The following is a 57671-nucleotide window of genomic DNA, read 5'->3' as shown; positions in this document are numbered from 1 at the left end:
TTGGGATATTCATAGTGAAAGACCTGTCCCCAGGCATCGAGGGGAATCGATTCGATAAAGGGTTCGGCTGCCTGGCCATCAGTGCTGACGGGTTCCATCAGCAGTTCTAACTGTTCAGCGCCCCCCTGCGGGTACTCACCATTGTTCTCAGCAGCATACAGTTTGAAAGCCTGTTCCAGATTATGAATACTGGCACGGGTGGCTTTAATATTGGCTTTTTTCTGGCTGCCGAGCAGGTTGGGGACGACCATGGCTGCGATCACCAGGATGATTCCCAGTACGATCAGCATTTCCAGCAGGGTAAAGCCGCGACGTTTTTGTTTGGTTTGTGATTTGTTTCGATACATGTCTCCATCCTTTTCTCTATATACAATTCCAGCCTGATTGATTCTGTGTTCTACCCGTGTGAAGATAAAACCTCTCAATGATTTCTACTTTTATTATAGTAAACCCGAGCTTTGAAAAACCGGTAAAAGCAACGCTAACATCACAAAAACCACAACTGCCGCCATCAACAGGAGCATTAAAGGCTCCAGCATGCGGACAAACATATCAAGCTTCCGGTTTGTCTGCCGTTCCATGTTGTCGGCAATATCAATTAACACCTGTTCGAGGTTATTGGCTTCTTCCCCGACGGCAATCATTTCGACGACTTCTTCAGGAAACTGACCGCTCGAAGCAAATGGCTGGGCGATAGATTTTCCCGCAGAAATACTTTCAGCCGCTTCACCTATTGATTTGCTGATGACTTTGTTACCGGCGGCATCTTTGGCGATTCGGAGTGACTGCAGAATGGGGACACCGTTGGCAAGCAGAGTTCCCAGAATGCGGCAGAAGCGGGCGATCGCCAGACTGCGGACCACGTCACCCAGCCCATACGCAGTCAGACGGAACTGATCGAATTTGTATCGACCTTCTTTCGTTTCGATATATTTATAAACCGCAACAACCGCCATTCCGATCGAGAAAAATATGATAAACCAGTAAGATTGCATAAATGCACTGAACCCCAGCAGGGTCGTCGTGGCCCAGGGGAGTTCCCCCCGTTCTGACATTCTCGCAAAAATCGGCTCAAATTTAGGTACGAAATAAACCAGCAGAAAGCTGACGATGACAGTGCCGAAAGTCGTGAGAAAAGCCGGGTAAATCATGGCACCCACAACGCGGTTTTTCAATTCTTCCTGGTGATCAGTGAAACTGGCGATGCGTTTGAGAACGTCTTCCAGAAAGCCGCCTTCTTCTCCTGCGCGGACCATACTGACTGCGAGTTCAGAAAAGACTTTCGGATGCTGCCCCATCGCAACAGCGAGCCTGGTACCGTCGGCGACTTCGGCACGGACTTCTTCCAGCACCTGTTTGAGGGAAGGGTTCGTCGACTGTTTATTTAAGAGTTCCAGAGACCGCAACAGGGGGACACCTGATTTGAGCAGGTCTGCCAGTTGGGTATAAAAGATGGACAGGTAACGTGCCCGTACCCGACGTCCGGAGTGTTTCAACTGGGCTTTTGCTTCATCTGCCAGGTCTACTTTCACCGGAAACAGGCTGCGCGCAGCCAGTGAATTCAGGGCATCCTGCTGATTGGATGCCGACAGAATCCCCGTGACCTGGCGGCCCGTTGCTTCGCGTGCGATGTATTGAAAATCCGGCATGGTTCTGACTTTGACAGCGTGTGCTTAAATTAAAAAATGATTTCTGGTTTAAATTAGCATTCGATTAAATATCACCCTTGGTCACGCGGAGGATTTCATCGATGGATGTCACCCCCTCCAGCACTTTCAGCCAGCCGGCATCACGCAGCGTCTGCCAGCCATTTTTACGGGCATAGTCACGGATCTGACCGGAACTGGCATGTTCCGTACATAATCTTCGGATGACGGCATCATTGACCAGCAGTTCGAGAATCCCGATTCGTCCGGAGTAACCCATTTCACGGCAGTGGCGACAGCCAACCGGTTCCCAGAGTTCTTTGATATCCTGCACAGGAAAGTCGGGTGGTATCTTATCCGGATGCGGTTCGTAAGGTCGTTTACAATGCTTGCAGAGCACGCGTACCAGACGTTGTGCCAATACCGCTTCCACCGTACTGGCGACCAGATAGGATTCGACACCCATGTCAATCAGTCGTGTGAAGGCACCGGGGGAATCGTTGGTGTGCAGCGTGCTGAAGACCAGGTGACCGGTTAAAGATGCCTGGATTGCACTGTTGGCAGTTTCACCGTCTCGGATTTCCCCGATCAGGACGATATCGGGGTCATGACGTAAAATACTGCGGAGCCCGGCGGCGAAGGTCAGTCCGATTTTGGAATTCACCTGAATCTGGCTGATACCTTCACTGTGATATTCGACCGGGTCTTCCACGGTAATGATTTTTGTTTCAGGGTTTTTGATTTCATTCAAGGCACTGTAAAGTGTCGAAGTTTTTCCACTCCCCGTGGGACCTGTGACCAGAATGATTCCATGAGGCAGTTCGATCATCTCGCGAAATGTTTTCAGCATTTCAGGATTCAGTCCGACATTGTCCAGGCGAAATACCATGCGTTCTTTATCGAGCAGACGCATGACGATGCCTTCACCGTAGATCATGGGGATGATCGAAACACGAACATCAATTTCCCGACCGGTGATGCGGAGCTTGATGCGTCCATCCTGAGGCAGTCGCTTTTCCGCGATATTCAGGTGCGACATGATTTTGAGACGCGTAATAATTGCCGAATAAAAATGATTAATTTCCGGAGGGACTGACTGCACCCGCAGCAGACCGTCAACCCGGTAACGGATCACGAGTCCGGTTTCATGCGGTTCAATGTGGACGTCACTGGCCTGTTGCTGTAACGCTTCGATCAATAGTTCATTGACCAGTCGAATCACGGAAGCGGTCTGTGCCATGTCGGCCAGTTCGCCATGTTCCTCAGAAACTTCTTCCAGCAGTTCGACGCCATCTTCTGCTGCCCGTTGTGAGACGAGTTCGTTAATCGTATCGCCGCCGACTCCCAGGTTTTCCTTGATCAGTTCCATCACATCATCATGTAATGCCAGGACCGGTTCGAGATCCAAACCGCTTAGTGAACTGAGTTCGTCAATGGCTTCAAAATCGAAGGGGTCTGCCGAAGCAACCAGAACGCGACCATTGTTGCGCTGCAAAGGGAGCAGGGCATTGCGAAAAATCGGCGTTGCGGGGAACTGGGCCAGCAGCACTTTGTCGACCTGATAATCTTTGAGCTCAAAGTATTTCATGCCCAGTTCGTCGGCAAACGCTTTAAGCAGATCTTCTTCAGAAGCGAGTCCCATTTCCATGACAACGCGGTCCAGACGATTTCCGTTCGCCGACTGCTGCGCCATGAGCAGTTGGCGGTCGTCCAGGATGCCACGTCTTTGGAGAATTTCACCGATTTCCATGGAGTTGACTCAATGGTTTGATATCAGAAGATTGGATTGGAAGTTGAATTATATATCAGCGACCACGGCTACGGCTGGATCGACTGCTGCCTCCACCACGTGAGCTGCCACCATCGCTGCCCGGGAAACGAAAACCGCGTGAACCACGACCACTGAAGGGAGAACTGCCACGACTGGAATCGCCACCCGGCGCACCACCGGCACCCATGCGTTCGCGCATGCGCTGTTCGAAAAAGTTTCGAATTTCTTCGCCACGGTCACCAGAGCTTGAGGGGGAGGTAGACTGAGAGGGAGAATCAGGTGTCTGGTTGGTTGTTTTTTTGCGTGTGTCACCAGTTGTGCTCACGGTGACATTCGGCAGCAGTGAAGTCAGGGCATTCTGGATTAAAGCTGAGTTTCCATTATTCAAAGTGACAACCTGCACCGATTTTCGTGACATCTTTGCTGAGTAGTCCAGTTCACGGACCAGTGATTCAATTTCCTGGAACAGGGAATCGCTGGCGGAGACGAGCAGTTGATTTGCATTTTCATCTACGCTGACCGCAAGACGAGCTTCTGCCGGTTGTGCATTTGAGCCACCCTGGGAGCCTCCTCCCATCATGGCGGCAAACGGATTGCCGCCTCTGCGTGAGTTGTTCTGCTGTTGTGGTGGCTGCAGATAATCTTTGTAAAGTTCTTTGACGATGTTGCTCACTTCTGTTGCCGAGGCGAACTCAACAGGAATGATTCCCGGTGAACGATCTCGTAGAGAAGCCGGTAATTCAGAAGTATCCAGTACTTTCAGCATCTGTTCCACAGAGCGGACTTTATCCGAAGGCCCCGTCACATAAAGTGCATTGGAACGGACTTCAGGGATGATACGCAGTGTCTGAGGTCCCATGCCCAGAGTGGACAGTCCGGTGGCATCCATCAGGCTGCCACCAATATTAGTGATCCCACTCAGCATCCCGGAGCCCGAGTCCATGTCAGAGACAGAACTGCTGGGAAACAGGCTTTCCAGCATTTTGGCTGTCGCGGTGGCATCTGCAGATCGCAGGTAAAAAACGGTCCACTGATTTTTGGGCGGAATGGCCTGCGTCAGCGCTTCAATCATTTTTTCCAGTCTATTGAGGGCTTCCAGATCTGTTGAAGAAATAATCAGATTATCTCCGTTAGAGGAAACCGCTACCGGGTTCTTTTTTTTACCCTGGGGAACGTCAGCAGGTTCATTGCCCGATTCTGGTTGCTTTGGTTTTTCTGAACTGTTTCTGGTATCCGTATTCTCATTCTGTTCTACAGTGGCTTCGGTTTTCTCATCGCTGGCCGTAAAGAATAATCGCTGCTGTTCCGTCTCACGAACAGGTTGCTGCCTTCGAATAGGGCGATTCAAGGGAGCACTGGTATTTTGTGGTTGATTCCGAAATCCGCGGTTATGATTCGGGGCTTCTTCTTCGCCTCCGATAATGCGTTCGCGGATCAGATTGTTTTCTGAAGGTACGACAATGCGGATCGGATTCTCATCGCCTGAGGAAGCAGACCAGAGTTTATTAATCAGTTCCATGATTTCACGGGAATCACGGCCGCCCAGCGGAATGGTTCGGACTGGACCACGATCGCGGATGTCGTTGGAGCGGCCCGACCCATCTTCGCCCAGTTGTGCCAGAAGTGCTTTTACCTGAATCACCTGGCCGGGAGTGCCACGAATCAGAAGGCGACGGCCCAGCAGATCGGCTTCGATGGTTGGAGCAGCGTCACCATCGCGCAGGAAAAGTGACCGCAGCGTCGTTGTTGCTGAAATGGGATCCATTGAGCTGAGGTTAATCACGGAAACAGACTGACTGCCTCCTTCGCCATCCAGTTGTCGAATCATCTCTTCGATTTTTTCGTGCTCTCTATGAGTGGCAAGTATGTGGATTTTATCATTGCGGGCATCTTCGTTGACGACAACACCCGGTATCATCGCATCCAGGGTTTTGGTCACTTCGCGTGAGTCGGCAGAACTGACGGTATAAACGCGCAGAAACGGTTTGTTGCCACCGGGGCCCAGTGGGTTATCATCATCGACGTCGATCGATTTGATGATTTCATCCGCGATCTTAATCTGGTCGGGTGTGGCAGTGACCAGCAGGCGATTCGTACGAGGATCGGCGGTTACCTGGGTATTGGACTCTTTGCTGGGCTGTGGCTGCGGAGGGCTTCCGCCACGATCTCTGCTGCTTCTGGAGCGATAGTCAAAGTAACGGGATGAGGTGGCACTGGCACTCACATTTTGAGTGGCAGCAGGCAGGCCAAACTGGCTGCGGACGATTTTTTCCGCTTCGGTTGCATCAATGTATTTCAGTTCAAAGGAGCGAAAGAGCAGATCGGTAGGACCAGCGTTAGCCATGGCACCTTCCAGCAGCTTTTTCACTCGCGACAGGTTGCTACCGATATCCGTCACAATGATGGAGTTGGCTGTGTTCAGAGCCACTGATTTGCCCTGTGGCCCCAGAATCGCCTGGACTTCCTTGGCGACCTGGCTGACATCAACACCTTCCAACTGGAAGGTTACGCTCATCAGTTCATTTTTTCCGTGTTCGGTAATCTTTTCGGAATCGACAATCGGAACGAGGTTGGGCGGAATACCGTTATCGATATTCAGTACGACCAGAAACTGATCGCGGCGAACAATGATATAACCTTTCTGCAGGAGGTAGCCATTGATGATGTCGAGTGCTTCCGTGGGGGTGTAGCTACCCTGGTCGAAGTAATTAAAGGTTCCTGGTGGAACATCATTCAGATCGAGAGTGTAACCGGCTGATTCTGCAAACAGCTTAAGAACATCGCCCCAGGGGGCAAACCGGAAGTTAAAGGACATTTTGTTGACAGCTCCGGGTTTTTTCGCTGCCTGCGGATCATCGGGGGCGGCAGGTTTATCGGGGGCATTATTCATGGCAATTGCACTACCGCCACCGAATGAAATACTTCGGTCTTCCGGCTTCAAGCCTTCAGGTTCCATGGGGATCTGCGGACGTGGTCGTGGAGTCGGGCTGGCATTACTGCTGACGGCAGGTACACCGGGCTCAGCCGGTTTTGCGTCTGAAACCAATGCCGGGCCCAGCATCTGGCTCCATTGAGTCTGCTGATCTTTGGTCAATACAGCTTCGATTTTCTGATCGAATTCCTGCTGAACTTTCTCGCGCTCTTCTGTAGTCGCACGTCGCCCCAGTTCACGACGGGCGTTGGATCGCTGTTCTTCCAGTTCGGTAATCTGCTTCAATTGGTCTTCAGTCAGCTTGAGTTGTTTGGCGGTATCATCATTGGTCAACTGGCGATAGCCGGCTTCCTGTAACTGCAGTTGTTTCAGACGGGTAGCCTGCTTTTCGTTCAGCAGACTCATCACTTTGGCTTCGCCTTCGGAACGCTGTTTTTCGAAAGATGCGCTCATTTCTTCTCGAACTTTAGTTCGTTCTTCATCTGTTTGAGCATCCCGCATGCGTGTCATGAAGGGTTCCATGGATTCGCGTGTGGGCCGTATACTTGCCGCTGCTTCTTCAAGCTGCTTGATCTGGTCTGGGGTCAGCTGGAGTTCCTTCTGAACTTCTTCACGATTGACCAGGGAGCCGAGACCACCCCGGGGGCCACCAAATCCACCTCGGCTGCCGAATCCACCCCTGTCTCCGCCGAAACCACCTCCACCACCGCGACCTCCTCCAAAACCTCCGCGATCGCCGCCAAAGCCCCCGCGGTCTCGTCTGCCACCTCGATCGCCTCGGTTTTCAGTTTCCTGCGCCTGTACTGAACTTATGAGAATGTCAGAGCAGGGAATCAGACCCATCAGGGCGATGGTAAAAAAGAATTGAAATTTGATATATTTCATCATTTGCATGGCGATTCTGATATCAGGCGGAAAAAGAACCAGGACAGGTGTTCTTATGGTCATTGTTATGAGGCTTGTCATAATTTGTTTCAGGGAATCCCACAGCCATTCTGTCGCTACGTATGTGGTCTTTATATTGCGGAATCTACTGACTACAGACTAAGTTGCCTCAAAAGCAAATACAAGATTATTTAGGTTGTTAGTGTTCTATCATGTTATACTTCAATAGTTTACAGCTCGTTTCAAAGATCATAGGGATTCTTTCAGAATTCATCGATCTATTCCCTGCTGGCCGGTGTTTCTAATGTCAGATACTGAAATTCTACTTGCATCTCTGGTAGCCAGATGCGCAAAATCACAGTATCTGTTTATTAAACACGGTATTACCCGTGAAAGACCGCTTAAAATGTTGCGGAGTAAGAAAATGTTCCGTTTTACCACTCTCCTGATTCCTTCTGTACTGCTGGTAGGGTTTTGCACTGATCTGGCGTATGCGCAACCAGGTGGTGATAGTCGCTCACGCGGTTTCATGTCGTTTCTGGATCGTAACAAAAACGGGGTGATTGAAGCCTCAGAATTTGACCAGATGCCCGGTCGTTTCAAGGAAACTCTGGAGGCAGCCGGCGTAAATACCTCGCGCGACATGAGCCAGCAGGAATTTGAGCGAATCATGCCTCAGGTGATGGAGCGAATGCGCAGCCAGCGCGGCTCATTTGGTGGTGGTGATCGAAGTGACCGCGGCAGTCGTGGCCGTGATGACCGTAGTCGTTTCGGTTCTTCGCGTGGTTTTGGTGGCCCTCCGGGGGGGGGGCGATCTGGCAGTGATCGGGATGATGACGATGACAGAGATCGGAGCGGTGGCTTTGGGAGAGGTGGTTTTGACCGCGATGCCATGCGCGGCCGCTACGGATCGTTTGAGCCAGATCGGAGAGAGGCGTCTGACTCTGCTTCAGGTGGTCGTTCCAGCAGCAGTTCTTCGAGCAGTTCCTCCAAAAATGAACCAGCGAAGCCGGTTCGCACGACAGTCGATCTGAACCAGGAGTTTGTGCCACACGACATCGATCAGGATGGGCAGATTGGTCTCTACGAATGGCGCAAAAATAATCCGACAAAACTCGGCGAATTTTTCACGATGGATCTGAACGGAGATGGTTTTCTCACGCCGAAAGAAATCAAGCTTGCCAAAGAGGGAAAAACACAGCGGAGTGCAGCTTCTTTCATGTTCGCTTTGAATAGCGGGCAGACTTCTGCAAATCCCCTGGCTGCGAGCGGCAGTTCTGCAACTCCCGGAACAGCAGATGCTTCGAATCAACCTGCACCTGAGAAGACATCCCAGCCAGTGTCGGTCCAGGTCTCGGCACCCAGTACCGATCCACTGGTTGCACAGGCAGGTTATTTCTTTAAACTGGTCGACCGGGATAAGGACGGTTCCGTTTCCCCCGCAGAATGGAAAAAGAGCCGCTCCATGCGGAAGCTGTTTGAACAGGCAAATATTGATCTGACAGTTTCCATGCCTCAGGAACAGTTTGTAAAACATTACCTGGAGATCAAGAAGAAGTAATCAAGTAGTGTTATTTAATTTGTTCTTCATCTTCGGGCATTTTAAGTTTACGTTCCATTTCGCGTTTTGCACGCCGTTCCTGATTCCTGTCAAACTGTTTTGAGATCGCAATTCCCAATAGTTTCAGATAGCCCTCGTCAAACTGCAGTCGAGTTCGGACGCCCGTTTCGGTAGGTTGTGTGGTTACCAGAACCAGATCATTTTCTTTCTGGAATGCACCATCCAGAATTTTCATAACGCCGCTTTCCTGAATTTCCGCTTCGGAAAACAGGTTCAGCCAGGGACGGATATGAAATTCCATCTGTACCGGAGCGGTGCGTTGCTCTTTTCTGGCTTCAGGGGTTGCTGTGTTGATTGTCTCGATGGCTTCATTTAAGGCGGCGACCGCAATTTCTGTTCCCATGGCAAACCAGATCACTTCATTGTCTGCTCCTATATAGAGCGACGGAACTCCGCCGAGAAAACGTTGCTGTTTATCATCGGCGGTTTTGGATTCGGGTTGCATCTGATGCAAGGCGATCCCCTGAACCGTTTCAGCATTCGTGTAGATGTGTGCTTTGTTGTCAGGCAGTTGATCAATACGATTAATGATATCCAGTAAGGAAGCAGGCAGATTTGAGGAAGGTGCGACCTTGATACCGCCAATCAGAGCAAATTTTTTAGTTGGTGTTGAGACCAACTGCGTGAACACATCAATGTGCCCTTTATCGACCATGGTTTTTACCGGGCTGAAGAACTGTTGAATCGAGCTGGTATTCTGCAGGCGTTCTTCTTCGGTCAATAGTTTTTCACTCAATTGTTTTTCGAAGTAGTTTAGATACTTCTGATAGATTTTTCGATCACGTGGGGCAAGATTCATGGAAGCGGAAACAGCAAGTGGCAGGTTTTCACGTGAAGTGATCACACTGAAGTAACTCGCTTTGCCGGGGATATTCTTGACGGCGCGGGCTAAATCGCTGTTGGGCCTGGCCTTAATCAGCATGTCGACAACACCCCGTTTTTCTTCTTTTTCAATACGACCGCCGAACACCAACTCCTGACCTTCGCTCAGAAAATATTCGATACTCTCCAGGTTCTGTTTTCCTGCCATGCGCCGGAGTTCGTAGGCGGCTTTAGATTCGCCATCCCGCTGCTGCAGTTGTGTTTCGATGGCGGTACGGAAGAAACCCAGAAATGTCGTACGCATCAACTCGGGAATGGCGTTCAGATCGAATTTGATCGAGAGGTCGTAGGCCGTGGTCAGGTTCTGCAGTTTTTGGGATGGGTCACCAAAGTCACGGGAACTGATCATGTCCAGACTGGTTTCATTTTCAACGCCCTGAAACAGCATATGGGCATAATCATCCTGGAACCGAATGATGGATTCGCCGCGTCGCCCATTAATTACATACAGGTCATCCCGGTCCGTATCTTTCTTGATGGTTTCTTCGTCACCTGGAATCAGCTTCTCCAGAGTATCAAGAAATGTACGAACTTTCGTCACAGGCAGATACATGGTCGGGACCGGTTGGGGGATTAATCCCGTTTTCAGATAGAGTTCCACACCCAGGTTCTTATTTTTATCGATGCCTTCCAGATCGTTGACATTCGCCAGCGAGGCTGAAGCGATCTCGGCGATTTCAGGACGCTCTGCCAGTTCGAAAATGAAATCGATATCAGAAAGGATCCGCTCCACACTGGCGACATTGATTACGATCAATGGTTTGGGGAGGATCGATTCCACCCCGGCAGCCTTCTTCTCCGGTTGCTCGTCTTTCTTTTCAGCCTCTGGCTTAGCAGACTCTGGTTCCTGTGCAGAAAGTGTGCTGCTGCAGAAGCAGATCAGAACGAGAAGAACCAATTGTCGTCCCATGCGTAATAGCGTTTTTGTGAACATAACCTGTGGCCCCAAAGTGCAGGAAGTTCTCATACGATGCCTTTTCCGTAGAGTTGAGATTCGTATTGAAACGGTGGCGCGTCCTCATACTGTTAAAAACGCGGAATTCGACCGGGGTAAAGACATAATCGGCGTGTGATTTTGTGTACTTATTTCCCGATCAGAGTTGGTAGCGAATCATTTTGAAACGAAATGCGGCTCGATACCAGCCAACCAGTATACCCGCTACGAAAACAAAAAGATTCAGAGTTTCCGATTTTAGTCCTGCCGGGCGTAGACCTGAGCGGCAAAGTCTAATGGATAAACGAATTACAGTGAGGGTACTTTGGGCAGGTTGAGCCCATCCAGCAGCTTTTTTCGCTCTTCACGGGATTTCTTATAATGATGAGGCAGAACCCGTTCGTGATAGGTTTCCAGCGGTCTTACCAGGGTGCGTTCCAGAACCCGTTTACGCAGTTGCCAGTCTTCCTCACTGACATTGGCCTGTGCTTGAATCTCGTTCATCGTTTCAAATGCGCGTTCGATTCCGGATATACTGAGTTCGATATCATGCAAGGCCTGCTTCGAGGTGACAGGCCGTGCCTGAGAACGATTGTCCCAGCGATATTTTAAAGCCTGCAGTAAACCATTCAGGTGATCCCATTGCTGCCCCGGTTCCTGAAACAGACTGGCATCGGAAGCGGCCATTTCCAGAGCCCGTACCACAGATACAATGGACCGATCATTGGCGGCACCATAATTGATGGCATGCAGGCGATGTGAAAATTCGAGAATGTCCGGTGCATCATCAGATTTCTTGTAGAGCTCCGCGACTTCATCATGCATGAAGTAGCTGATCATCGGATCGTAAGTGGGAGTAAAAGTCGTCACGCGACCAATCTGGTCGACCGTGGGGCTGGCTTTCTCCATTGCATCCGATAACGCTTTGAAATAATACATGCGGCGTCTGTCTTCATCGTGGATGTAATCTTCTTTATGCAGATTTTCGGCAGCAACCTGCCTGATGAGGGAACGCGGATTTTCGGTAATCTGATCTTTAGCAGGTTTGCGGTACTTCCAGTATTGATCAGGATAGCGGGCCATCAGTTTGTTTTGCGCCGTCACTTCAGAAAGTCGTCTGAGTACGATGGGGTCGTTCTTCTCGCCATCCATCCAGTTCAGCAGACGGCTGCTGCGGTATTCTTTGACAGGATCGTCGTTATGGATTTCTGCAGAAACCATTTTTCTGATTTCTTCCTGCTTCATCCCCCAGCGCATCATTTCGTAAGGCAGTGTAAAAGCGAAGTTCCCGTTGGCTGAGTTATTGACGCTGGTTTTGACATCGGCGGTCATATCTGCCAGCGCCTCATCTGAGTATGCTGCCAGATTCAATAAAACCGACCAGTCCCAGCCGACCTGTGCCAGCGTACGTCTGACCTGCGGCGCCTGGATTCGATCTATCAGTTTATTTCTGACAAACCCCTGTTCGGAATTTGTACCCATAAATAGAGTTTCACCGTTAGCAATTTCAATCGCCAGCACCTGCTGGAATGCGGACCGAAAAGTCTGTGCCATTACCCGCAGTGGCTGCGCACCAAAATCAATGTGCTGAAATCGCTGACAGAAAATGCCATCCTGATTCAGATGTCGCGAAACATTGCGATAAAATTCTGTTGTGAATTCTGCCTGTGATTGTGTGACAACCGATTGAACCGGATTGCTGATGATCAGGTCATACATCTTTTCTGCATTTGTATCAGCTGCCATGGCTAATGCGATCGGGGTCTGAATCAACTCGACGCGATCTGAATCGAAGGCAGAGATTGCATTCCGAGGAGCAATCTCTTCGTGATATAATTTCACGAGGCTGCGATCCGGTTCCAGGCAGGTCACATGTTGTACGGGGAAGTCGAGGCTGGAGTTCACACCCACGCCGGCACCAAGCCCGAGGAACAGCACATCTGCGGGACGTTCGTGCAATATCACTGGAATCACAAACGGCATCAGTTCGCCTGTGGTATGCGGGCATAAGCCGGCATCCATGCTGGTGACGCCAAAAGGCAGACCGCTTCTGCGAATCTGAATCTGATTTTCCCGATAAGACCAGATGGTAAACGTACCGTACTGACCTTCGACTTCTGACAGGCAGCGGCCTTCATCCAGGTGGGGCAGCAGTTCTGGTTTTAAGCCATAACGTAACCCCGTAAACGTGTTTGTCGAGAACAACAGTTTGGCTGAATGCCGAACATCATAATTGTTGTGAAAAAACAGACCGGCAGTGAGCAGGGCCAGGCTGCAGACCATTCCAGCGGCCCGCCAGCGTGTCAGCGGGATCCGGAAGTGTGTCAGTCGAACAAAAATCGCGAGACAAAGCAGGGCCAGACTGGTAAGTACGATAATGGTTTTGAGCTCAATGCCTGTCGAACCGATGAGCCATACACAGCTAAGTATACCAGCCAGCAGACAGGATGGCTGCCAGACAGGCAGAGTGGTTAAGCTTCGTTTCTCTGACGCGGAGAAACGGACGGAACTGGAGAGTTTGAGCCAGCCACCCCAGCAGGATCCCAGCAGGCAGAAGATGGTTGCTGTTAAACCACCCCGGATGACAGACAGCAGCAAAGCATATTCAATATAGGCGTTGGCATACAGCATCCAGGAAACCAGTAACGGGAACAATGCCAGACAGCCGACACCCGTCAGTGCCATTGCCAGAGACAGGCTGGAAGTCGTCTGGACGATTTTGCCTGGTTTTCTCGCCTGTATGAATGCAAAGGCAACTGCAGTTCCGAGTAGAAATCCAGCCCAGATCGTGACTTTCAGATAGAGTGAATCCGGGTAAAGCTGAAACAGAACACGACTGACGCCAACCAGCAGGATGCCGGTTGAAAAGCTCATTACATATGAGCCGACTTGTATCACCACTGGAATACGTGGTGGTGCGACCGTTTGCCTGTTAGCATTGGAACCCGAAAGGGATTGTGTATCAGCCTGGAACAAATCCAGTTTGAGCCAGTGTGAATATTCAGGGAGATAACTTTCGCAGAGTGATCTAACCCAGGGAATACAGCAGAAAATCAGAGTTGCAATGAGGGGAATCAGTAAAGTCTCGCTCCAGCCGAATACAGGAACGAGCCAGTAAACTGATAGAATCAATGAAACGCTGAATCCGGTCAGAAAGCGGGCAAGTTGTAAATGTAAACTGGTGCGGGGATTTTTGTAATCGACAGCAGTCAAGGTGGCCAACCAGAACAAACGGGTAGACCAGAATACAGCAGGCAGAATCAGTGCCATGGCAGAGAGTGTCATCAGCCCCGTCAGAAAGACCACGTTTGTCATCTGTGAGAGGGTGAACCAATGCAGGATCTGATTGAGTTGAGTGAGCAACACCGGAAAACAGAGTGACCAGAATGAAAGGATCAATAAAGTAAAGCGGATGCGCTTCTGATGAGATGCCTTTTTTGCAGGTGAGTCTTCGGGGGAAAATGTGGCTAACTGTGGTAAGCCAAGCCAGATGCCCATCACCATGGACAGGCCAATGCCTGTCATAACTTCAGGACAGTCGCTGACCAGATTCTGAAAGCGTTGAGTACAGGAAAGAACGAACAGCCCGCTAATCGATCCCAGCAGAAACGCGATTCCCATTCTCTGCTGCAAAAAGGAAAGAGAATTGTGGAGTAGATTTTGAGCGAACGAACGTATCATGGCTTCCTTGCCTGTCGTTATTAAAAAATCAGAATTGCATCTCAACTTAAAGTAGCTTACTCTAAGTCATTTCTTCAACATTCCTTAGCAGCAAAAATTGCCGGTTAACGCTGAGGGACATTCAGTCTGTGTTTTATCGAAAATACGTAAATATATGCAATACCAGTCGTTCTATCGCTACTGGAATGGCATTTGACCGCGGACTAATGTACACTTCGCTTGTAGAGAATACGTAGTGGAGTAAAAATAGGTTGTTCTCCGGTCTGTTTGAGCCCTTTGTCATAGAAATAACTCCGAGTGAAATCCCCATTGAGTATTCCCCCAGTTGCGAATCCAGTTCCCTGCCAGCGTAATCAAAGACTGTTTCCTTTGATCCGAATAATGCTGGTCTGTTTCGTAATCAGCATCGTTAATACAGATGAACGGCTGCACGCTGAGACAAATTCGGCGGCTGTTTATAAAGCAGCAGCGAATTCAATCACGGTCGACGAGCTGAAATCACACATTGAATTTCTGGCCAGTGATTCACTGGAAGGTCGTGAGGCCGGTTCACAGGGAGGTCAGGCTGCAGGAACATATATCCGGACCTTTCTTCAGAAGCATGGGATTCAACCAGGCATGGCTGAAGAAGGTTACTTTCAGGAATTTGATGGTGGTTTCCGTAATATCATCGGTCTGATTCCCGGAAATGATCCCGAGTTAAAGAAAGAATATGTTGTCATCGGCGCCCATTACGATCATGTGGGGTATGGGAAACCATCCAACAGTCGAGGCGGCGTCGGACAGATTCATAACGGTGCTGATGATAATGCCAGTGGAACTGCGGCATTACTGGAAGTCATTGAAGCGATCTCGTTACACAAAGAACTTCCCCGTCGATCGATTCTGTTTGTGTTCTGGGATGCAGAAGAAATGGGGCTCCTGGGTTCACGCCACTGGATGAACCATCCCACCGTCCCTCTGGATAAGGTCGCCATTTATCTTAATCTCGATATGGTGGGGCGGCTAAAGGAAAAGCCTCTCACTTTGTTTGGCTCCCGGTCCGCTTATGGGCTGCGGTCCAGTACCGTGCGATCTAATGAGCGAGAGACCGATCTCAAAATTGATTTTGATTCTGCCATCCGACCGGACAGTGACCACTGGCCTTTTTATCAGAAAGGGATTCCCTTCCTGATGTTTCACACCGGCAAGCATGAAGACTATCATCGACCGGAAGACGATTCCCATAAAATTGATTATCGGGGAGCCCGTAAAAGTGCCCAACTGCTGACACAGCTCACACTCGATTTCGCATTGCAGTCGGAAAAACCGCAATTTCGAAATGCCAATCAGGATATCCTGTCTGGTATTGATCAGCAGGCACGCATTGATACCAGTGATCCTCCGCGGCTGGGAGTAGCCTGGAATGCTGATATTTATTCACAGGGAAAACTGGTTCTGACTCAGGTAATGGCCAATACACCAGCTAAAAAAGCAGGTCTGAAAGTGGGCGATGAGATTGTCGAAATCGATGGCAAGTCTCCCATCGCGGAGCAGGGTTTTGGTGCCTTGATCCAAAATTCAGACAACCAAATTGTCTTACAGGTCCGTCGCAAAGAACAGGATGAACTGTTGGAGCTATCGGTCACACTTTCAGGAAAACCGGTCAAACTGGGAATTCAGTGGCAGACAGACGAAGCCGATCCAAGTGTTATCGTGGTTTCCGATATTATCGAGTCTTCACCCGCTGCTCTGGCGAAACTTAAAATCAATGACCGGATTTATGAGATTGCCGGCAAACAAGTCAGGAACAGTGATGAGTTTCGCAAACTGGCCAGTACACAGAAACTTCCCTTCAGCCTGCTGGTAGAGCGGGAAGGCCGACTGCAGAGTATCGAAGTTCAATCAATAAGATGAATTTTCCAGTCGATCATTTGTGTCTGCAGACCGGATTTGCCGAGTTCCTCTTTTAATTTGTCCTCAGGGACAACACGTGCAGAGCCCGTTCGATATACTCGCACGTGAATGCCATCTTCATCGCCTGATGCCTGTTTCGCGAGAGTGATAATCTCGCTTATTTCTGCAGGTCGATATTTATCTTTGGGCTGGGAAGCGGCTTTTACCAGGTAACTGCGATCATCAATCAGGATATCCAGAACTTTCAGTGGTAGTTCGGCGAGCGCCTTATCCTGTTTCGGTTCGGGCTGAATCAGAACCGGAATGATTTCAGATTCACTGGACGCCATAATCGGCCGTGATTCTTCTTCTACCGGCTCTGCCGTCTTCTCAGCCTCTCCCGATCCGGAATTGATGCCGGGAGTCAGACCGAAATACTGCCCCAGGATAATACCCAGTGCTAAAATACCTCCTCCCGCATACATCATCTTTTTGGGGCGTTTACCCATAACTGATTCCCGTTACAAAATGTGCCTGACTGTTTCCGCATTGTAGCGAATCGGCTTTGTAATGTAACAGGTCAATTTGGAGACCATTTCAACGGGTCTTGAGTAAGGGCCTGTTCGGTAAACCATAAATTAATCAGGTGTGTCTATTTTCCTGAATTGAGATCTGCCATGAGATTAAAAAGAACTGCCAGAATTTTGTCAGAGGCATCCAACTGAACGCGATTGGTTCCCATCCAGGTTTCGTATCCCCCCAGCTTATGCTGGGCTGGTGTGGGTAGATAACCGAAATAGCCGTTAGCAAGTTCAATTGTGAACGCATCTTTAAAAGGCGATTTGTCCTTGATTTCCAGACCAATTTCACAGAAGGTTTCAAAGGGAATCGCAGCGACTGTCAGATCACCGATTCTGAGAGCCTGCAGTTTCACAGTAACTTCATCCGGGCCTTCGAGCAGCCTTTGTACGCGTCCAGCGTAATTCCGTTCGTAGCGATGGTGTTGTGGTGCATCCTCCGGTTGTGCAAGTACTTTTTTGAAGTAGGCCTGCATGGCGTCATCCGGCTTACGGACTTTCAACGTCAGCTCTGCATTTGCGGATCCCAGGGGGACCCAGGTCTGGTAATCCACGTTTTTATATGCTTCCGCGACGCGTTTTGCGACGAGATCTGCAACCTGAGTCATTTTTTCGTATGCCTGCATCCGTTTGCCTGGCTGACTGAAATTGATGTTATTAATGTCGCCGCTGGTTCCGTTCGAAAGCATGCCCACGAAAGAACCTTCTTCCGGGCTGGCACCAATGAGGGAGCCAATTTTTTCTGAAAAGATGCCGAAGTAGTCAGATGAGATTTCTCCCTTTTTCACACCGCCGACATAATGCAGTGAGTAATTGGCCAACAGCGCCAGCGGACGACCATCCAGCGATTGCACGCTGATAAAGGAAATTTCGGGATCAATAGGGCCAGCCGGTTTGATGAGAGCTGCGTTTCCGCGGGGAGGATTCATGCGAACCTGATCGACGCCACCAAACGGGTTCTTGCAGAAGTCAGGGTTGGTGGTGAACCAGCGACGGTTAAACACTTCGGAGGGTTCATCCACGCCTCCCCAGCCGATCCGGGCTGGTTCTGTTTTTTCCAGGGCACGTCGGACACAATCAGCAATCCGGCGGGAAAGGAAGTCACGGTATTTCGGACTGCTGGCCCGAGTCGCCGAATGTGTGTGAGTCGCCGCCATCAGAATATTTACGGGAGGCAGGTCTGTTTCCGCTTTGATAAAGTCACGCGCTGCCTGGTAGATATCGTCGGTGATGCCCAGGTTATCGCAGATGACAAACGCGATTTTTGTTTCACCATTATCGAGAACAAGGCAACGGGCATGCAGTTCGTCGTGCACATTTTCTGAGGGGAAGGGGGCGAACCCGCCTATAATCGCCTCGCCAAGCGGCGGGGTGATATTACTCGTGGCGGCACCCGCTTTGAGGACTTTCCCCTGAGGAGAATCAGCTGCCTGTATACTGCCGATCAACAGCAGAGACCAACTGACGCTTACAATACCAGCCAAAAATTGACGTCTATTTCGTATCCCTGCCATTGTTGCTACTCCTGCTCTGGTTCATCTGGAAAGTCGATCTTGTGGTCTGTAATTATAAAGCTGCCGGATCTGAAACACAATAATGACTGTTGATGTGAGTGGTTGTGATACTCCCATAACTCATTCAAATGTAGGTGATTACGAGCGGAACGGAGTTGAATTACCGGAATGAAGAAGGTTTGGTTTTTCACCAGGCATGTAAAAAATGTGTGAAAATATATTGACACCAATGTGTATTTAATTTGCTATTGCCGGCAATATAATATATTTTGGTGTCAATATGACGCATGTTTTCTAATCAATAATCCCAGCCAAATCCTTCGGTTTGGTTTTGCTTTTTTTCAATTCCGCTCTTATTTGAGGCCCATCATGCTGAACTCGAAAAGATGTCGTCGTGCTTTTACGTTAATCGAATTGCTGGTAGTGATTGCCATCATTGCGATTCTCATTGCGTTGCTTTTACCAGCGGTCCAACAGGCGCGAGAAGCGGCCCGACGTTCCACGTGTAAGAACAATCTGAAGCAGATCGGGCTGGGTATGCACAATTACCATGGAACTCACAGTACTTATCCTTATGGGGTTAGACATGCTGGCGACAATAATGCATTGCACGAACGGGAATGCTGGGCACAACAGCTGTTGCCTTTTATTGATCAGGCGCCGCTATATAACAAATATACGGCTGATACGACCAAAAATATCTGGAATGTTCCGAAGGCAATCAGTGCGGTTGTTATACCCGTTTACATGTGCCCCTCCGATCCTTCTTCACCTGGATTTAACTACGCTGATTTATTTGAAGGCAACTACACGGGTTGTGCGGGCAGTACTTCGATTAAGATGAACGATACCAATTCTAACAATGTAAAGATGGATGGTATTCTGTATCTGCAGTCTCGAACACGGATCCGGGATATTGTAGACGGTTCTTCCAATACGATTATGCATAGTGAATCAATCATTCGCGGGACTAGTGGTGCAGACTGGGGTTCAGCCGGTCATTACTGGGGAGGTGGTCGCTGGGGAGGTGGTCTGTTTACTACGCTGGAGCCACCGAATACATCCATTCCAGATGAGCATAATACCTGTAAAAGCACTACCTGGCCTTTAGCGCCTTGTACAGCCGTTGGCTCTACCACAGAAATTCAGAATTATGCCCGCAGTAACCATATTGGAGGGGCACATTGTCTGCTGGCCGATGGTGCTGTTCGATTCATTTCTTCCAATGTTGATCGAGGGACATTTCATGCTCTGGGGACCCGTGCTTCCGGTGAAGTCTTAGGCGAGTTCTAAACGCTGCTCTAGACAGAAACAACACACAGCAACACGTCTAATTGTTGTCTACCAGCATACGATTATCACATCTTCAGGTTCGTTCAGGAATTGAAAACAATGCGCGTTGAGAAACTGTTTATTCTGCTCCTGCTGCCGTTGACGGGCTGCCATAGTGGTGAAGCAGGGCCTGAAACTTTTACGGTTTCGGGTGTAGTGTCTTTCTCGGGAACGCCAGTCGAGACAGGGCAGATTGTCTTCATTCCTGCAACTGGTAATGCACAGCGGCACGCAGCAACTATAGAGAACGGACAATATTCATGTGAATGTACATCAGGCAAAAAGAATGTGGAAATCACTGCTTATCGGTTCGATGAGTCGAAGCGGGAACCCGATCCAGCCGAACCAGGAAAAACCATTCCTGCGCGCACGCAATATGTACCGGAACAATTCAATCGAAAGACAACACTCACTGCAGATGTGAATGAAGAAGGAAAGAACCACTTCGATTTCAAGCTTGAGTCACAATAAAAATTATTGAGAAGCGATTGCTGCGGGACCATTTATTATTCTAATTTCAATGGATTAATACAAAAGGGGACACGCTATGAATTCAGCTACTACACCTCGTCGTGCTTTTACGTTAATCGAATTGCTGGTAGTGATCGCGATCATCGCGATTCTCATTGCGTTGCTTTTACCAGCGGTCCAACAGGCGCGAGAAGCGGCCCGCCGCTCCACGTGTAAGAACAATCTGAAGCAGATCGGGCTGGCGCTGCATAATTACCACGATGCTTTTAATGTCTTCCCGCCGAATTCCAATGGCGCTGATCCCAATCTGCCCAACGGGTTCAGCTGGCGGATGAAAGTGCTGCCTTATATTGATCAGGGACCCCTGTTCAATCAGTTCAATTCGAGTTTAAGGATTACTGATCCCGCTCATCTGGCGCTGTGTCAGAATATTATCCCCGTTTATCTCTGTCCCAGTGACCCGACGCCTGCGGTGAAAAGAGATTTGCACGTCAACTGGTGTTTTCCTGGAAACGCAACCGGTGCCAGTGGCGCTCTGACTTCTACTAATGTCTGCGATATTGCTGGCAGTACTTATGATACTACCGCTGCAGTTGCAACTTATGGAGAAGTATGCGGACTGCATCCGGATAGTGGTCCGGGGGGAATGTTTCGTCGTCGTCAGACGTTTGTAATGCGGTTTCGTGATCTGACTGATGGGGCATCGAATGTGCTGGCGATTGGTGAAATGTCTCCCAGCTACAATCCCTTCAGTGCCTGGGTACCCAGTGACAGCCCGGTGCATACTTCCGCAGCGATTAACAGTTCGTCATTACTATGTGGGCCGAGTCCCTGTCAATATCCGACGATCGGCTGGCCACAGACGACCGCTTCGCAAAGTTTTCACACAGGTGGTGCTCATTTTCTTTTGGCAGACGGCAGCGTTCATTTTCTGAGTGAGAACATGGACCTGTCCCTGTACCAGCAACTGGGACATGCCAGTGATGGCTTGCCAACAGGCGGATTCAACAAGTAACAGAAATGAGTATTTCGTTTTGTTTTAAGAAAGAATACAACATGAATATTCGATCTGGTCTGCTGCTTTCTCTGGTCGCTTTTCTCTGTTCAGGCTGTGGTCAACCAGATGACAGATTACCCACAGCCAGGGTCTCGGGAACCGTTGCGTTAGACGGGCAGCCTCTAACTGCCGGAAACATTATGTTTTTTCCTGACTCGGGAGGCAAACATGCTGTCGGTATGATTGGCGCTGACGGGGCATTTCATCTTTCCACTTACGAATCGGGAGATGGTGCCGTTGTGGGCAAGCATAAAGTGGTGATCCAGGTTTCACACGGAAGTCCGGATGGCACCGCAGTCCCCCAGAAGTCGTCCCAGATTCCGGTCAAATATACTCAGCGAGGAACGACGACATTGACTGCCGAAATCACAGCAGAGGGAGAGAACCAGCTTAACCTGAATGTACTGCCTTGAGGCGACTGTTGCTTTGTGTCCGGTCAAATCGCTCTTGCAGCAGAATTCGAAAGCCTGCATACTTTGCAGAGACTGTTTTCCGACATATCTCTAAGAAGTTGATGCGATGCAACTGGAACTGACCGAAAAAACAAAACTGGAAGCGCCTCCTGATCAGATTCACAACTGGTTGAGCGATCTGGAAAACTGGCCGAAAATTAATGATAAGATTCGATCGATTTCGGTCGAAGGTGATAAATGCATTGGTGAGCTGGTTTTCAAAGGGAAAACAATCGATTTCGCCGGCATGGTTCCCGAAGATGATGACCCATTCAAAGTCACCTGTAACATCGTGGTGCAGACCAATCCCGAACAGAATCGCACGGAGCATATGACTGTCGTGTATGAAATTGAACCTTTGGGAAGATATACGCGAGTCATTGAACGGATTAAGTTCGAACGACAGATTCCTTTCTGGGGCTGGTTACTGGTCAAGTTCATCATGAAAGTAGGCAAGCCGACCGGACTGACCAATCTACAGCGGATTAAAGAACACATCGCCGCAGAGAGTGAGTAATGCTGATCGCCCGGTCAGTCAGATTCGAACTGCTATTTTTTTTCTTTCAAGACGAACTCGCCAAAATAGCCGATGTTCGATTTGTATTTTCCATTGAGCATGTTGCCTTTCATGGAACCGATCCACTGATACTGATGACCGCGAATGAGAGCGTCTCCCGACAGATTGAGCTGTTTGCCCATGGGCTTTGATTGAAACGTCGCTTCATACTTAAATGGATCACCTTTAAATAATCCGGTGAAGGTCGCTTTCCATTTTCCACTGTCATCTGATGTCGCGACACACTTCAATGGACCGGTGGTATTGTACTTGCGGTTATTCCATTTTCCTTCCCAGGTCCGGGTTTCACCCGCCTGCAGGAAAGGTCCCCCCATTGTCGCTAGTATCGCAGCCAGGATGATGCCTCGCATGCACGTTTCCCCTTTTCGATCAGTCTGGTTTCTCAAAGGAACTTCGGAGAAGTTCGCAGCGTTCAGACAGAGATTCGCTAAACGGACCGAAAATGCGACAATATTACGGATACATGTCCAATCCACCTGTTGATGGAATTCTCACTGGGATTGTATCTTCGCGTATTGAAACGGGTTAAGGCGTTCCCGTCAATTTCGCTGAAAGATCCATCCGCAGATTAAATATAGTATTCAATCACATGTTCTTCTTCGACCGAGATGCGGTAATCGTGTCCGGGTGAGACGAGAGCCGCATCATCCAGCAGCAGTTGGGCAACGCGCATTGCCTGCCCGCGCAATTCGGGGACCGCCGTTGTTTCCCAGAGAGTTCCTTTCATCAATGGGCCGATGGCGAACAGAAATTCGGACGGATTGCCTTCTGCATCAATCGTGGCAAAGTCCGCTCCGACATCGATGCCCATATCCAGTTCATCCGGTCGAATCAACCCGCGCTGGAGCAGGTTCTGAAACATAGGTACGCTGGTATTCGAAAAACCGGAGTTGGGACCCGTGCAGTTGATTACCAGGCCGCCACTCACCTGTTGCGACGTGCCTGCCCGATTCTGCAGGTTTACAGAGACACGGTTCCCGTCTGCTTCCAATCCGGTGATGCGACCCCGGACAACACTCAATCGACCTTCTGTGATCGCTTCGGTGACGCGCTGATGAATTGGTTGGGCGATACGGTGTCGAATTACATTCCAGCGGGCCGCATAACGTTTGAGGAATTCCTGCTTTTCCTTGAGTTCAAATTTCTGCCAGATCTTCTGTGTATGAGGTCGCAGGCGATCAACGACGATTCCCGGATTTTCCCCAATCCGCTGTAGTTGACGACAATGTTTCTCGAGCAACAGCACCAGATTATCCAGACCCAGGTTTTCAGGTTCTTCCGGAAGAAAGTCCGGATATTCTATGCCACGAAAATGCGATTGCGGAATCATGCCGTTATGTGAAATGGCAATCAGATGACCCTGCCAGTCCTGCTCGCTGAGCGTCAGAAAGACGTCAATCATGGAGAGTCCCGTCCCCATGACGATGATGTTTTCGGAGGGGGCGGGAAGTTTTTCCATCCAGTTTCCCCAAGGCTCAGCGCAATAACCCGGATGGGAGAATGCATCTTCTGCCAGGGGGCAGGGGGGCTGATTCCCGGTTGCTAGCAGAACACGGTCGGCATCAATGGTCGAACCATCTTTGAGCGTTATCTCTGCAGTGCCTACAAAATTAAATTCAATATCGACGGCTTCCTGTTCGATGACCTGGATCTCTGCAGGATGATGTTGGTCGATGGGCTGCATGTAGGTTGCCAGGATACTGCGCAGATAATCGCCATAAATGCGACGCGGCACATAGGTTTCGCGAAGCTGGGGATCAGGCAGATCACTGTAGTCAACCCGGGTGCGGAGCCAGTCCAGAAAGTGATTCGCATGATCGGGGGCGGCTGACATGTTTCGTGCGGCGACATTCAGCAGATGTTCTTCGCGGCGGGTCCCATAAGCGACACCACGACCGAGTGGATATTTATCGTTGATCAGTTGAATACAGAGCGGGCCGCTGCTTAAGCGGGCCAGATTGACCGCCGCCATAGTTCCACTGAAACCACCTCCAATAATCGCCACTTTCTTCATGGGCCTCTGGTCCTTTCACAGTCAATACGGGATACCGGAATGATTGCATAGCCAACGGAGCGTCCAGCTGTTTCGAATACAAGATTGAAATTTAAAACAGCTTCAGGAAACGCTTCAATTGTACCTCGGGCTGAACTGGAGTAACAGGTAGCAGGCGACATTCCCGGGGATTGCTGAAAAAGCGGTGAGTTCGTTCAGGACTTCTTCCTGACGAGCGGAGTTTTTTTCCCCTGGTGATCAATGGCGACATAGGTGAAGGCGGCTTCGGTGACTTTGAAGCAGGGACACTGCGAATCTTCATGCCGCAGGACCGGTTCGACCCAGACTTCGAGTTGCAGTGTGACCGATGTGGTGCCAATCCGCTCAACCGTTCCATAACAGCAGACGACATCACCGACCTTGACCGGACGGATGAATTTCATCGACTCAACCGCAATCGTCACCGTGCGGATGCCCGAGACCTCTTTGGAAAGGATGCCACCCGCGATGTCCATCTGCGACATGATCCAGCCGCCGAAAATGTCTCCATTGGCATTCGTGTCTGCCGGCATCGCCAGCGTTCTTAATATCAGTTTGCCGTCCGGCAGTTCACAGATCTCTTCCTTCATTCCACGATCCTGTATGACAGGGAAAATCAGATTGACTCGAGCGAAAATATTTTTTTCGGCGGGTTACTGTTAGCGAACACGAGGTGGCCGTCCATTGTTTTTCGCAACGTGACCTCCCCAGACCAGCAGATCTTTACTGCAGTCATCACGGTGGATGAGTACTTCGATCAGAGCCGGTCCGTCGTGTGCTGTTGCCTGTTTGATGGCTTCTTCCAGTTCGCCTTCCGTATGCGCCTTGCAGCTGAAACCATTTCCGTCTTCTGCATTGAAGACATGTACCAGCTCGGCATAGTTCCAGTTTTTTATGGTATTATAAGGGCCGTCATGGATTTCTACTTCAATGGTATAGCCGCCGTTGTTGATCAGGAAAATGATCGGTTTCAGACCGTAGCGAATGATAGTAGAGACTTCCTGGGCGGTCAGCTGGAACGAGCCGTCACCGATCAAGGCAATGGGACGTCGATCTGGTGCACCGACGCTGTAACCCAGTGTAGCGCCCACGGACCAGCCGATCGAACCGTACTGCATCTGTACTTCAAAACGTGCTCCTTCCGGCAGATCCAGCTGCATGCCATTGAACCAGGAGTCTCCTGTTTCCGCGATGACTGCGGAATCGGGGCTCAGCATCTGTTGGATACGAGAAAACAACTGTCGCGTGGAAAGCTCTGTTTCCGGAGCCCCCGGTCGCAGAGGAGTGACTTCTTCTTTGATCCGATTATAGGCAATCATCGACCCGTCATTGGGTTTCAGTTTCTTTGCCAGCAGTTCCAGGAATTCGGTGAGTTTCACATTGCTGAAAGTCTGATTGGGAAAGACCACGCTGTTCGGGCGGGCCTGAATGACTTTGGCTGGATTGATCAGGGCGGCGTGTCCGGTGGTAGTGTAGTCGGTAAAAGTGCCTCCCGCGAACAGGCAGAGATCAGACGAATCAACGATCTCACCACAGCCAGGCGTTCCCACGGGGCCCCAGTAAATACCCATGTAATGAGGATGCTGTTCGTTGAAGAATCCCTTGGCATTGGGCATGCTGGCGATCGCATATCCACTGGCATCCGCCAGTTTTTGAAAGTTCGCTTCCGCCCCAAACGAACGTAGTTTCACACCTGCTACCAGAACCGGTTTTGTTGCTGCGTTCAACAGTTCGACGGCGCGATCAACGGCGGCGTTCAGAGACAGCGGATCACTGGCGGTCGGACCACCGAACGAACGGACATTGGGAGCGGAAGTGACTGCATCCGCAATGTTACAGGCAATTTCAATATAGACGGGTTTGCGAAAGCGGAGGGCGGTCTGGATTGCATGATCAATCTGCGTCGGCGCTTCGCGGGGATCATGAATCGTCACTGCTTCCGCGGTTACCTTGGAAAAGATGTCGCGCTGATAATCGTAATCCAGCAGCCCCAGCGTATGGTGCAGCATTTCGAACTCAGCTTCCGAGTTGGTATTCGGGCCACCCGAAACCGCAATCATCGGCAGGTCTTCTGCATACGCACCCGCAACCGCATTCAAGAGGCTCAAGCCGCCGACACTGTAGGTCACAAAAACCGCGCTGGCACCGCCGGTCGCACGACAATATCCGTCTGCTGCATACCCGGCGTTTAATTCATTGCAGCAGGAAATCATCTTCAGATTTTTATTTTCCAGCAGCTTGTCGAGCAGTACCAGGTTGTAATCTCCCGGGACGGCGAAATAGTGCTTCAAACCAATCTCTTCCAGACGGGACGCCAGATACGAACCGACGGTAGTGCTGTTATCAGACATCAGAGTTCCTTCTATAGATTAAGTGCAATTCATCCTGGTGTATGCAGTACTGTCAATTTAATATTCAGGATGCCACATGGTTTCTTCAATCCGCTGGTCGATTTCAGCTTCCGTGATTGAGTCGGCTACCCCGTCCGCGATGGCGGCCAGCGCGACCGCATGGGCAATTTTGCGACTGACATCACGGATGATCGTCAGCGAGGGGAGCAGAGACGCTGTACGGTCCTTGAGCGCGGGAGAAGTTTCCTTCAAGGCCTCCGCGGCGGCAATGAACATCGCATCGGTGACTCGACGTGACCGCGACGCGAGGATGCCCAGCCCCATTGCCGGGAAGATATAGCTGTTATTGCATTGTGCGATCGTATGCGTGACGCCGTTGTGATCAACGGGATCAAACGGGCTGCCCGTCGCGATCACGGCTTTGCCATTCGTCCATTCCAGCAGATCCGCAGGTGTGGCTTCCGCACGTGAAGTCGGGTTGGAGAGTGGAAAGATGACCGGGTGTTCGACATGCGCTGCCATTTCGCGAATGATGGGTTCTGAGAAGGCGCCCGCCTGTCCGGTAGCGCCAATTAAAACACCCGGTTTTGCGTTGCGGACCACATCGGCGAACGAGACGGCTCCAGAAGTATCACAATCCCAGCTTTTCAGAGATTCTGAAGGCTGTGACAGCTGCTGATGCAGTTCGTCGAGATCCGTACGCCCGGAATGCAGGAGCCCGTCCCGGTCGATCACATAAAAATGAGAACGAGCCTCGGGTTCGCTCATGCCTGAAGCCATCATCGTCTGTTTCAACTGCAGACAGATGCCAACTCCGGCAGAGCCTGCACCCAGCATCACAATGTTCTGGTCCTTTAATTCTCCTCCCCCGGCAGCGATTGCGGCGAGGATCGTCCCCGTGGTGACGGCGGCGGTGCCTTGAATATCGTCGTTAAAGGTACAGAGATCATCCCGGTATCGATCCAGAATCCGTTCGGCGTCGACGGACGCAAAGTCTTCCCACTGCAGCAGAACATTCGGGAAGCGTTTTTTGACTGCCGTCACGAACTGGTCAATGAATTTGTCGTACTCTTCCCCCTTGATGCGATTTTCCCGCCAGCCAATGTAGCGGGGGTCGTCGAGACGTTCCTGATTATTGGTGCCCAGGTCAAGTACGATGGGCAGTGTTTTCTCGGGGGCAACTCCGCCACACAGGGTGTACAGGGAGAGTTTGCCGATGGGAATACCCATGCCGCCCACTCCCTGGTCGCCCAGCCCCAGAATTCGTTCGCCGTCTGTGACGACAATCACATCAATGTCCCGTTCGACGTTTTCCAGGATCGCATCCATGGAATCCCGTTCCGGGTAGGAGATGAAAATTCCACGGGGGCGTCGATAAATATGGCTGAAACGTTCACACGCCAGGCCCACAATGGGCGTATAAACAATGGGCATCATCTCTGTGATATGCCCCAGCATCAGGCGATAGAAGAGAGTTTCATTTTCGTCCTGGAGCTGCCTGAGATAAATATGTTTGTTAATCGGTTCCTTGAAGTCACAGAAGGCTTCGTAAGCGCGTTCGACCTGTTCTTCGAGAGTATCCACATGCGGTGGCAGGAGCCCGAGTAATCCGTGCTGGATTCGCTCCTCGGTCGTAAAAGCAGTTCCTTTATTCAATAGGGGGTCTTCCACCAGCAGGGTGCCGCGTTTCTCGATCGAAAATTCTTCTGTCGTACGTCCTGTATTCATGTCAAATTCAATCCCGATGTGAAGAGTCGTGGGTGAGGAAGTGATACGGGCAACCTGATCTAAAAGGTACTTCCTGTATCAGGCATAGAATAGTGGAAAAGTGGTGAGTCTGTCGATGTTACTCTTAAGAAACTGGACGGATTCCTGTAAGCTGGAGTTTGAGCAGCAGGGACAGTCCCATGATTTGCCGGGAAACGGCGGAAGTAGGCGATACACGACTTGCAACTCGGTTTCAGATTTCGTACATAACAGCACCAAGTGAATGATCTGTCTGCACGCTGGTTGCTGAAACAGGTCTTCACAGTTTATTCATGTTTCTGGAATGTTTCCTTTATGCCGCGTCAATTTAATATTGCTCTGGTGCAGGTCTCGCTGAACGGGACTCCCGATGAGAATCTGATCAAGTGCCTCGACTGGGTCCGCACGGCCGCAGGAGAAGGGGGACAGGTCATCTGTCTGCCCGAGCTCTACAGTTCGTTTTATTTCTGTCAGAAAGAGACGACTAAATATTTCGAGTTCGCCGAGCCACTGTATGACAAGTCGTTCACCGCGTTCAGTAAGCTGGCGGAAGAACTGGGCGTAGTCATTATTGTTCCGTTTTTTGAGAAACGGACCGAAGGCCTGTATCATAACAGCGCTTACGTGATTGACGCAGACGGCAGTGAAGCGGGCCTGTATCGCAAGATGCATATTCCCGACGATCCCTGCTTCTACGAGAAGTTTTATTTCACGCCCGGTGACCTGGGCTTCAAAGCCATTCAGACCCGCTTCGGGAAAATTGGCACTCTGATCTGCTGGGACCAGTGGTTCCCCGAAGGTGCCCGGATTACTGCCTTGAGTGGCGCGAATGTGCTGGTCTACCCGACTGCCATCGGCTGGCATCCCCATGAAAAAGCCGAGTACGGTGTGAAACAGCACGATTCCTGGATGACGATTCAGCGGAGTCACGCGATTGCCAATGGCACGTTTGTCGCCGCCGTCAACCGGGTTGGATTTGAACAGCCCGAACCCGAGCAGCCGGGGCTGGAATTCTGGGGAGCTTCCTTTATCTGTGGACCCCAGGGAGAAATCATCGCCCAGGCATCGCACGATCAGGAAGAGATTCTGATCGCCGAGGTCAACCTGGATGAGATGGCAGAGGTCCGTCAGAACTGGCCGTTCCTCCGCGACCGCCGCATCGACGCATATGGCAATATCCTGAAACTCTATCATGATGATGCCTCTCAATGAGTGAGGTCACACGTAGACTGCCCGCAGAATGGGAACCGCAGCAGACGACGCTGCTCTGTTTTCCGCATAACGGCAATGACTGGCCGGGCAAGTACGAGGTCATCAAGTGGGCATTTGTCGAAATCATTCGCAAGGTGGCCGAGTTCGAGCGCGTCCTGCTGGTTGTGAAAGATGGGGAACTGCAGCAGAAGGTTGATGGCATGCTGCAGCAGGCGCATGCCAATACGAAGCAGGTCAAATATATCCTGCAGAATACGAACCGCAACTGGATGCGCGATTCAGGGCCGATCGTCGTGCAGCGAAGTGACGGCAAACGGGAGGCGTTGCAGTTCCGCTTCAACGGCTGGGCCAAGTATCCCAACCATCGACTGGACTGGCAGGTCCCCTCCGCGGTGGCGAAATCGCTCAAGGTTCCTGTGACGGAGGTCTGCTACCAGGGACGCCCGGTGGTTCTGGAAGGAGGCGCCATCGAAGTCAATGGACGGGGCACTCTGATCACGACCGAAGAGTGTCTGCTCGATCAGAAAACCCAGGTCCGTAATCCCGGTTTCACGAAAGAAGATTACGCGGCGATCTTTAATGAATACCTGGGCGTCACGAACGTGATCTGGCTGGGGGACGGCATTGAAGGGGATGACACACACGGCCATGTGGATGATATCTGCCGTTTCGTGAATCCGACGACTGTCGTTGCCTGTATGGAAGCGAACAAAAAAGACGTCAATCATCATCGCCTGGCACAGAATCTGGAGCGTTTGAAAAGTGCCCGCCTCGAAGAGGGCAGTAAACTGAATGTGGTAGAAATGCCAATGCCGGCGCGACTCGACTTCGAAGATCTCAGGTTGCCTGCCAGCTATGTTAACTTTCTGGTGACGAATGGTTGTGTGCTGGTGCCGACCTTTAATGATCCGAATGATGCAATCGCTTTGGGCATACTCAGCGCCCTTTTTACTGAGCGCCGCGTTATAGGCATTCATGCGGTCGATCTGGTGTGGGGGCTGGGCACGCTACACTGTTTGAGTCATGAGATTACGGCTGGAGAATAGAAAACTGGCTCAATAAACGATCTTTGATTGAGTCCGGGCAAGCGAGCAGGTATGATAATTAAGAACATTTAATTATCTGGCCGCCAGATGATCCTGCCGCTGTTTTATCTCCTGCCCGCATTCCCGCTCATGAGGTCGCTGCTATGAATCGCCTGCTTTTGTTGTCTTTGTTTGGCTTTCTGTCTGTTGTTTCTCCGATTGCTAATGCGGCGGAAGATTTAACTGTGCTTCCCGCTCTGGAAGGTGCAGCAGCCGAATCTGGTCTGGTGTATCAGGCTCTGCAAAAACGTGCGCATGAAGCCTTCGCGAAACGGAAAGCAGTCTATGAAAACATCAAAACGCCTGAAGACTGTGAAGCCTACCAGAAGCGGATGAAAGATTTCTTCCGGACGCAGATCGGCGGGTTTCCGGAGCGGACGCCCCTCAATCCCCGCGTGATCGGAAAGCTGAAGGGGGACGGATTTCGGGTTGAGAATGTGATTTACGAAAGCTGGCCCGGTCATCATGTGACGGCCAACCTCTATCTGCCTGACAGTAAACCCCCTTATCCGGGCGTGCTGGTTCCCTGTGGACACAGTCATAATGGCAAGGCCTCCGCCGCGTATCAGCGGGCCTGCATTCTGCTGGCAAAAAACGGAATGGCGGCGCTGTGTTACGATCCGATCGGGCAGGGGGAACGGTATCAGGTGCTGTCCGAACAGCCGAACGAATATTTTAAAGGCGGGAGTCGCTACCGACCGCCTCATCCGCGTGTGCAGTACTACTGCACTGCCGAGCATACGCTGTTTTCGGTCAGCTCGATTCCATTAGGCAGCAACGCGGCCCGGTATCGGATCTGGGATGGGATGCGGAGTATTGACTACCTGGTGAGCCGTCCGGAAATTGATGCGAAACGAATTGGCTGTACCGGAAATTCCGGGGGTGGAACACTGGCGAGTTATATCATGGCGCTGGATGATCGCGTGCAGGCTGCAGCGCCGGTCTGTTATTCGACCATGTATCGTTATCTCATCGATTTTAATGGTCCGCAAGATGGCGAGCAGAATATCTTCGGTCAGCTCGCCTATGGAATGGACATCGCCGACTATACGCTGATGCGGGCTCCCAAACCGACGCTGATCTGTGCCGGCACACTCGATAGTACATTCAAAATTGACGGGACATGGGAACTGTTCCGCGAAGCCAAACGCTTTTATACACGACTGGGCTACGCGGAGCGGGTCGGGATTATTGAAGCAGACGCCCCGCACGGATTTACGATTCAGCTGAGAGAAGGAGCGGCCCGCTGGATGAACCGCTGGCTGTTAAACAAAGAAAACCCGATCTTTGAAGTCGAAGATCAGCCTGTTTTTACGGATGAAGAACTGCAGTGTTCGCAGTCGGGGCAGATTCTGCTTGATGCAGGCGAACGATCGCTGTTTGCTGTCAATGATAACTTGAACCAGAAGCTGGCGGCAGAGCGGGCTGCGTTTTGGAGTTCAACAGATGTAAGTGCCGCAAGAGACAAAGTGCGCGAGATTTCCGGTATCCAGCCACTCGGTTCATTGCCGCGACCTGAGTTCAAAGAAGTGGGCAGCATTTCACGCGACGGTTATCAGATTCAGAAACTGATTGTCACCCCCGATCACGGAACTCCTCTGCCAGCACTGCTGTTTTTGCCGAACATGCGTCAGGGAGATCTCGTGTTATACCTGCATGGCGGTGGCAAACAGGTGGAAGCAGAAACAGGTGCGGCGATCGAGCAACTGGTGAAACAGGGTGACGTCGTCCTCGCGTTGGATGTGCGTTGTATTGGTGAAACTTCGCGAAAGAATAATCGTCGAATTGGCTGGTCGCATGGACTGCTGGGGCCGAACTATCATGAGTGTGCGCTCGCGTATCTTCTGGGCGAGTCAATGGTCAAGTTACGGGCGGAAGATATCCTCGTAGCGGCACGGTTCCTGTCGGAAATTCAGTCAAAGAAAAAAACAAACCCGGTTGTGGTGACCGCGATCGGCGAAACTGCAATTCCTGCACTACATGCAGCAGCCCTGGAACCGGGGCTGTTTTCAAAAGTAAATCTGAGCCAGATGATCACTTCCTGGGGTGAAGTTGTGAAAACACCTGAGACGCAGAATCAGTTGATCAATACGGTACACGGCGCACTCAAGGTATATGATCTGCCGAACCTGATTCAACTGGCGGGACGTGAAAAAGTCCAGGTCACTCTGCCGGCAAGTGTGACCGCCGGGCTGGCGTCGCAGGAGTAAATTGGAACACTGTCTTAACAACCTTAAGTAGTGGTTCCCGCCGGGAGACTCGCTGGACAACGCCTGCTGCGCCCTTGATAATGGCTGTTCCGGTATTATTAATTATTTACTACAGAACCTGCGCTCAATGGGAGAATACTAGATGCAATCGCTGACTCGACGGATGGCTTTGAAACTGTTTGCAGCAGGAACGACATTTCTGGGCTTCAACAGACCGGGCGGTCTGCAGGCGGCTGATAAAGCAGAGGGAGGTTCTGTCGTAGGTCGCTGGGCTAAAACGCACGATCGGGTCTGGCTGGGAGAAGAATTCTGGGCCAATCCGATGGAAGACTGGCGGATCAAAGAGGGGGCCGCAGAATGTCTGTCGACCGGAGGTAGCCGAAATATTCAGTTGGTCACACACCAGTTGACCAATACCGGTGCGCCGTTCAGGATGTCCGTCCATGTAAGTCAGCGGGAAGTCAAGCAGCAGGATGGCGGCGTTGGTTTTCGGGTGGGTGTGAAAAGCGATATTAACGAATACCGCAGCAACTGCTTCGCCAAAAATGGCATCAAGGCAGGCGTGATCGATGGCACGATGGTGCTGGGCAACAAGCAGCAGAAGTTATCTCGGCCGGCTGACATGAAAGACTGCGTGCTGACGCTGATCGGGAAACCGGACGGAGAAAAGTATTCGCTGACGTTAATCGTTTCCAACCCCGAGTCAGATAAACCACTGGGAACTCTGACCCAGACGTTTCCCACACAGGCGCTGCTGGGCAATGTGGCGGTCGTCAGCAATTTCGATCCCCGCTTCAAACGGATGATCGGTGCCCGCTATCGCTTCAGTGATTGGTCGGTCAGCGGCGATGCCTTTACCGTTTCACCCGAACACAAATTTGGACCGATCTTATGGTCGCAGTATTCGCTCAGCGACTCACGCGGCGACGAGGGTTTTGTGATGAAGATCACTGCTCTGACGGGCCCGCTGGGTGAGCAGGATAATAAAGACGTGGAACTTTTCATCAAACAGGAGAAGGAATGGAAGTCTCTGGGGACTGCTGCTCTGGATACAGATGCGTGGACGGCGACCTTCCGTGTGCCCCACTGGAACGAGAAAGAGGCAACGCCGTTCAAACTGGTTTACCAGGAAAAGCTCACGGATAGCACTGAACTGGCTGCCGAGCGAACCGGTATCATCCGGGCGAATCCGGAGGGGCGTCCGCTGAAACTGGGAGCGCTGACCTGCCAGAAAGATTACGGGTTTCCGTATGAGCCGGTGGCAAACAATCTGTTGAAAGTCGATCCGGACCTGCTCTACTTTTCAGGCGATCAGCTCTATGAGGATCATGGCGGTTTTGGCCTGATTCGTGACCCTGCGGAGCCGGCGATTCTGAATTACCTGCGCAAGTTTTATATGCATGGCTGGGCCTTTGGTGAAGCCATGCGGGACCGCCCGACGATCTGTCTTCCCGACGATCATGACGTCTTCCAGGGGAATATCTGGGGGGAAGGCGGGATGAAAATGAAGGAAGGGACCACTTCTTCCAATGGCGGTTATCGGGAACCGGCGCGGATGGTGAATGTGGTTCATAAAACGTGTACCGCCCACCACCCTGATTATGCTGACCCGACTCCCTGCAAACAGAACATCAGCGTGTACTATGGCGATATGGTGTATGGCGGTGTGGGATTTGCCATCATTGCTGACCGACAGTTTAAAAGTGGACCCGAGCGTGTGGAAACAGGAAGCGGCCGGGCAGACCATGTGACGGATGCGAACTTTGATACGTCAGTCCTCGATAAACCCGACCTCGTCCTCTTGGGTGAGCGCCAGGAAAAGTTTCTGGAACGCTGGTGTGAAGACTGGCGGGCACACAACATCAAAGTCCTGTTCAGTCAGACTGTATTTGCCGGCGTTGCCACACATCATGGCAGCTATGATGGTTATCTGAAAGCCGACCTGGACTCAGGCAGCTGGCCTCAGACCGCGCGGAACCGCACGGTCAAAATTATTCGCAAAGGAATGCCGCTGCATATCAACGGCGATCAGCATTTGACATCGCTTTCACAATACGGAGCCGACGAGCAGCGCGACAGTTGCTGGTCGTTCTGCACGCCCGCAATTTCCGCCGGTTACCCACGCTGGTGGCGACCCGATGAGCTGGGGATGCCTCACAAAAACCGTCCTCAGCATGGACTGGCAGATACTGGTGAATTCATTGATGGCTTCGGCAATAAAGTGTATGTTTACGCTGTCGGCAATCCCGAACCTGCTTCTGAAAAGAACCGTTATGATCTGGCTCATCAGAAGGGGAGCGGCTTTGGCCTGGTGCTGATCGATCCGGAAAAGAAAACATATACGCTGAACAGCTATCGTTTTCTGGTGGATGCAACGGACGGAAAAGCCTCCAGTCAGTTTCCTGGCTGGCCCGTAACGATTCACCAGAAAGAAAATGGTGGCGATAATCTAATACAGTAAACTGCTTCTGCGTGATTGACTTCTCTTTATTAACCCGCCGGTGTCAGGAGATGGAGCGATGTGGAAATTCTTTCTGGTAACAGCTGCGCTGACGGTTCAGGTCACAACAGTATCCCTGGCACAGACACGCGAAGAAAAAGTGAAGCAGGATCGTGACCATGTGGAGTCAACCGGGTACTGGATCTACAACGACCTGGAACAGGGGTTCATAACGGCGAAAGAATCGAATAAACCATTGCTGGTCGTCCTGCGGTGTATTCCCTGTGAGGAATGCGTGAAACTGGATGAACAGCTGATGGAGCAGGACCAGAACCTGAAGCCTTTAATGGACAAGTTCGTCCGTGTGCGGCTGATTTCCACCAACGGGCTGGATCTGTCGCTATTTCAATATGACTACGATCAGTCGTTTGCCGTTTTCATGCTGAATCCTGATAGGACCGTTTACGGGCGGTTTGGAACCCGTTCGCATCGGACGATGTGGACGGAAGACGTTTCGATTACCGGTCTGCGAAAGGCCATCGAAGGGGCGCTGGAACTGCATAAGAACTATGAGACCACAAAGGATTCGCTGGCCGGGAAGCAGGGGACAAAGCCACTGGTGGCCTCTCCGGAAAAGTTTCCGTTGCTGGCTGGCAAATATAATTCGCGGATCAATGATAAGCAGAACATTGTGAAAAGCTGCATCCACTGCCACCAGATTGGCGATGCCCAGCGCGATTATTATCTGCGTGATCAGAAACCGCTGCCCAATCAGATTCTGTTTTCGTATCCACATCCCAAAATCCTGGGGTTGATTCTCGACCCGCAGGAAAAAGCGACGGTGCAGGATGTCACTGCAGACTCCATCGCCGCGCAGGCTGGATTTAAAGCAGGGGATCAGGTCCTCTCGCTGGAAGGCCAGCCTTTACTTTCAATTGCCGATGTGCAGTGGGTCCTGCAGCATGCGAAAGAGACAGATCAGCTGGTAGCCAGTGTCAACCGCGGTGGTCAGGAACTTGATCTGACCATGTCACTACCCAAAGACTGGAGACGCAAGGATGATCTTTCCTGGCGTGTGAGCAGCTGGCCTTTACGACGGATGGTACTGGGAGGGGCCGTACTGGAGGAAGCGACGCGCGAGGAACGCAAGCAGATCGGACTGACAATGGCGTCTCCCGATATGGCACTGCGTATCAAGCATCTGGGGCAGTACGGCGCCCATGCCGCAGCTAAGAAAGCGGGTTTCCAGAAAGGGGATCTGATTCTTTCCTATAACGGCAGAAAAGATCTGAAACGAGAGACCGACCTGCTGGCGTATGGCGTGAATGAATTGAAGCCTGGCGAATCCGTTCCGGTCACGGTTCTTCGTGAAAGGAAACGGTTAGGCCTGTTTCTGCCCCGGCAGGAGTAACTTCAGAATATGATTCGCCTGGCGGTTCAGCGCCAGGTGAGTGTTTTTGTCTGTCGGTTCCAGGCATGGTCTTCGATATTGGTACGCGTTGTCAGTGTGACGCCGGTTGGTGTGAGCTGTGCTATAGTCCAGCCTGTTGTGGAATGATCAGGGTTGGCCACATAGGAAGTAGCGGGTGTGTTGAGAATGTGGATCCCTTTATGCTGGGCGTTACCGCGATCATGAATGTGACCGTGGATATAGGCTTTGACCTGCGGCCGCGAAACCAGTAATTCCCAGAGCTCTTCCGAATCGGTCAGTCCGCCGGGAAAGTGGACGGGGTCTCCCCCCAGTCGCGGGTTGTGGTGGGTGACAATGATCGCCGGTTTGTCGGCGTGTGCATCAAGTGCATTGGCCAGCCAGGAACGCTGTTCTTTCCCAAGCGTCCCCTGAGTGACCATCGTTTTGTGAAGCGAATCGAGCAGGAAGAAGTTAGCAAACTTCGTCTGCACGACGGAGATATGTCGTGATTTGACAGGAGGGGCAGAGGGTCTCTGTTCCTGCATCACTTCATAAAAGACATCGCGTTCGTCGTGATTTCCCAGTGTGAGATGTGTATCAATTTTCGCTTCCTGCAGTGGCTGAATCAGACTGGCAAAGTGTCGATAATCGCCGGGTTGCCCATCACGGAGTGCAAGATCGCCGTTGATCAGGACGCAGGCAGGTTTTTGCGGCAATTCCACCAGTTCAGTGACGATCTCCCGGAGATGCGTGGGGATGGGAGACTTTGGGGGATGCTTTTCGCCGATGTGCGTATCATTTAAGAGATAAACAATGTCGGACTGCTGTGTTTTCTGTTCTGCTGCCAGTAGACCGGTAGAACAGGTGACGAAGCCGGCACCCAGCGTGAAAAGGAACTGACGACGATTTTGTGCAGGCAGATGAACGGGCATGGCAGGAGTTCCCTGTGTTGGATCGTTTCGGGCAGGATTAATGCGGCAATGTCTCAGTATTATCGTAAACGACGCGACGGCTGTGCGAAACCGAAACATGCTTTATTTTTGTTTAAGAACCGGTGAGGGTTCGAGCAGATACAGTGATTCACGCCCCATGCGTTCGCAGATTCCGAGCGCCTCGGAGAACGGGATATCCAGTCGTTCGACGCGATCAGGGGTCATAAAGACGACCCAGCCGGACCAGGGATCGGGGGAGCCGGGCATGTAGACGGAGACGAGTTTTTCGTCGGTGCGTTCGGCTTCGAAGGCGATGCGGGTCATGTCATCCAGGCGCACCAGGACTGGCAGCATTTCCGGCTTATTATGATCGCCGCCGATACTGCCTTTCAGCTGTTCCCGGTAGATAGCGTAGCGGGGGAATAGCAGGATCAGATTCTTCTCGATCAATCGTGACAGACTTCGCCCGATGGACCAGCGTGCTACCAGGCCAGCGGCAAAGCACAGCAGGAGTACGATGCCCAGTGCGAGGCCAATCAGCATGGCGATGCCCGCAGGAGTTTTGACGGGAATGTAATCGGAGAGGAACGTGGCGATGGAAAGCACGATGGGCACGATTTGTCCGACGAGCGCTCCGATCACGATTAATGGCAATAGAAAAATCAGCCCCCCGATCGCGGTGGTTTTCAGGAAGCCGAAACTTTTTTTAACGTGCTGTGACATGTAGGATCGTCTTTGCTGCAAAATTATAAAAGAGTTTATGGGGCGATTGATTTAACCTGAGGCGTCAGTGTTTTTACCAGTGTATCGCGGCGTTCCTGAAGTTCTGTCAGCTTCGTTGACTGAGACTGAGTCAGATTCTGTTTCTCATAAGGGTCGGCTTTGAGATCGAACAGAAACTCTTCTCCGCCAGCATCCTGAATGTACTTCCAGTCGCCTTGCCTTAATGCAGACCAGCGACCTCGTTTCAGTTCGGCGTGGGGACCGAGTTGCCAGTAGAGTTCTCTGGTTCCCACTGGCGTCTGGCGGGTTAACAGACCGGAGATGTCTTTTCCATCCAGAGTCAATCCGTCTGTATCGACATTGGCGAAATGACAAATGGTCGGGAACAGATCGAGCGCCCAGGCGACCTCGTTCGTTTCCGTACCTGCTTTGATCTTACCCGGCCAGCGGATGATGCAGGGGACGCGAATGCCGCCTTCGAACAGGGTCGCTTTGGCGCCTCGAAAGGGTTGATTGTTGCCGCCGTAAACATAGTCGCCGCCGTGGTCTGTCATGAAGATGACCAGCGTATTCTGGTCCAGCCCGTTATTTTTCAGCGAAGACATGACGCGACCAATGCCATCATCGAGGGAAACCGTCATGGCGGCGAATTCGCGGCGGACTTTATCTTTGATGGTTCCGACCCGTTTTAAATCATCGCCGCGAGCCTGCATGATATTGACCGGACTCTGATCGCCGGGAGACCAGCCTTTACCGAAATGGGGCGCATTGTAGGACAGGAACAGAAAGAATGGTTTGTCTGTTGTCTGCTGATCTTTCAGGAAGTGTTCTGCTTCTTCGGTAATGAGATCGGTTGCGTAACCATTCTCTGAGACATGACGCTGGTTGTGATACCAGTCGGGGATGTTGCCATACGTCATGGTGAAGTAATCGATGCAGCCTCCGGTATGTCCGCGAAACAGATCAAAGCCATGCGCAGTGGGGAGGAATGATTCGGTACCATGGCCCAGATGCCATTTGCCGAGCAGGGCGGTCTGATAACCGTTCTGTTGCAGGACGTCAGCGATGGTCGTTTCGCCGGGTTGAATGCCGCGATTCTGATCGATATCACTCATAAACATTAACGCGCCCAGCAGCTGATCCTGCGAGCGTGTCGGGTTGCGACCCGTGAGGATGCCAAAGCGGGAGGGAGTGCAGATTGCCGATGCGGAATAGTACTGGCGAAACAGCAGGCCCTCTTTCGCCAGTTGATCAATGTGGGGAGTCGGGATTTCACTGCCATAACAGCCGACATCATTGATGCCCTGATCATCAGTGAAAATAATCAGAATGTTGGGCCGTTCCGCTGCCTGCAATTGAGAGCAGAATGCGAACAGAGATAAAAACATCAGGATTGAGCGACGGGGCGTATTTAACATCGGATTCCTGCCAGAGTGAGTGAAATCAACCAGGGGACGAAAGCGATTCGTTGCGGTCACTCACTATTGTGCATGAAAAGCGACTGTCAGGCAATGATGTCGTGCACGACGTTGCCGCCTTCAGTGCCGGTCAGGCGGAATTCACGGTTTCCCTGGTGGAAAGTCAATCGATCGTGTTGCAGTCCCAATTGATGCAGGATGGTAGCATGCAGATCGCGGAAATGGACTTTACCTTCAATGGCCCGGGCACCTGTGGGATCGGTTTTTCCATAGGCCAGTCCGCGTTTGATACCTCCGCCGGCCATCCAGAAGGTGAAGCCACGGGCATTGTGACCGGTCTCATTTTTTTTCGTTTCGGGAACAAGACCCGGGCGACCGAATTCGCCACCCCAGACAACCAGGGTTTCTTCCAGCAGGCCCCGTTGTTCCAGGTCTTCCAGCAGGGCGGCGATGGGAGCATCCGTTGATTCACAGTTCGCGGTCAGGTCGGCACGATGGTTTTTGTGCTGATCCCAGCTGCCATGATTGACTTCAATGAAACGTACGCCTGCTTCGGCAAAGCGACGCGCCAGCAGACACTGACGACCGAAGTCGGAGTCTCTACAGGTTCCTGCAGTTTTGCCCTGTCCGACGCGATAGCGTTCGAGCGTCGATTTCGTTTCCTGGCTCAGATCCAGCAGTTCGGGAGCCGCCATCTGCATACGGAAGCCGAGTTCCATCGACTGGATCACGGCGTCAAGGCGGGTATCATCGGGCCGCAGGGTCGCATGTTCGCGGTTCATGGCCTGCACGAAATCGAGCTGTCGGCGTTTGACAGGCGTGGGCAGGTGATTGCTCTGAATGTTGCCAATGGTGGCGGTGGACATGTTGGTTGTATTGAGTCCGATCGGTGTGCCTTCGTAAACGGGAGGCAGAAACGCACTGGAGTAGACGGATGGCTTTTTCGGGTACAGGCTGATGAAGCCGGGTACATTTTGGTTTTCGGTTCCCAGGCCATACAGAATCCAGGATCCCAGACTGGGACGCGGACGCAAGCGGTCGCCGGTGTGCAGTTGTAGAAATGATTGTGCGTGATTGGTGATGTCGGCGTGCATGCCGTTGAGGACACAGAGTTTGTCGGCGTGTTTCGCGGTTTCGGGGAGCAGTTCAGATATCCAGAGTCCGCTTTCGCCATGCTGTGCAAAATTGAAGACCGAGCCGGGATGTTTTTTCTTGCCGGTCTGCGGTTTATAATCGAATGTATCCAGTTGCGCGGGGCCGCCACTCATACAAAGGAAGATCACACGTTTCGCCCGCGCGCGAAGTTGCGGTGCGCGGGCTGTCAGGCTGGCCGGGACTGCGGAATCGCTGGCGCTCGTTTTCTGACCACAAAGGGCAGACAGTGCGAGGTAACCGAAACCGCAGGAAGCCGATCGTAACATTTCGCGTCGTGATATTTCGAGCATGAGGTCGTTCCTCTGACTGTGATTGTGATTTTTATTGTGTTTTCAGTGTCAGTCGACATAGCGAAATTCGCTGGTGGTCAATAATGCCTGGCAGAGTGTAGACCAGACGATAAGACGCCGTTGTTCTGTTTGTGATACTTCTGTATTCAGACTTCGATCGAGATCCTGCAGGAGGGTCAACGTTCGTTGAAGTTCAAAAGATTCGGGGAGGCGCTTAAACGTCCGCTGATAGACCAGATTGATACGTTCTGTTTCTTTCAATTTCGGATCGGTCAGGACGTCTCGGGCAAAGGCCTGCGACTGTTCAATCAGAAAATCGCTGTTGAGCAGAAACAGACTTTGGGTAGGCAGCGTGGTTTCATTGCGCTGTCCGACGGGTTTTGTGGAATCGGGCAGATCAAAGGCAGCCAGCTGTGCCGGTTCGGAATGACGTAACATACAGAGATAAATACTGCGATGGTTTGAAGGCAAATGCAGGTTGCCCGCCGTATTGACAAGTTCGTCGACATTCGCAATGGAAGAGCCCAGGCCGGGGTCCGGATTGAGTTGACCGCTGGTTGCGAGAATACTGTCCCGGAGGGATTCCGCATCGAGGCGACGTCGATTATGGCGACAGAGAAGCTTGTTTTCCGGGTCGGCATCCCGCACGTCGGCTTCACAGAAGCTGCTCTGTTGATAAGTGCGGCTGAGGACAATGCTGCGAATCAGTTGTTTGATCGACCAGCCTTCACTGCGGAAGCGTGTCGCCAGGTGATCGAGCAGTTCGGGATGTGTGGGGCGTTCGCCGTAGACGCCAAAATCATCGGGAGTGCGAACGAGCGCCTGACCGAACAGATGCAGCCAGATGCGGTTCACCATCACGCGGGAGGTCTGAGGATGATCGTCAGAGGTGAGCCATTCTGCCAGTTGCAGGCGACCACTTTGTGAGGCATCAATTTTTGGTGATGACGTCATGTTACAGGCAGTCAGGAAGCCTCGAGGTACACTGGGACCGAGCTTTTTGGATTCCCCTTTGATATTGATTTTACAATCCGTCGGTTTTTTCTTTTCACGCACGCCCATCGCCAGCGGTGTTCCGGCGGGATAGACGTATTTGGGTTTCTTTTTTCTTGCTTGAACACGTTTGTTCAAGACTGGCCTGGCACCGCTGTCCGGTGGCGCGACATAGTGGTGTTTCGCTTTCAGAACATGCAAAGGGGTTTCCGGCGCGGTTAAAGGCTGATGGCCGGCAGCGCCCCACATGGTTTCGGTACTGAGGAAGATCCCCGCCATAGCATAATAGTCGCTGGTGGGAATGGGGTCGTGTTTGTGATCGTGACAGCGGGCACAGGCGACACTGAGCGCCATCACGCCTGTGCTGACAACATCGATCTGATCGTTGACCACGTCCATGTCGAAGTTGACATTCATGGCTTTGGCGGGTTTGGAACCGAGGGCCAGAAAGCCAGTAGCGATCAGCAGACGGTCGCGTTCTGCGGGCGTTTCCGCTGGAAGCAGGTCACCCGATATCTGTTCGGTGAGGAAACGATCGTAGGGGAGATCATTGTTGAATGCCTGAATGACGTAGTCGCGGTACCGCCAGGCATGGGGGAAAGTCGGGTTGCGACTGAGGCCGTCATTTCCGTTCGATTCACCATAGCGGGCTACGTCGAGCCAGTGTCGCCCCCAGCGTTCCCCAAAATGAGGAGAGGCCAGCAGCTCATCGACCAGTGTTTTTACAGCGGCCTGTTGTCGACGCTGATAGTCGTCCAGAAAAGTCTCGACCTGTTCCAGCGTGGGGGGGAGACCGGTCAGGTCATAATATAATCGTCTTACCAGTTGCCTGGGAGCAGCATCATAAGTGGGCTTCAGGCCGACGGCTTCGATGCGGGCGAGAACAAACTGATCGAGCGGGTCAACACCCCAGTGCTGATTCTGAACGGCAGGGAGTTCAGGGTTTGTGATCGGTTGAAACGACCAGAGTGCGGGGTCGGCAGAGGCGGAGACCGTATTCGGTTTTTTTGCGATGAGAGGGAGATCGCTGCGGGGATCGGGGACACCCATCTCCACCCATTTGACGAAGTCGGTGATCACTGCTTCGGGCAGTGGTTCATTGGGAGGCATCTCCAGCCCGTCGTAACGGAGTGCCTGGATCAACAGGCTTTCATCAGGACGACCTTCGACAAACGCCGGTCCTGATTCGCCACCCTCACGCATGCCATCGCGGGTATCCATTCGCAGTTTGCCACCCAGTTCTTCTGATTTGGCGGAATGACACGAGTAGCATTTCTTGACGAGTACGGGGCGGATCCTGTTTTCGAAAAAAGCCCGTTGTGCGGGATTCATCTTCGCGTGAACCGGCTTTTTAGATGATTTGCTGGCAGCGAAAGCAGGATGAACCGGATAGAACGAGATCGCGAGAAAACAGCAGACAGCAGAAATCAGGGTGGTGAGCTTACGCATGGCCGACGAATTCTATGCAGGCAGGAGTAGTCGTACGCGTTCAGGTAAGATGTAGTGAACAAGGATAGATCATACTTGGTTGATGTGTTTAAGTCAACAACCTTAAGTTTCTTTCGGCGTGTGGGAGAGACAAACGCCAGACTTTTGTGAGCAGGGCCTGACAAAACGATAATCGCTACGGTTTACCTGATTGATGTGACGTGCTGTACTGATACGATTGGAGAATGTTCCGAAATTAAAAATGTGAACTGACAGAGAGTGAACAGCATGTTAACAGAATATGATGTAATTATCGTTGGTGGTGGAGGTAGTGGTCTGGCGGCGGCCGTGCGGGCGCTGGAGCAGGGGGCGAGCGTGCTCGTGCTGGAGAAGCAGCCTCAACTGGGAGGCACCACGGGAATGGCCATCGGTTCTTTTACTGCGAATGGAACGAGTCTGCAGCGTGACGCGGGTGTGATTGATAACGCGGACGACCATGAGACAGACGCGGGACAGTTCGCGGCTGCGGAAGTTGAAGCGCAGAACAACAGTGAACTGCGGCGGTTTTTTCTGGGGGAGACTGCAGTGACGCTGGAATGGCTGCGAGGCATGGGCCTGTATTTTCATGGTCCTAATCCGGAACCGCCGAACCGGGTGCCTCGTATGCATAATATTGTGCCAAACGCGAAAGCATACATCGCTGCCTTTCAGGCGAGGATCATCCGATTGAAGGGAACGATAGTCTGCAGTGCGCCGGTGGTAGAACTGGTATCTGATGGAACACGGATTACGGGAGTCGTCGCGGAAATCGAGGGGACTCAAAAGGCGATCACTGCGAAACGGGGGGTGGTACTGGCGGCCGGAGATTATTCCAGTGCACCGGAGATGATCGGACGATTCAAAGGGGATCGGTTTAAAACGATTGAGGGGGTGAACCCCAAAGCGTGCGGCGACGGGCATCTGCTGGCAGAACAGGTGGGGGCGCAACTGCTGAATATGGAGATCACCTACGGTCCGGAACTGCGGTTTGTGCCGCCCCCGGGAGATCCCTTCGAACAGTTGCTGCCAACCAGTGGCCTGCTCGCAAAACTGTTGGGGAAACTGGTGCCTCTGCTGCCGCAGGCGGTGATCAACTGGCGGATCAAACGATTGCTGTTAACGTGGCAGCATCCAGAGAATTCTCTGTTCGATGATGGCGCGATATTGATTAATGCAGATGGCTGCCGCTTCTGTAATGAAACCGATTCTCCTGCCCGCGAGATCGCGATTTCCGAGCAGCCGGGAAAAGCCACTTTTATTTTACTGGACGAACGGATCGCCGCACATTACAGCCAGTGGCCTTACTTTATTTCGACCGCGCCGAAAATTGCGTATGCTTACGTGGACGATTATCTCAGACTGCGTCCGGATGTGAGTGTGGCGGCAGATTCGCTGGAAGCCATCGCAGAACAGCGGGTATTAAATGCATCAAATTTGAAAGCAGCAGTGCAACAGTTTAATCATTACGTTAGCGGGGAGCATGTAGACTCGTTTGGCCGGACCGGTGATGCATGTCCTCTGACGGGAAAACGCTGGGTATTGCTGGGACCGGCGAAAGCGTATTTTACGACCACAGAAGGGGGTGTGGCGATCAATGCGGGATTGCAGGCGCTGAATGAAAGTGGGCAACCCATTCCCGGTTTGTATGCGATTGGCAGTAACGGCATGGGAGGCCAGGTGCTGTGGGGACATGGGCTGCACATCGCCTGGGCGATCACCAGCGGTCGGCTGGTGGGGGAAAAGCTGGGGGAAAAACTCAATTCAAGTGAGCAGTGAGCATGCTGGGAACATCAGGAGAAAGAGCAGAAAATGGATGAATTTTCAGAGTGGCAGGAATGTCAGATTGATCCCTCCCGGGGAATGGAAGTTCCTGCGGTGCATGACAACTATGTGACGGCGCTATCGATTGATCTGGAGCAGGGGACACTTATTCTGAAGACACTCTATCAGGAAATGAATCAGCGGGAAGAACAGACTGATTTGCGATTTTTCGGGGTGCTCGCGCATCATTTTAATGACATCATGGCTCCCAGTATTCTGTTTGATGTGGAATGCAATACCTTCCAGACTCTGCTGAATGAGTGGGAGTGGCTGTTTCTCAAGCGAAAAAAACATGGATGGCCACTCCGTTCTTATGAAACAATTCCAGAACTGGAAAATGTTCTGAAAGAACGTGACCTCAAAGCGTACAGGGTGAGGGGAATCTGTGGGCTGGATGGGTTTGTGATCGCAGAAAAAGTGGCATATCGGACGCAGACTATCAATTGATAATTCTGGCTCAGTTACTTTGTAATAAACAGTCTCAATTTCGAAACCGTATCAGGATGAGACTCCGTCCGTATTACTCGCCAGCCAGGGGAACTGCTTTTACATGACACTCCGAACGATTCTGGATTTCCTTTTTTCCGTCAATTGATTTGCTTAATTCCATGACGCGGGCTCTGATCTCAGGGTCTTTTTTCCAGCCGGTATTTCTTGCCAGATCAAGTAACTCTCGCATTTCAGGAGACATTGGTTTGACTCTTTCGCTCATTGGCCTCAGGGGGACTCCTTCAGCGTCAATATAGGTTTCCTGATGTATCAAAGAGAGAATCATAATCAGAAATGCAAACAGACCAATGCAGAGACTGATCGGACGGGACAACAGCCAATTCAGCAGCAGGCAAACATGCGAGTACATGGTGCACCTTCATTACTAGAGAAAAGGGTTTCTGTGCCTGCAGAATTCTAAATTTTAGTTTTGTGACATGTATTTTTAATAAGAATTAAAGGGATGAGGATCAGAGAAAACTCATCGCTTAAGAGAAAAATATAAAGAGATAAATATGCTTCGTTTAGACTGTGTCCCGTTTTACTGTCGCGTCTTGAGGGCCATTGAGACAGAGTAGATTAGAATGAGAGACGCTACGGTTCAAAGTACTTCGCTTTAGTATAGAGAGTCTGGTTATATAAACAATTATTAGTATGTTTTTTTGTTAATATTTGCAAAAATTATCTGGATGTAAAATCAGAGGGATTTTTTGCTGTTTAGCCAATGATATCTCTGGTATGGATGCGATAGAGCCAGCTTTCAAATCCCGATTGATCGGTGCGGTTGCCGTCGCGGAGGGCTCCGATTTTTTCGATGGCTCGCTGTGAGCGAATATTTTCGGGCCCGATGAGAAAGATGACAGAATCGACAAAACGGAAAGCGTGATGCAGCATGAGCTGTTTCATTTCGCCGTTATAGTGTCCGCCCCAGTGTGAGCGAGCCAGGAAGCTCCAGCCGATTTCGACTTCAGAGGCAGCGGGAGTGTAGCCATTAAAACGAGAGGAACCAATGACTGTTCCCGTATTGTTGTCAATGGCGACTAAAGCACCGCCAGACGACAGGGATTCCTGGAACAGTTTTTGAAATACCGGTTCCTGATAACGCGTGCGGGCGGGGTGCTGTTCCCAGAGGAGCGGGTCAGAGGCGACAGCATACAGGGCGGCATAGTCGGCAGCCTGGAGGGGACGCAACTGAAGCAGTTCACCTCTGAGTGTGGGTTGCAGATCGAATGTCATGAGGCTGCCTTCCATTCACGATTACTGACAGGTGTGGACTTGGATGGATCCGATTTTAAATTCAGTTATCAGTAAGAGTAAATAGAGCAGAACAGGTTCAGTTTTTCTTAGCGGCTCTAAGACCATTTGGACTGAGCATATTAGATTGAAAGACGCTAAGGTCCCAATTGATTCGATCTAGTGCCGAATATTCATCTGAGTGACTGGGACCTGGATTGATTAAAATACCCTACTGCGCGAGATCATCTGGAATTCACTTACAGATCATCTAAACGATTGATTAAGGAGTTTGGAATGACTGTGTTTTCTCTGTCGAATTTTGTGATTTCATTGCTTTTGGAAGCATCATCTTCAAAGGCATGGTGGCGTCAAGCAGGATTCCCGAAATTCGATTGGCGATAGGGTGGTGAAAGGTTCCGATCAGATGGTGATCGATTCGCGAAAGCAGCGTGATGGTGCAGCGAAGTGCGTCGATAACCGGGGATCGGTTGAGCAGGCATTATGAAAAAGAGGACTGAAACAAGGGTTTTAACTGTGAATATGTGGCAGTAGTTCGTGTGCTTTCACTAACCTGAAAAATGACTCGCGCGCGCGACGCAGGTCAGGGAGTTTCTCCAGCGGCGCGGGACTGTCAAGTTGAATCTGAACAGCGATAAAGAGAAGTGCATATTTCTTCGGTATCGAGTCAGCACGTCTCCTGTTCTGCTGATAGATTTTGTGGATCTGAGCCCGATGGTCCAGAAAAATCAGAAGTGAAAGCAGTTCCTGAAATAAATCATTTGACATGTTTGCAGAAAGATCTGTAGACTTGGGTTAATCGTATGTATATTAATAAACAAATGGTACGATTATGTTTGACTATCACTGTGTTTGCTCGTCTTCAGCATTATTGTTTGCAGTAAATTCGTATTTAAGATGACGTGCTTAATTTCAATCTTTTCATAACACCCGCCAGGTACGACGTACCCGAAGGTACAGGGGAATTCTGATCGAATAGTATTTTACAATTCTAAAAAAGGAACGGCAGCATGCATCTGAAACGCTCACAGAAACATGGTTTTACGCTGATTGAATTATTGGTCGTCATTGCAATCATTGCTATTTTAATTGCATTGCTGCTACCTGCGGTACAACAGGCACGTGAAGCTGCCCGCCGCAGTTCCTGTAAAAACAATATGAAACAGCTGGGGCTGGCCTTTCATAACTATCACGAAACGTTCAAGCAGTTTCCACTGCAGCAAACCTGCTGTGCGACTGCCGATACCGGTTCTCCCGCACCACAAACCTGGAGAATTCGTCACAGCTGGACGGTACGCATCCTGCCTTATGTTGATCAATCCAACATTTATAATCAGATGAATTTCAGTACGGATGGAATGTATGGCACCAATCTTACTTTGAAGCAAGAGAAACTGGTGGTGGTTATGTGCCCTTCAGACCCGATGATTCAGGATACTGATACAGGAGCCGATGATGGGAGCGGGTCACAGCGGGGACAGACGAACTATGCGATCTCCGCCGGCGGGCATCCGAATGGTGCTGCCACAACCCCTGGTACGTCCGGGAATACATATGGACAATTCGGTTCTGTCCCCAAAGCCCGGGATGTCCGGGGGATGTTCAGCCGGAGCGGGTATTCTGCAAAAATCAGCCAGGTAACAGACGGCACGACAAATACGATTATGATCGGAGAAGTGATCGGACCGCTCTGCCTGTGGCAGGACTGGGGCTACCAGAGCTGGGGAACGATGGCACATCCGATCAACTACCGGAATGACGAATTGATTGCCGGGACTCTGAGCAGAGGAGACGCCAACGCCACGATCGGTTTTCGCAGTCGCCACGAAGGAGGCGCGTTCTTCACGATGGCTGATGGCAGTGTGCATTTTTTGAGTGAGAATATAGATGGTAATCTCTATCGAAATCTGGGCGATAAAGCTGATGCGAATCCTATCGGTGATTTTGGCGGGTAAGACTGCTTTTCATTTTTCATTCAGGAATTTTTCAGCCATCTTACTTGTTTTATCACTGTCAGGTAATTGGGTTTTCCCAGAAAGCAGCGTTTCTGAACTGCAAGATGTTCTTCTCTGATTCCCAGGTCGAGCGATTTTAAAGAGGCTCATACAAACGGAGACACAGGCTGAAATTACAATTATATCTACGATTCAGATTATTAATTGAGAGGTGTTTACATGTCAGGTTTTCAAAATAATGCCTGCTGCTTCAGCTGGATTTTCATGAGTCTGATGTTAACTGGCTGTGGTGGAGGTGTAGATGATGCCCCTGTACTGGCAGAAGTGGGTGGGAACGTCATTTGGAATGGAAAACCCCTGGATGAGGGAACGATTGTATTTCATCCCACTACAGGCCGCTCGGCTTCGGGGGTGATTCAAGCCGGGAAAATATTGGAAGTCACAACAACCAGAAAAGGTGATGGGGCTCCGGTAGGCGAGAATCAAGTAACCATTTTTGCTACCAAACCCGATCCTGAAGATCTTTCCGGAATGGGGACGATTTCACTGATTCCGGAAAGATACAACGACGTCAAGAAATCAGGATTGAAAGTGATTATCAAAAGTAATGAGATCAATAAGGTCAACTTCGATCTCGTAAAATAATCGGGTTTAACTGTCCGGGTTGTCGGAGCCGGCGACAGGAGTTCGTTTCGGATTATACATGTCGAAGCCTTCCGAGTGCCAAAACTCTTTCAGGCCGATTTTATCATAGAGATCAATTTCCGCAGCGAAGAGTGGATACATACCTGCAAGGTGAATGGTGCGATCGGGCAGCTCGAAAGTGGCCTGCTCCTGATTTAGAAAAGAGGGAGAGAAAACCAGATAGGCACTCATTGCGCTCTCTTCGGAAATCGGGTTGTCGATGAGAAAAACGTCGCCATACGAAAAACGTTTTTCATTAAAATAAGCTGAAGCAAAATAGCCGGCTGCAAAGCCCCAGCTTTTATCACTCGTATCCAGAGAAACGATTAATTCGGGTTTTCCCTGTTTCCAGTCAGTGTGTGAGGCGTTCGACAAACCACAAGTGACTGCGGTGAGAGTCCCTTCTTCCGGTAAGTCTTCAAAATAAAAAACGTGGATCAGAGGTTGGTCATCATTCGCCTGAACTTTGAGGATACTGTCGATGCTTCCGAAACGCGATTCCAACGCCTCGACCCAGCTGTTTTCGAATGTGTCCATGTGATTTCATGTCCTTCTATCGGGATCGACTGAAAAAAAGCAGAGTTCGCTGCTTTAACTGTCCGGGTTGTTGGAGCCGGAGATGACTTTCGTGAGATCTTTACCAAGGATGGACGGGCACCAGTGGCGCTCGATGTGTTCGATAATCATCTCCGTGCCTCGCGCATGGCTGACGTAGGGGCGGTCGCGGGGATCGTAGAGTGCGTCGGTCAGGTCTCTGCAGAGCACGACATTTTTATCGAGGTACCTCAACTGGCGAATGCCGAACGGTCTGCCGAGGACACACATGTTGGTGTGCACGCCCATGATCACGATGTTCTTCCGCTGTTCCTGTTCGAGGAAATTATAAATCTCCTGCCCGTTTGCACTGATCACATCGTAACCGATGATTTTAATCGCCGGGTGTTCGTGGCGGTCGGTATTCTTTTTGTAGTCGGCGATCGGATCATCGCAGCCACGAATACTGGATTCAGTGGAGCGTTGCACCGTGTCGTCAACGGGGAGCGGTGGTTCTTTCTCGGGATTGAGGTAACACCAGCTTTGAATGGGAACAGGTGGTTTTGATGGTTTGGCTTCCTTGATGCGCTGACGGTACGGGGTATCTTCATAGAGTTGAATCCCACCGCTGGGAGCGTGGATGATGGCAACCCCCTGATCCCGGGCTTTCGAGATGACCTCGTTCATCCGAGGCGCCATGCGATCCACACGTTGTGCTGCCAGTTTGCAGGGGTGGTCGGCCCACATGTCACAAATGATAATCGCGGTTTCTGAAGCATTCCACTCTGTCTTCTCGGTCGTAGCGGGAGCATCATTTTCTTTGCCACGTTTGCGGAGCGTCACAGCGAACTTTCCGGGAACCGGGGGAATGGACCGGGAAGATTGACTGGTTTCTTCGGCCAGCAGAGTATTGAGCTGGGGGAGCAGCGCACCCGCGGTGCAACTCTGCAGGAGTGTCTGCAGGAAACGGCGTCGCGGTTGAGTGGAAAACATCGGCATGGTGGTTCCTTTTCTCTCAGAAACTTTGAGCAATTCAGACTGTATTTTGTAGGGGGCTTCGAATCAATTCAATATGAAACTGCTGTGAAATCGATTCCTTGACCAGAAAGTGTTTTTGAGCTGGACTTTTCTTTGCCCCGGCGTCGTCGCATAATAAGGGAACAGTGCCTGGACCGTTGGTGAATACACAGACCAGATATCGGGAATCGAGTTTATGCTTTTACGCTATTATTCTATACTGCTGATACTGATCAGTTGGATGATTCTTTTCCCTGCTGACGTACCCGCTGCAGCTCGACAGAGAGAAGAATTACCCGTTTCTCTGAAATTGCAAGAGGGTGATCGGGTGGTATTTATCGGGAATACTTTTGCCGATCAGCTGCGGATGAATAATTATCTGGAAACGCTATTAACATCACAGGCTGATGTGCCGGGGTTGACATTCCGGAATCTGGCCTGGTCGGGTGATACTCTGACATTAAGACCGCGTCCGTTGAATTTCGGGTCGTTGGATGATCATCTGAAAGCACAGCGGGCTGATGTGATTATCGCCTGTTTTGGAATGAATGAGTCTTTCGACGGTGAAGCGGGGCTGGCTGAGTATACCAAGGCATGGGAACAGTTTCTGCAGCATCTGGCATCTCAGAAATACAATGGAAAATCAGCGCCGCGCGTGGTCATCATTTCTCCGATAGCCCATGAAAATATGGGGCCACCCTTGCCGGATCCAATCAAGCATAATGAGAGTCTGGCGGCATATACTCAAGCGATGCAGACTGTCGCTGAACGGTATCAGATTCCGTTCGTGGACCTGTTTTCCGAATCGAAAAAAATGATGCAGGAAAATGTCTCACAGAAACTGACGCGGAACGGTATTCATTTGAATGAATACGGTTACTGGGCAATGAGTCATTTCATTGCAGAACAGTTACTGGGGCGGAAACTGGAGAGTCCGTTAGTGATGATTGACGTTTCACAGAAACAGATTCAGGCAACCCATGCAAAGGTCAGCGATTCGAAGTTTCAACCTGATCAGATCGAGTTTACTCTGCAGGCTGAATCGCTGCCACTGCCTGCTCCGCCACAAGCTTCGATTCCCGATAGTGGATTACTGGAAAAACAGCCTCGCCTGACAGTCAAGAATCTACCAGAGGGGAAGTATCGACTGCTGGTGAATGGTACTCAAGTGACAGAGGCGCGGCATTCCGACTGGTCACGGGGACTGCTGTTGCTGAATCTTCCTTCTCAGGAGCGGGTTCGTGAATTGCGCTCTAATATTGATCGGAAAAACGAACTGTTCTTCTATGTCTATCGGGCACACAATGCGGAATATGTCTTTGGGCGTCGTACCAAGCCGTTCGGAGCAGTATCATTTCCTCCAGAAATGGAGACGTTTGGTAATCTGATTGAGGCTCGTGAAGCTGCTGTCAAAAAGCAGGCGCGGCCGCTGGACGAAACAAGATGGGGACTGTTTCGCGTGGATTAATCAAATATGTGTTTGACGAATATTCTTTATTTGGCTGTAAATTCTTTTCAGATATCAGAGTGAATTATGTATCGACGATCAATTCAGTCAAGTTTTGCTTTTCTCCTATCTATGGTGAGTCTGCTGCTGTGGAACGAAACGCGTTGCAGTGCCGCGAAGGAAAAGCCGGAACAGCCTCACGTGGTTTTTGTGGTGGGAACCACTCATAATTTATCGATCAAAACGATTCCTGCGTTTGCCAGACGGATGGAACAATATGGATTCAAAACGACCGTTCTGCTCCCTGAGAAAACTGGTAAGAAAGAAAACCAACGCGAAGAAGTCACCGGCTTAAAAGTCTTGAAAGAGGCGGATGTCGCTGTGTTTTACCTGCGATTTCAACGGCTGGCGCCGGGTGAGTTTGCTCATCTGCACGACTATATCGAATCCGGAAAACCGTTGATCGGATTACGCACCAGTGTGCATGCCTTTGATTATCAGAAGGGGCATCCTCTCGAAGAATGGAATCAGGATTTTGGAAAGCGGGTTCTGGGTTCTGAATTTCTGTTTGACCTGTCGGGTGAGACTGTAGTCGAGCATATCCTGGAGCATCGTGACCATGAAGTTCTGAATGGTGTGGCGTCGAAGTTTCTTGATTTGGGAACATTATATCAGGCGAATCCACCCGCGGATGCGACGCCTTTACTGCGGGGGACAGGCAATTCTAAACGAAAGGGGATCTTCAAGAATCAGTTTGGCACATATGAACTGACAGGCGAGATGAACTTTCCCGTCGCCTGGACATGGAAAAACGAATGGGGCAGCCGGGTGTTTACGACAACGCTGGGGCATGAAAAATCGTTTGGCCTGGATGCCTTTAATCGACTGTTGATTAACGCGGTCCACTGGTGTCTGGAAAAACCGGTGGGGACGACATCCGAACGGATGGCGGTGGCGAATTCAGCTCCCAACCTGAAACGGCCCTTCGAACTGACGCAGGATCATTCTCCCGAAGCGGAACGAAAAACATTTGAGATGTTGCCCGGATACGAAGTGAATCTGTTTGCCGCCGAGCCGATGCTGGTGAATCCGATCCACATGACATGGGATCCACAGGGGCGACTGTGGGTGATCTGTTCAACCTCCTATCCGCAGGTCTCTCCGGGTGAGAAGCCGAACGATCAGATCGTAATTCTGGAAGATACCGATGGGGATGGGCGCGCGGACAAGTCAACGGTGTTCGCAGATGGCCTTTACGTCCCCACGGGACTGGAGCTGGGAGACGGGGGCGTGTATGTGGCGAATGCTCCAGATCTGCTGTTTTTGAAAGATACGAATGGCGACGGGAAAGCCGACCATCGTGAAGTGATTCTAACCGGTTTTGCGACGGAAGATAATCACCACTCGATCAGCGCCTGGCGCTGGGGACCAGGTGGCTGGCTGTACTTTCAGGAAGGGACCTTCATGCATACGCAGGTGGAGACTCCTTATGGAACCGTCCGTCTGGAAAACGGGGGCGTGTTTCAGTTTCAACCACGTACACTTAAGCTGAATGTCTTCGCTGACTATCGTGCTTCGAATCCGTGGGGACATATGTTTGATGACTGGGGACAGTCTTTTGTAATTGATAACCCGCGGCTTTATTTCAGTGCGCCACTTACTGCCAACAGCCGTGCCAAGCTGGGTTATGATGCCAGCGGTCAAGGAACCAAGCAGTGTGGCGGGGAGTTCGTGGCGAGTGGTCATTTTCCGCCGGAAGTGCAGGGGGAAATCTGGACCAATCAGTACAAGTCGCATGTGGTGGCCCGTTATGAGGTATCAGATGATGGTGCCGGCTATACGATTAAAGGGCTGGATCCGTTGATTCAGTCGAGCAGTTCTTATTTTCGCCCCGTTGATTTGAAGATGGGCCCGGATGGCGCGGCTTATATTCTGGACTGGTACAATCCTCTGATCGGCCATATGCAGCACAGTTTTCGTGATGAACGCCGCGATACCACACATGGCCGCGTCTGGAGAGTGACACACAAATCGCGTCCGCTGGTGGAACGTCCGCAACTGGTGGGAGTGCCTCTCGCGAACGTGGTTTCCCATTTACGCGATCCGGAAAGCTTTACCCGGCAGCAGGTAAAACGGGTGTTATATGATGCCGACCAGCAGCAGGCGAAGCAGGCTCTGGATGAATGGCTGCTGACACAGGTGCCCCAGGAACCGAATTATGATCATCATCGCCTGGAAGCACTCTGGTGTTATCAGACGATTGGCGTTGTCAATGAAGAGCTACTGCGTGAAGTGCTGCAGGCGAAAGATGCCCGGGCCCGCGCTGCCGGCATGCGGGTACTGCGATACTGGTATCCTGAAATTAAAAATCCGCTGGAGCTGGTTGAGGCGGCAATCCATGATCCGCATCCGCGGGTGCGACTGGAAGCGATTCTGACTGCAGGGTATATCCCTGAGCCGCGTTCGGTCACGATTGCTGTCAAAGCAATTGACGCTCCCATGGATCGCTATCTGGAACACGCATTGAAATTGACCATTGATGGTCTGCAGTCACACTGGGTAGAGCCACAACGACAGGGAAAAGTCACGTTTGAAAAGCCAGCCCACAAAAATTACGCACTGGCAAATCTGCTGTCAAATGAATCGATCGAGGTGATTATTGATCTGTTAAACGCGGGCAGTATTGATGCTGAATTATTACAAGGCCCGGCACAGACTGTTGCCGAGCGAGCGAATGCGAATCAGCTGGAGCCACTCGTATTGAGCCTGGTGGAAGTGACGCGAGAGTATAAAACTCAAGGAGGGAAAGGGATCTCGCCGGAAGCGTTGAGTATTTTACTGAATGCCCTCGATCGGGCCGCGCGGGAACGGGGCGTGATCCCCAACGGAAATATCGGTTCGATGTTGAGTCGCTCAGCTGTTGTGCCGGGTTTACCGGTTCAGAAATCAGTGGCCCGGTTGATCGGGTCATGGAAACTGACACGCGAAGGAAAACGGTTGCAGCGAGAGATTAATGCGGCGGAGACGGATTTCGAGGTAAAGCAGCTGGCTGCAGAATCGCTGGGGATGCTGGGCGATGCGGCTTCTCTGAACTATTTGAAGTCGATAGCAGAATCGAAGAAATCGATGAATCAGCAACTGCTGGGAGTCTATGGTCTGGCAGCCCATGATCTGAAGCAGGCGGCAAAACTGCTGCCTGCGATATTGAAGGAAGATCCCAAAGAGGAAGATCCCGCCTGGATTTTAACGGCATTTACTCGACGCAAAGGAGGAGGAGAGATTCTGGCGGAGGAGTTAAAGGCGGCTTCGCTGCATCCGCTGGTAACTTCACGAATCAGACAGGCTTTGATTGAAACAGGTGAAACCAGCCAGACGTTGATTGACGCGTTTGGAGGAGCTGTCATGCAGGATTCCCTGGAAGCTCAGCTGTTAAAGGAAAATGTGCTCGAACTGGCGACAGCGGCTCGCGAAGAAGGGGATGCAGCACGAGGTGAGCAGATCTTTCGCCGCAACGAACTGGCGTGTATGAAGTGTCATAGTATTTCCAATGCGGGACCGGTACTTGGACCAGATCTGGCTGCCATCGGATCCAGTTCGCCGCCCGACTATATTGTGGATTCATTTCTGCGACCGTCGAAAGTCATCAAGGAGTTTTATGAGAGCATCATGGTCGTGACCGATGAAGGCCGCGTCTATAACGGGATTATGGTGGTACACGATGATACGAAAGTCGTTCTGAAAGATGCGGCTCGACAGGGCGAACAGGTGACAATTCCCGCAGAACAGATTGAATTTACAAAGAAGCTGCCATCATTGATGCCTCAGGGACTGGCAAGTAAGTTGAAGAGTCGCCAGGAATTTCTGGACCTGGTAAAGTTTGTGACAGAACTGGGGCGTCCGGGTCCTTATGCGACGAATGTAGCTCAGGTGGTGCGGCGCTGGCGTGTGCGTGGAGCGGATGAACCTTTGACGGCAGAGCAGATGCACGAATTCAAAACCCTGGCTGATACGGGAGTCGCTGCCTACAGTATGGTAAACGGAACGCTGCCGACTGCTGATTTGAATTTAGAAAAACCGCTGACGCAGGCGATTGCTTTTGTGGACGTGAATCAGGCAGGCAACGTGCAGCTGAAACTGAATTCGGTAAAAGGACTCAAAGTCTGGCAGAATGGAACTTCAATTCCTGTTGAAGAATCGACGTTACTGGTTCTGCCGACCGGTCGCAACCAGTTGACATTTGAAGTGGATCGCAGCCAGCGCGGTGATCTGGGGTTGCGGGTCGAATTCCAGAAAGCCAGTCAATCCCCCGAGGGCCGCTTCAAGGTTGTCGGCGGGCCCTGAGGATTGTCTGACGGTTCATTAATCCTGCTGCGTGGTGCGTTTGATCCATTTACCACAGAGTTCAGGCCAGCCTGAAACAGGATTATCTGATGGACGCATCCCGTATCCATGGCCTCCATTGGCATAGAGATGCAGTTCACCGTCAACCCTGGCGTCTTTCAGGTCGCGGGTGTAGTTGAAAGCACTGTCGACCAGGCGGCGGTCATCCAGAGTCTGCACGATGAACGCAGGGGGTGTCTTCGCATCGACTTTGATCTCGGGGGCTGACTGTCGTTTGTCATCCTCTTTGTAGATATATGCGGGATAGATGAGGACCGTGAAGTCGGGACGACAGCTGAGTTTGTCGGCTTCGTCAATCACTTCATAGTTGCGTTTCTCATAGTTCGTCGAGAGATTCGCAGCCAGGTGGCCGCCGGCGGAAAAGCCGAGCACACCGATTTCATTCGGGTTGATGCC

42 protein-coding genes (2 of these 42 cut by a window edge) are annotated in these 57671 nt (G+C 51.2%); 18 read left to right on the top strand and 24 right to left on the bottom strand.

The annotated features are described in order from the left end of the window. The 4 genes from GmarT_RS25060 to GmarT_RS25045 all read right to left on the bottom strand — a co-directional run. A protein-coding gene (locus GmarT_RS25060) for a type II secretion system protein GspG (protein WP_002648450.1) crosses the window boundary here: on the bottom strand, positions 1–347 show its 5' portion. 106 nt of this gene lie to the left of the window's left edge; 347 of the gene's 453 nt are visible here — the first part of the coding sequence; it begins with the start codon at positions 345–347; its stop codon lies off the left edge, out of view. A gap of 93 nt (positions 348–440) precedes the next feature. After that, entirely contained in the window at positions 441–1649 is a 1209-nt protein-coding gene (locus GmarT_RS25055) for a type II secretion system F family protein (protein WP_002648451.1), read from the bottom strand. A gap of 64 nt (positions 1650–1713) precedes the next feature. Further along, positions 1714–3396: a GspE/PulE family protein gene (locus tag GmarT_RS25050; RefSeq protein ID WP_002648452.1), complete on the bottom strand. Its 1683-nt coding sequence runs from the start codon at positions 3394–3396 to the stop codon at positions 1714–1716. Positions 3397–3451: 55 nt separating this feature from the next. Then, the gene (locus tag GmarT_RS25045; RefSeq protein WP_149303393.1) at positions 3452–7237 is read right to left on the bottom strand and encodes a secretin N-terminal domain-containing protein; all 3786 of its coding nucleotides are present in this window, start codon (positions 7235–7237) and stop codon (positions 3452–3454) included. Positions 7238–7658: 421 nt separating this feature from the next. On the opposite strand from GmarT_RS25045, the gene GmarT_RS25040 reads away from it, so the two are divergent. Then, positions 7659–8795, top strand: a complete 1137-nt coding sequence (locus GmarT_RS25040; RefSeq protein WP_149303391.1) for an EF-hand domain-containing protein — start codon at positions 7659–7661, stop codon at positions 8793–8795. A 10-nt stretch (positions 8796–8805) separates the two neighbouring features. Here GmarT_RS25040 and GmarT_RS25035 read toward each other — a convergent pair whose 3' ends face one another. Together GmarT_RS25035 and GmarT_RS25030 are read right to left on the bottom strand one after the other, a co-directional pair. After that, positions 8806–10647 (bottom strand): hypothetical protein, encoded by a 1842-nt coding sequence (locus GmarT_RS25035; RefSeq protein WP_002648455.1) that lies wholly within the window; start codon positions 10645–10647, stop codon positions 8806–8808. 333 nt (positions 10648–10980) lie between these two features. Then, the gene (locus GmarT_RS25030) at positions 10981–14352 is read right to left on the bottom strand and encodes a spermine/spermidine synthase domain-containing protein (protein WP_081459586.1); all 3372 of its coding nucleotides are present in this window, start codon (positions 14350–14352) and stop codon (positions 10981–10983) included. 369 nt (positions 14353–14721) lie between these two features. Here GmarT_RS25030 and GmarT_RS25025 point away from each other — a divergent pair, with 369 nt between their 5' ends. Further along, the gene (locus GmarT_RS25025; protein ID WP_149303389.1) at positions 14722–16248 is read left to right on the top strand and encodes a M20/M25/M40 family metallo-hydrolase; all 1527 of its coding nucleotides are present in this window, start codon (positions 14722–14724) and stop codon (positions 16246–16248) included. Here the strand turns inward: GmarT_RS25025 and GmarT_RS25020 are convergent. Both GmarT_RS25020 and GmarT_RS25015 read right to left on the bottom strand, forming a co-directional pair. Continuing rightward, on the bottom strand, positions 16233–16736 hold the full coding sequence (locus tag GmarT_RS25020) for a hypothetical protein (protein ID WP_002648459.1): 504 nt from the start codon (positions 16734–16736) through the stop codon (positions 16233–16235). The genes GmarT_RS25025 and GmarT_RS25020 overlap by 16 nt on opposite strands. A gap of 143 nt (positions 16737–16879) precedes the next feature. Beyond that, positions 16880–18319, bottom strand: coding sequence for a hypothetical protein (locus GmarT_RS25015; RefSeq protein WP_002648460.1), 1440 nt, complete (start codon positions 18317–18319; stop codon positions 16880–16882). A gap of 369 nt (positions 18320–18688) precedes the next feature. Between GmarT_RS25015 and GmarT_RS25010 the strand changes: the two genes are divergently transcribed. From GmarT_RS25010 to GmarT_RS24990, 5 genes are all read left to right on the top strand, one after another. After that, on the top strand, positions 18689–19612 hold the full coding sequence (locus GmarT_RS25010) for a DUF1559 domain-containing protein (RefSeq protein WP_002648461.1): 924 nt from the start codon (positions 18689–18691) through the stop codon (positions 19610–19612). A 99-nt stretch (positions 19613–19711) separates the two neighbouring features. Continuing rightward, the gene (locus tag GmarT_RS25005; RefSeq protein WP_002648462.1) at positions 19712–20122 is read left to right on the top strand and encodes a hypothetical protein; all 411 of its coding nucleotides are present in this window, start codon (positions 19712–19714) and stop codon (positions 20120–20122) included. 76 nt (positions 20123–20198) lie between these two features. After that, positions 20199–21137 (top strand): DUF1559 domain-containing protein, encoded by a 939-nt coding sequence (locus GmarT_RS25000; protein ID WP_002648463.1) that lies wholly within the window; start codon positions 20199–20201, stop codon positions 21135–21137. Positions 21138–21178: 41 nt separating this feature from the next. Further along, positions 21179–21592, top strand: coding sequence for a hypothetical protein (locus tag GmarT_RS24995; RefSeq protein ID WP_002648464.1), 414 nt, complete (start codon positions 21179–21181; stop codon positions 21590–21592). Between the two features lie 106 nt (positions 21593–21698). Beyond that, complete coding sequence (locus GmarT_RS24990; RefSeq protein WP_002648465.1) at positions 21699–22148, top strand: SRPBCC family protein; 450 nt, start codon at positions 21699–21701, stop codon at positions 22146–22148. Between the two features lie 32 nt (positions 22149–22180). On the opposite strand, the gene GmarT_RS24985 is transcribed toward GmarT_RS24990, so the two are convergent. From GmarT_RS24985 to GmarT_RS24965, 5 genes are all read right to left on the bottom strand, one after another. Beyond that, on the bottom strand, positions 22181–22558 hold the full coding sequence (locus tag GmarT_RS24985) for a hypothetical protein (protein WP_044239638.1): 378 nt from the start codon (positions 22556–22558) through the stop codon (positions 22181–22183). 218 nt (positions 22559–22776) lie between these two features. Then, the gene (locus tag GmarT_RS24980) at positions 22777–24222 is read right to left on the bottom strand and encodes an FAD/NAD(P)-binding protein (protein ID WP_002648467.1); all 1446 of its coding nucleotides are present in this window, start codon (positions 24220–24222) and stop codon (positions 22777–22779) included. A gap of 194 nt (positions 24223–24416) precedes the next feature. After that, entirely contained in the window at positions 24417–24830 is a 414-nt protein-coding gene (gene yciA / locus GmarT_RS24975) for an acyl-CoA thioester hydrolase YciA (protein WP_002648469.1), read from the bottom strand. Between the two features lie 69 nt (positions 24831–24899). Further along, entirely contained in the window at positions 24900–26591 is a 1692-nt protein-coding gene (locus GmarT_RS24970) for a thiamine pyrophosphate-binding protein (RefSeq protein WP_002648470.1), read from the bottom strand. A 57-nt stretch (positions 26592–26648) separates the two neighbouring features. Next, positions 26649–28319: an NAD-dependent malic enzyme gene (locus tag GmarT_RS24965; protein WP_002648471.1), complete on the bottom strand. Its 1671-nt coding sequence runs from the start codon at positions 28317–28319 to the stop codon at positions 26649–26651. A 333-nt stretch (positions 28320–28652) separates the two neighbouring features. On the opposite strand from GmarT_RS24965, the gene GmarT_RS24960 reads away from it, so the two are divergent. From GmarT_RS24960 to GmarT_RS24940, 5 genes are all read left to right on the top strand, one after another. Continuing rightward, the gene (locus GmarT_RS24960) at positions 28653–29549 is read left to right on the top strand and encodes a carbon-nitrogen hydrolase (RefSeq protein WP_044239662.1); all 897 of its coding nucleotides are present in this window, start codon (positions 28653–28655) and stop codon (positions 29547–29549) included. After that, positions 29546–30595, top strand: a complete 1050-nt coding sequence (locus GmarT_RS24955; protein WP_002648473.1) for an agmatine deiminase family protein — start codon at positions 29546–29548, stop codon at positions 30593–30595. The genes GmarT_RS24960 and GmarT_RS24955 overlap by 4 nt, the downstream gene beginning before the upstream one ends. Before the next feature lie 143 nt (positions 30596–30738). Beyond that, a complete protein-coding gene (locus tag GmarT_RS24950; RefSeq protein ID WP_002648474.1) occupies positions 30739–32844 on the top strand; it encodes an alpha/beta hydrolase family protein in 2106 nt (701 codons plus the stop codon). A 142-nt stretch (positions 32845–32986) separates the two neighbouring features. Beyond that, complete coding sequence (locus GmarT_RS24945; protein ID WP_002648475.1) at positions 32987–35305, top strand: alkaline phosphatase D family protein; 2319 nt, start codon at positions 32987–32989, stop codon at positions 35303–35305. 58 nt (positions 35306–35363) lie between these two features. Further along, positions 35364–36695, top strand: a complete 1332-nt coding sequence (locus GmarT_RS24940; protein ID WP_002648476.1) for a Trx7/PDZ domain-containing (seleno)protein — start codon at positions 35364–35366, stop codon at positions 36693–36695. Positions 36696–36721: 26 nt separating this feature from the next. Here the strand turns inward: GmarT_RS24940 and GmarT_RS24935 are convergent, their stop codons facing one another. The 5 genes from GmarT_RS24935 to GmarT_RS24915 form a co-directional block, all read right to left on the bottom strand. Beyond that, the gene (locus GmarT_RS24935; RefSeq protein WP_002648477.1) at positions 36722–37627 is read right to left on the bottom strand and encodes a metallophosphoesterase; all 906 of its coding nucleotides are present in this window, start codon (positions 37625–37627) and stop codon (positions 36722–36724) included. A gap of 102 nt (positions 37628–37729) precedes the next feature. Continuing rightward, positions 37730–38350 carry a DUF502 domain-containing protein gene (locus tag GmarT_RS24930; protein WP_002648478.1) on the bottom strand — a complete coding sequence of 207 codons (621 nt, stop codon included), beginning with the start codon at positions 38348–38350 and terminating at the stop codon, positions 37730–37732. Between the two features lie 35 nt (positions 38351–38385). After that, positions 38386–39768, bottom strand: a complete 1383-nt coding sequence (locus GmarT_RS24925) for a sulfatase-like hydrolase/transferase (protein WP_002648479.1) — start codon at positions 39766–39768, stop codon at positions 38386–38388. 86 nt (positions 39769–39854) lie between these two features. Further along, positions 39855–41213, bottom strand: coding sequence for a DUF1501 domain-containing protein (locus GmarT_RS24920; RefSeq protein ID WP_002648480.1), 1359 nt, complete (start codon positions 41211–41213; stop codon positions 39855–39857). Positions 41214–41261: 48 nt separating this feature from the next. Continuing rightward, a complete protein-coding gene (locus tag GmarT_RS24915) occupies positions 41262–43655 on the bottom strand; it encodes a PSD1 and planctomycete cytochrome C domain-containing protein (protein ID WP_002648481.1) in 2394 nt (797 codons plus the stop codon). A 267-nt stretch (positions 43656–43922) separates the two neighbouring features. Here GmarT_RS24915 and GmarT_RS24910 point away from each other — a divergent pair, with 267 nt between their 5' ends. Together GmarT_RS24910 and GmarT_RS24905 are read left to right on the top strand one after the other, a co-directional pair. Further along, positions 43923–45449: an FAD-dependent oxidoreductase gene (locus tag GmarT_RS24910; protein ID WP_002648482.1), complete on the top strand. Its 1527-nt coding sequence runs from the start codon at positions 43923–43925 to the stop codon at positions 45447–45449. Between the two features lie 33 nt (positions 45450–45482). Further along, a complete protein-coding gene (locus GmarT_RS24905) occupies positions 45483–45941 on the top strand; it encodes a hypothetical protein (protein ID WP_002648483.1) in 459 nt (152 codons plus the stop codon). Positions 45942–46014: 73 nt separating this feature from the next. On the opposite strand, the gene GmarT_RS24900 is transcribed toward GmarT_RS24905, so the two are convergent. The 3 genes from GmarT_RS24900 to GmarT_RS24890 form a co-directional block, all read right to left on the bottom strand. Then, complete coding sequence (locus GmarT_RS24900; protein WP_002648484.1) at positions 46015–46353, bottom strand: hypothetical protein; 339 nt, start codon at positions 46351–46353, stop codon at positions 46015–46017. Between the two features lie 347 nt (positions 46354–46700). Beyond that, complete coding sequence (locus GmarT_RS24895; protein WP_044239642.1) at positions 46701–47219, bottom strand: GNAT family N-acetyltransferase; 519 nt, start codon at positions 47217–47219, stop codon at positions 46701–46703. Between the two features lie 528 nt (positions 47220–47747). Next, a complete protein-coding gene (locus GmarT_RS24890) occupies positions 47748–48005 on the bottom strand; it encodes a hypothetical protein (RefSeq protein WP_002648487.1) in 258 nt (85 codons plus the stop codon). Positions 48006–48247: 242 nt separating this feature from the next. Here GmarT_RS24890 and GmarT_RS24885 point away from each other — a divergent pair, with 242 nt between their 5' ends. Together GmarT_RS24885 and GmarT_RS24880 are read left to right on the top strand one after the other, a co-directional pair. Further along, positions 48248–49192 carry a DUF1559 domain-containing protein gene (locus GmarT_RS24885; protein ID WP_002648488.1) on the top strand — a complete coding sequence of 315 codons (945 nt, stop codon included), beginning with the start codon at positions 48248–48250 and terminating at the stop codon, positions 49190–49192. Between the two features lie 219 nt (positions 49193–49411). Continuing rightward, complete coding sequence (locus tag GmarT_RS24880) at positions 49412–49837, top strand: hypothetical protein (RefSeq protein ID WP_149303388.1); 426 nt, start codon at positions 49412–49414, stop codon at positions 49835–49837. A 6-nt stretch (positions 49838–49843) separates the two neighbouring features. Here GmarT_RS24880 and GmarT_RS24875 read toward each other — a convergent pair whose 3' ends face one another. Both GmarT_RS24875 and GmarT_RS24870 read right to left on the bottom strand, forming a co-directional pair. Continuing rightward, positions 49844–50413 (bottom strand): suppressor of fused domain protein, encoded by a 570-nt coding sequence (locus GmarT_RS24875; protein WP_002649254.1) that lies wholly within the window; start codon positions 50411–50413, stop codon positions 49844–49846. A 54-nt stretch (positions 50414–50467) separates the two neighbouring features. Beyond that, on the bottom strand, positions 50468–51409 hold the full coding sequence (locus tag GmarT_RS24870) for a cysteine hydrolase family protein (protein WP_002649255.1): 942 nt from the start codon (positions 51407–51409) through the stop codon (positions 50468–50470). 214 nt (positions 51410–51623) lie between these two features. Between GmarT_RS24870 and GmarT_RS24865 the strand changes: the two genes are divergently transcribed. Both GmarT_RS24865 and GmarT_RS24860 read left to right on the top strand, forming a co-directional pair. Next, positions 51624–52895, top strand: a complete 1272-nt coding sequence (locus GmarT_RS24865; RefSeq protein WP_002649256.1) for an SGNH/GDSL hydrolase family protein — start codon at positions 51624–51626, stop codon at positions 52893–52895. A gap of 66 nt (positions 52896–52961) precedes the next feature. Next, positions 52962–57215 carry a PVC-type heme-binding CxxCH protein gene (locus GmarT_RS24860; RefSeq protein ID WP_052301290.1) on the top strand — a complete coding sequence of 1418 codons (4254 nt, stop codon included), beginning with the start codon at positions 52962–52964 and terminating at the stop codon, positions 57213–57215. Positions 57216–57233: 18 nt separating this feature from the next. On the opposite strand, the gene GmarT_RS24855 is transcribed toward GmarT_RS24860, so the two are convergent. Continuing rightward, a protein-coding gene (locus GmarT_RS24855; RefSeq protein WP_149303386.1) for an alpha/beta hydrolase crosses the window boundary here: on the bottom strand, positions 57234–57671 show its 3' portion. It continues 417 nt past the right edge of the window; only the last 438 of its 855 coding nucleotides appear in the window; its start codon lies off the right edge, out of view; it ends in the stop codon at positions 57234–57236.

It is taken from the genome of Gimesia maris, from assembly GCF_008298035.1.
GTDB classification, from domain to species: Bacteria; Planctomycetota; Planctomycetia; order Planctomycetales; family Planctomycetaceae; genus Gimesia; species Gimesia maris.
Note: the sequence above shows the minus strand (reverse complement) of the source record. Positions and strands in the feature narration are given on the sequence as shown.

What these genes read in the sequence shown, in the direction of transcription:
- GmarT_RS25055 (WP_002648451.1), bottom strand. Translation starts at nt 1,649, where the DNA reads ATGCCGGATTTTCAATACATCGCACGCGAAGCAACGGGCCGCCAGGTC.
- GmarT_RS25050 (WP_002648452.1), bottom strand. Translation starts at nt 3,396, where the DNA reads ATGGAAATCGGTGAAATTCTCCAAAGACGTGGCATCCTGGACGACCGC.
- GmarT_RS25045 (WP_149303393.1), bottom strand. Translation starts at nt 7,237, where the DNA reads ATGATGAAATATATCAAATTTCAATTCTTTTTTACCATCGCCCTGATG.
- GmarT_RS25040 (WP_149303391.1), top strand. Translation starts at nt 7,659, where the DNA reads ATGTTCCGTTTTACCACTCTCCTGATTCCTTCTGTACTGCTGGTAGGG.
- GmarT_RS25035 (WP_002648455.1), bottom strand. Translation starts at nt 10,647, where the DNA reads ATGGGACGACAATTGGTTCTTCTCGTTCTGATCTGCTTCTGCAGCAGC.
- GmarT_RS25030 (WP_081459586.1), bottom strand. Translation starts at nt 14,352, where the DNA reads ATGATACGTTCGTTCGCTCAAAATCTACTCCACAATTCTCTTTCCTTT.
- GmarT_RS25020 (WP_002648459.1), bottom strand. Translation starts at nt 16,736, where the DNA reads ATGGGTAAACGCCCCAAAAAGATGATGTATGCGGGAGGAGGTATTTTA.
- GmarT_RS25015 (WP_002648460.1), bottom strand. Translation starts at nt 18,319, where the DNA reads ATGGCAGGGATACGAAATAGACGTCAATTTTTGGCTGGTATTGTAAGC.
- GmarT_RS25010 (WP_002648461.1), top strand. Translation starts at nt 18,689, where the DNA reads ATGCTGAACTCGAAAAGATGTCGTCGTGCTTTTACGTTAATCGAATTG.
- GmarT_RS25005 (WP_002648462.1), top strand. Translation starts at nt 19,712, where the DNA reads ATGCGCGTTGAGAAACTGTTTATTCTGCTCCTGCTGCCGTTGACGGGC.
- GmarT_RS25000 (WP_002648463.1), top strand. Translation starts at nt 20,199, where the DNA reads ATGAATTCAGCTACTACACCTCGTCGTGCTTTTACGTTAATCGAATTG.
- GmarT_RS24995 (WP_002648464.1), top strand. Translation starts at nt 21,179, where the DNA reads ATGAATATTCGATCTGGTCTGCTGCTTTCTCTGGTCGCTTTTCTCTGT.
- GmarT_RS24990 (WP_002648465.1), top strand. Translation starts at nt 21,699, where the DNA reads ATGCAACTGGAACTGACCGAAAAAACAAAACTGGAAGCGCCTCCTGAT.
- GmarT_RS24985 (WP_044239638.1), bottom strand. Translation starts at nt 22,558, where the DNA reads ATGCGAGGCATCATCCTGGCTGCGATACTAGCGACAATGGGGGGACCT.
- GmarT_RS24980 (WP_002648467.1), bottom strand. Translation starts at nt 24,222, where the DNA reads ATGAAGAAAGTGGCGATTATTGGAGGTGGTTTCAGTGGAACTATGGCG.
- yciA (WP_002648469.1), bottom strand. Translation starts at nt 24,830, where the DNA reads ATGAAGGAAGAGATCTGTGAACTGCCGGACGGCAAACTGATATTAAGA.
- GmarT_RS24970 (WP_002648470.1), bottom strand. Translation starts at nt 26,591, where the DNA reads ATGTCTGATAACAGCACTACCGTCGGTTCGTATCTGGCGTCCCGTCTG.
- GmarT_RS24965 (WP_002648471.1), bottom strand. Translation starts at nt 28,319, where the DNA reads ATGAATACAGGACGTACGACAGAAGAATTTTCGATCGAGAAACGCGGC.
- GmarT_RS24960 (WP_044239662.1), top strand. Translation starts at nt 28,653, where the DNA reads ATGCCGCGTCAATTTAATATTGCTCTGGTGCAGGTCTCGCTGAACGGG.
- GmarT_RS24955 (WP_002648473.1), top strand. Translation starts at nt 29,546, where the DNA reads ATGAGTGAGGTCACACGTAGACTGCCCGCAGAATGGGAACCGCAGCAG.
- GmarT_RS24950 (WP_002648474.1), top strand. Translation starts at nt 30,739, where the DNA reads ATGAATCGCCTGCTTTTGTTGTCTTTGTTTGGCTTTCTGTCTGTTGTT.
- GmarT_RS24945 (WP_002648475.1), top strand. Translation starts at nt 32,987, where the DNA reads ATGCAATCGCTGACTCGACGGATGGCTTTGAAACTGTTTGCAGCAGGA.
- GmarT_RS24940 (WP_002648476.1), top strand. Translation starts at nt 35,364, where the DNA reads ATGTGGAAATTCTTTCTGGTAACAGCTGCGCTGACGGTTCAGGTCACA.
- GmarT_RS24935 (WP_002648477.1), bottom strand. Translation starts at nt 37,627, where the DNA reads ATGCCCGTTCATCTGCCTGCACAAAATCGTCGTCAGTTCCTTTTCACG.
- GmarT_RS24930 (WP_002648478.1), bottom strand. Translation starts at nt 38,350, where the DNA reads ATGTCACAGCACGTTAAAAAAAGTTTCGGCTTCCTGAAAACCACCGCG.
- GmarT_RS24925 (WP_002648479.1), bottom strand. Translation starts at nt 39,768, where the DNA reads ATGTTAAATACGCCCCGTCGCTCAATCCTGATGTTTTTATCTCTGTTC.
- GmarT_RS24920 (WP_002648480.1), bottom strand. Translation starts at nt 41,213, where the DNA reads ATGCTCGAAATATCACGACGCGAAATGTTACGATCGGCTTCCTGCGGT.
- GmarT_RS24915 (WP_002648481.1), bottom strand. Translation starts at nt 43,655, where the DNA reads ATGCGTAAGCTCACCACCCTGATTTCTGCTGTCTGCTGTTTTCTCGCG.
- GmarT_RS24910 (WP_002648482.1), top strand. Translation starts at nt 43,923, where the DNA reads ATGTTAACAGAATATGATGTAATTATCGTTGGTGGTGGAGGTAGTGGT.
- GmarT_RS24905 (WP_002648483.1), top strand. Translation starts at nt 45,483, where the DNA reads ATGGATGAATTTTCAGAGTGGCAGGAATGTCAGATTGATCCCTCCCGG.
- GmarT_RS24900 (WP_002648484.1), bottom strand. Translation starts at nt 46,353, where the DNA reads ATGTACTCGCATGTTTGCCTGCTGCTGAATTGGCTGTTGTCCCGTCCG.
- GmarT_RS24895 (WP_044239642.1), bottom strand. Translation starts at nt 47,219, where the DNA reads ATGACATTCGATCTGCAACCCACACTCAGAGGTGAACTGCTTCAGTTG.
- GmarT_RS24890 (WP_002648487.1), bottom strand. Translation starts at nt 48,005, where the DNA reads ATGTCAAATGATTTATTTCAGGAACTGCTTTCACTTCTGATTTTTCTG.
- GmarT_RS24885 (WP_002648488.1), top strand. Translation starts at nt 48,248, where the DNA reads ATGCATCTGAAACGCTCACAGAAACATGGTTTTACGCTGATTGAATTA.
- GmarT_RS24880 (WP_149303388.1), top strand. Translation starts at nt 49,412, where the DNA reads ATGTCAGGTTTTCAAAATAATGCCTGCTGCTTCAGCTGGATTTTCATG.
- GmarT_RS24875 (WP_002649254.1), bottom strand. Translation starts at nt 50,413, where the DNA reads ATGGACACATTCGAAAACAGCTGGGTCGAGGCGTTGGAATCGCGTTTC.
- GmarT_RS24870 (WP_002649255.1), bottom strand. Translation starts at nt 51,409, where the DNA reads ATGCCGATGTTTTCCACTCAACCGCGACGCCGTTTCCTGCAGACACTC.
- GmarT_RS24865 (WP_002649256.1), top strand. Translation starts at nt 51,624, where the DNA reads ATGCTTTTACGCTATTATTCTATACTGCTGATACTGATCAGTTGGATG.
- GmarT_RS24860 (WP_052301290.1), top strand. Translation starts at nt 52,962, where the DNA reads ATGTATCGACGATCAATTCAGTCAAGTTTTGCTTTTCTCCTATCTATG.